General features: G+C 71.7%; 56 protein-coding genes and 1 pseudogene (2 of these 57 only partly in view). 22 read left to right on the forward strand and 35 right to left on the reverse strand.

Annotation, left to right across the window (positions count from 1 at the left end; translation table 11 throughout):
• A protein-coding gene (gene dnaB / locus AB0877_RS18305) for a replicative DNA helicase (RefSeq protein WP_366610054.1) crosses the window boundary here: on the forward strand, nt 1-1698 show its 3' portion. It extends 1140 nt beyond the left edge of the window; only the last 1698 of its 2838 coding nucleotides appear in the window; its start codon lies beyond the left edge, outside the window; its stop codon occupies nt 1696-1698.
• Between the two features lie 20 nt (nt 1699-1718).
• Here dnaB and AB0877_RS18310 read toward each other — a convergent pair whose 3' ends face one another.
• From AB0877_RS18310 to AB0877_RS18330, 5 genes are all read right to left on the reverse strand, one after another.
• Nucleotides 1719-2396: a maleylpyruvate isomerase N-terminal domain-containing protein gene (locus AB0877_RS18310; protein ID WP_366610055.1), complete on the reverse strand. Its 678-nt coding sequence runs from the start codon at nt 2394-2396 to the stop codon at nt 1719-1721.
• A gap of 103 nt (nt 2397-2499) precedes the next feature.
• On the reverse strand, nt 2500-2880 hold the full coding sequence (locus AB0877_RS18315; RefSeq protein WP_366610056.1) for a zf-TFIIB domain-containing protein: 381 nt from the start codon (nt 2878-2880) through the stop codon (nt 2500-2502).
• A gap of 22 nt (nt 2881-2902) precedes the next feature.
• Nucleotides 2903-3535 carry a phosphoribosyltransferase gene (locus AB0877_RS18320; protein WP_366610058.1) on the reverse strand — a complete coding sequence of 211 codons (633 nt, stop codon included), beginning with the start codon at nt 3533-3535 and terminating at the stop codon, nt 2903-2905.
• A gap of 41 nt (nt 3536-3576) precedes the next feature.
• Nucleotides 3577-4941 (reverse strand): glycosyltransferase family 87 protein, encoded by a 1365-nt coding sequence (locus AB0877_RS18325; protein ID WP_366610059.1) that lies wholly within the window; start codon nt 4939-4941, stop codon nt 3577-3579.
• A gap of 50 nt (nt 4942-4991) precedes the next feature.
• The gene (locus AB0877_RS18330) at nt 4992-7514 is read right to left on the reverse strand and encodes a bifunctional diguanylate cyclase/phosphodiesterase (RefSeq protein ID WP_366610061.1); all 2523 of its coding nucleotides are present in this window, start codon (nt 7512-7514) and stop codon (nt 4992-4994) included.
• A gap of 715 nt (nt 7515-8229) precedes the next feature.
• On the opposite strand from AB0877_RS18330, the gene AB0877_RS18335 reads away from it, so the two are divergent.
• The 5 genes from AB0877_RS18335 to AB0877_RS18355 all read left to right on the forward strand — a co-directional run bounded on the left by AB0877_RS18335 (nt 8230) and on the right by AB0877_RS18355 (nt 14313).
• On the forward strand, nt 8230-11379 hold the full coding sequence (locus AB0877_RS18335) for a BTAD domain-containing putative transcriptional regulator (RefSeq protein WP_366610062.1): 3150 nt from the start codon (nt 8230-8232) through the stop codon (nt 11377-11379).
• 216 nt (nt 11380-11595) lie between these two features.
• Nucleotides 11596-12087, forward strand: coding sequence for a cyclic pyranopterin monophosphate synthase MoaC (gene moaC / locus AB0877_RS18340; RefSeq protein ID WP_366610064.1), 492 nt, complete (start codon nt 11596-11598; stop codon nt 12085-12087).
• Nucleotides 12084-12554: a MogA/MoaB family molybdenum cofactor biosynthesis protein gene (locus tag AB0877_RS18345; RefSeq protein WP_366610065.1), complete on the forward strand. Its 471-nt coding sequence runs from the start codon at nt 12084-12086 to the stop codon at nt 12552-12554. The genes moaC and AB0877_RS18345 overlap by 4 nt, the downstream gene beginning before the upstream one ends.
• A gap of 74 nt (nt 12555-12628) precedes the next feature.
• A complete protein-coding gene (locus AB0877_RS18350; protein ID WP_366610067.1) occupies nt 12629-13888 on the forward strand; it encodes a molybdopterin molybdotransferase MoeA in 1260 nt (419 codons plus the stop codon).
• Nucleotides 13885-14313, forward strand: coding sequence for a molybdenum cofactor biosynthesis protein MoaE (locus tag AB0877_RS18355; protein ID WP_130405760.1), 429 nt, complete (start codon nt 13885-13887; stop codon nt 14311-14313). Before AB0877_RS18350 ends, AB0877_RS18355 begins: the two co-directional genes overlap by 4 nt.
• Before the next feature lie 3 nt (nt 14314-14316).
• Here the strand turns inward: AB0877_RS18355 and AB0877_RS18360 are convergent, their stop codons facing one another.
• Both AB0877_RS18360 and AB0877_RS18365 read right to left on the reverse strand, forming a co-directional pair.
• On the reverse strand, nt 14317-15783 hold the full coding sequence (locus tag AB0877_RS18360; RefSeq protein WP_366610069.1) for a glycosyltransferase 87 family protein: 1467 nt from the start codon (nt 15781-15783) through the stop codon (nt 14317-14319).
• 215 nt (nt 15784-15998) lie between these two features.
• Entirely contained in the window at nt 15999-16544 is a 546-nt protein-coding gene (locus tag AB0877_RS18365; RefSeq protein ID WP_366610071.1) for a DoxX family protein, read from the reverse strand.
• A 133-nt stretch (nt 16545-16677) separates the two neighbouring features.
• On the opposite strand from AB0877_RS18365, the gene AB0877_RS18370 reads away from it, so the two are divergent.
• On the forward strand, nt 16678-17226 hold the full coding sequence (locus AB0877_RS18370) for an N-acetyltransferase (protein WP_366610072.1): 549 nt from the start codon (nt 16678-16680) through the stop codon (nt 17224-17226).
• 7 nt (nt 17227-17233) lie between these two features.
• Here the strand turns inward: AB0877_RS18370 and AB0877_RS18375 are convergent, their stop codons facing one another.
• The 3 genes and pseudogenes from AB0877_RS18375 to AB0877_RS18385 form a co-directional block, all read right to left on the reverse strand.
• Nucleotides 17234-18475 carry an ATP-binding protein gene (locus AB0877_RS18375; protein WP_366610074.1) on the reverse strand — a complete coding sequence of 414 codons (1242 nt, stop codon included), beginning with the start codon at nt 18473-18475 and terminating at the stop codon, nt 17234-17236.
• A gap of 136 nt (nt 18476-18611) precedes the next feature.
• Entirely contained in the window at nt 18612-19016 is a 405-nt protein-coding gene (locus tag AB0877_RS18380) for a hypothetical protein (RefSeq protein WP_366610275.1), read from the reverse strand.
• A 548-nt stretch (nt 19017-19564) separates the two neighbouring features.
• Nucleotides 19565-20032, reverse strand: a pseudogene (locus AB0877_RS18385) (hypothetical protein); the annotation flags it as partial.
• Nucleotides 20033-20464: 432 nt separating this feature from the next.
• Between AB0877_RS18385 and AB0877_RS18390 the strand changes: the two are divergent.
• Both AB0877_RS18390 and AB0877_RS18395 read left to right on the forward strand, forming a co-directional pair.
• On the forward strand, nt 20465-21565 hold the full coding sequence (locus AB0877_RS18390) for an EamA family transporter (protein WP_366610075.1): 1101 nt from the start codon (nt 20465-20467) through the stop codon (nt 21563-21565).
• A gap of 10 nt (nt 21566-21575) precedes the next feature.
• Complete coding sequence (locus AB0877_RS18395; RefSeq protein ID WP_366610077.1) at nt 21576-22229, forward strand: prepilin peptidase; 654 nt, start codon at nt 21576-21578, stop codon at nt 22227-22229.
• Between the two features lie 287 nt (nt 22230-22516).
• On the opposite strand, the gene AB0877_RS18400 is transcribed toward AB0877_RS18395, so the two are convergent.
• From AB0877_RS18400 to AB0877_RS18420, 5 genes are all read right to left on the reverse strand, one after another.
• On the reverse strand, nt 22517-25696 hold the full coding sequence (locus AB0877_RS18400; RefSeq protein ID WP_366610079.1) for a UvrD-helicase domain-containing protein: 3180 nt from the start codon (nt 25694-25696) through the stop codon (nt 22517-22519).
• 61 nt (nt 25697-25757) lie between these two features.
• A complete protein-coding gene (locus tag AB0877_RS18405; protein WP_366610080.1) occupies nt 25758-27002 on the reverse strand; it encodes a metallophosphoesterase in 1245 nt (414 codons plus the stop codon).
• 14 nt (nt 27003-27016) lie between these two features.
• Nucleotides 27017-27271 (reverse strand): MoaD/ThiS family protein, encoded by a 255-nt coding sequence (locus AB0877_RS18410; RefSeq protein ID WP_366610082.1) that lies wholly within the window; start codon nt 27269-27271, stop codon nt 27017-27019.
• Nucleotides 27272-27273: 2 nt separating this feature from the next.
• Complete coding sequence (moaA, locus tag AB0877_RS18415) at nt 27274-28287, reverse strand: GTP 3',8-cyclase MoaA (RefSeq protein ID WP_366610084.1); 1014 nt, start codon at nt 28285-28287, stop codon at nt 27274-27276.
• On the reverse strand, nt 28284-29198 hold the full coding sequence (locus AB0877_RS18420) for a fructosamine kinase family protein (protein ID WP_366610085.1): 915 nt from the start codon (nt 29196-29198) through the stop codon (nt 28284-28286). Before AB0877_RS18420 ends, moaA begins: the two co-directional genes overlap by 4 nt.
• A 173-nt stretch (nt 29199-29371) precedes the next feature.
• Between AB0877_RS18420 and AB0877_RS18425 the strand changes: the two genes are divergently transcribed.
• The 4 genes from AB0877_RS18425 (at nt 29372) to AB0877_RS18440 (ending at nt 31956) form a co-directional block, all read left to right on the forward strand.
• Nucleotides 29372-30415, forward strand: a complete 1044-nt coding sequence (locus AB0877_RS18425) for a DUF4192 domain-containing protein (RefSeq protein WP_366610087.1) — start codon at nt 29372-29374, stop codon at nt 30413-30415.
• Between the two features lie 58 nt (nt 30416-30473).
• A complete protein-coding gene (locus tag AB0877_RS18430; RefSeq protein WP_366610089.1) occupies nt 30474-30725 on the forward strand; it encodes a hypothetical protein in 252 nt (83 codons plus the stop codon).
• Entirely contained in the window at nt 30722-31120 is a 399-nt protein-coding gene (locus AB0877_RS18435; protein WP_366610091.1) for a hypothetical protein, read from the forward strand. The genes AB0877_RS18430 and AB0877_RS18435 overlap by 4 nt, the downstream gene beginning before the upstream one ends.
• 119 nt (nt 31121-31239) lie before the next feature.
• The gene (locus AB0877_RS18440; RefSeq protein WP_366610093.1) at nt 31240-31956 is read left to right on the forward strand and encodes a GAP family protein; all 717 of its coding nucleotides are present in this window, start codon (nt 31240-31242) and stop codon (nt 31954-31956) included.
• Between the two features lie 13 nt (nt 31957-31969).
• Here AB0877_RS18440 and fdhD read toward each other — a convergent pair whose 3' ends face one another.
• Nucleotides 31970-32836 (reverse strand): formate dehydrogenase accessory sulfurtransferase FdhD, encoded by an 867-nt coding sequence (gene fdhD / locus AB0877_RS18445; RefSeq protein ID WP_366610094.1) that lies wholly within the window; start codon nt 32834-32836, stop codon nt 31970-31972.
• A gap of 317 nt (nt 32837-33153) precedes the next feature.
• Between fdhD and AB0877_RS18450 the strand changes: the two genes are divergently transcribed.
• The 3 genes from AB0877_RS18450 to AB0877_RS18460 all read left to right on the forward strand — a co-directional run bounded on the left by AB0877_RS18450 (nt 33154) and on the right by AB0877_RS18460 (nt 35462).
• On the forward strand, nt 33154-34011 hold the full coding sequence (locus AB0877_RS18450; protein ID WP_366610096.1) for an NTP transferase domain-containing protein: 858 nt from the start codon (nt 33154-33156) through the stop codon (nt 34009-34011).
• Nucleotides 34008-34274: a DUF6457 domain-containing protein gene (locus AB0877_RS18455; protein WP_366610097.1), complete on the forward strand. Its 267-nt coding sequence runs from the start codon at nt 34008-34010 to the stop codon at nt 34272-34274. The genes AB0877_RS18450 and AB0877_RS18455 overlap by 4 nt, the downstream gene beginning before the upstream one ends.
• A gap of 81 nt (nt 34275-34355) precedes the next feature.
• Nucleotides 34356-35462 (forward strand): hypothetical protein, encoded by a 1107-nt coding sequence (locus AB0877_RS18460; RefSeq protein WP_366610098.1) that lies wholly within the window; start codon nt 34356-34358, stop codon nt 35460-35462.
• 6 nt (nt 35463-35468) lie between these two features.
• On the opposite strand, the gene AB0877_RS18465 is transcribed toward AB0877_RS18460, so the two are convergent.
• Entirely contained in the window at nt 35469-36425 is a 957-nt protein-coding gene (locus AB0877_RS18465; RefSeq protein ID WP_366610099.1) for a zinc-binding dehydrogenase, read from the reverse strand.
• Nucleotides 36426-36497: 72 nt separating this feature from the next.
• Nucleotides 36498-36962, reverse strand: a complete 465-nt coding sequence (locus tag AB0877_RS18470; RefSeq protein WP_030331732.1) for an Lrp/AsnC family transcriptional regulator — start codon at nt 36960-36962, stop codon at nt 36498-36500.
• Nucleotides 36963-37021: 59 nt separating this feature from the next.
• On the opposite strand from AB0877_RS18470, the gene ddaH reads away from it, so the two are divergent.
• Entirely contained in the window at nt 37022-37855 is an 834-nt protein-coding gene (ddaH, locus tag AB0877_RS18475; protein WP_366610101.1) for a dimethylargininase, read from the forward strand.
• 69 nt (nt 37856-37924) lie between these two features.
• Here ddaH and AB0877_RS18480 read toward each other — a convergent pair whose 3' ends face one another.
• Both AB0877_RS18480 and AB0877_RS18485 read right to left on the reverse strand, forming a co-directional pair.
• Nucleotides 37925-39112: an ABC transporter substrate-binding protein gene (locus AB0877_RS18480; protein WP_366610103.1), complete on the reverse strand. Its 1188-nt coding sequence runs from the start codon at nt 39110-39112 to the stop codon at nt 37925-37927.
• A gap of 81 nt (nt 39113-39193) precedes the next feature.
• Nucleotides 39194-39991: an alpha/beta hydrolase gene (locus tag AB0877_RS18485; protein ID WP_366610104.1), complete on the reverse strand. Its 798-nt coding sequence runs from the start codon at nt 39989-39991 to the stop codon at nt 39194-39196.
• A gap of 84 nt (nt 39992-40075) precedes the next feature.
• Here AB0877_RS18485 and AB0877_RS18490 point away from each other — a divergent pair, with 84 nt between their 5' ends.
• Complete coding sequence (locus tag AB0877_RS18490; RefSeq protein ID WP_366610106.1) at nt 40076-40678, forward strand: bacterial proteasome activator family protein; 603 nt, start codon at nt 40076-40078, stop codon at nt 40676-40678.
• Nucleotides 40679-40680: 2 nt separating this feature from the next.
• Here AB0877_RS18490 and AB0877_RS18495 read toward each other — a convergent pair whose 3' ends face one another.
• The 3 genes from AB0877_RS18495 to AB0877_RS18505 all read right to left on the reverse strand — a co-directional run bounded on the left by AB0877_RS18495 (nt 40681) and on the right by AB0877_RS18505 (nt 43228).
• On the reverse strand, nt 40681-41493 hold the full coding sequence (locus AB0877_RS18495) for an HAD family hydrolase (protein ID WP_366610108.1): 813 nt from the start codon (nt 41491-41493) through the stop codon (nt 40681-40683).
• The gene (locus tag AB0877_RS18500; protein ID WP_366610109.1) at nt 41493-42314 is read right to left on the reverse strand and encodes an HAD family hydrolase; all 822 of its coding nucleotides are present in this window, start codon (nt 42312-42314) and stop codon (nt 41493-41495) included. The genes AB0877_RS18495 and AB0877_RS18500 overlap by 1 nt, the downstream gene beginning before the upstream one ends.
• A gap of 173 nt (nt 42315-42487) precedes the next feature.
• Nucleotides 42488-43228: a hypothetical protein gene (locus AB0877_RS18505; protein WP_366610111.1), complete on the reverse strand. Its 741-nt coding sequence runs from the start codon at nt 43226-43228 to the stop codon at nt 42488-42490.
• 131 nt (nt 43229-43359) lie between these two features.
• Here AB0877_RS18505 and AB0877_RS18510 point away from each other — a divergent pair, with 131 nt between their 5' ends.
• The 3 genes from AB0877_RS18510 (at nt 43360) to AB0877_RS18520 (ending at nt 45138) form a co-directional block, all read left to right on the forward strand.
• Nucleotides 43360-43791: an OsmC family protein gene (locus AB0877_RS18510; RefSeq protein WP_366610113.1), complete on the forward strand. Its 432-nt coding sequence runs from the start codon at nt 43360-43362 to the stop codon at nt 43789-43791.
• A gap of 149 nt (nt 43792-43940) precedes the next feature.
• Nucleotides 43941-44288: a metallopeptidase family protein gene (locus AB0877_RS18515; RefSeq protein WP_366610277.1), complete on the forward strand. Its 348-nt coding sequence runs from the start codon at nt 43941-43943 to the stop codon at nt 44286-44288.
• Between the two features lie 127 nt (nt 44289-44415).
• Entirely contained in the window at nt 44416-45138 is a 723-nt protein-coding gene (locus tag AB0877_RS18520; protein WP_354969821.1) for an AIM24 family protein, read from the forward strand.
• Nucleotides 45139-45218: 80 nt separating this feature from the next.
• On the opposite strand, the gene pheA is transcribed toward AB0877_RS18520, so the two are convergent.
• The 5 genes from pheA to AB0877_RS18545 form a co-directional block, all read right to left on the reverse strand.
• The gene (gene pheA / locus AB0877_RS18525) at nt 45219-46172 is read right to left on the reverse strand and encodes a prephenate dehydratase (RefSeq protein ID WP_366610115.1); all 954 of its coding nucleotides are present in this window, start codon (nt 46170-46172) and stop codon (nt 45219-45221) included.
• Nucleotides 46173-46182: 10 nt separating this feature from the next.
• A complete protein-coding gene (locus AB0877_RS18530; protein ID WP_366610117.1) occupies nt 46183-46800 on the reverse strand; it encodes a hypothetical protein in 618 nt (205 codons plus the stop codon).
• Between the two features lie 84 nt (nt 46801-46884).
• Nucleotides 46885-47274, reverse strand: coding sequence for an ACT domain-containing protein (locus tag AB0877_RS18535; protein WP_366610119.1), 390 nt, complete (start codon nt 47272-47274; stop codon nt 46885-46887).
• Nucleotides 47275-47348: 74 nt separating this feature from the next.
• Nucleotides 47349-47807 (reverse strand): hypothetical protein, encoded by a 459-nt coding sequence (locus AB0877_RS18540; protein WP_366610121.1) that lies wholly within the window; start codon nt 47805-47807, stop codon nt 47349-47351.
• A gap of 170 nt (nt 47808-47977) precedes the next feature.
• Nucleotides 47978-48715, reverse strand: a complete 738-nt coding sequence (locus tag AB0877_RS18545; protein WP_366610123.1) for a hypothetical protein — start codon at nt 48713-48715, stop codon at nt 47978-47980.
• Between the two features lie 163 nt (nt 48716-48878).
• On the opposite strand from AB0877_RS18545, the gene AB0877_RS18550 reads away from it, so the two are divergent.
• A complete protein-coding gene (locus tag AB0877_RS18550; RefSeq protein ID WP_366610125.1) occupies nt 48879-50096 on the forward strand; it encodes an arginine deiminase in 1218 nt (405 codons plus the stop codon).
• A gap of 56 nt (nt 50097-50152) precedes the next feature.
• On the opposite strand, the gene AB0877_RS18555 is transcribed toward AB0877_RS18550, so the two are convergent.
• The 7 genes from AB0877_RS18555 to AB0877_RS18585 all read right to left on the reverse strand — a co-directional run.
• Nucleotides 50153-51040, reverse strand: coding sequence for a DUF5926 family protein (locus AB0877_RS18555; protein ID WP_366610127.1), 888 nt, complete (start codon nt 51038-51040; stop codon nt 50153-50155).
• Nucleotides 51041-51099: 59 nt separating this feature from the next.
• A complete protein-coding gene (locus AB0877_RS18560) occupies nt 51100-51522 on the reverse strand; it encodes an ATP-binding protein (RefSeq protein WP_366610279.1) in 423 nt (140 codons plus the stop codon).
• Nucleotides 51523-51583: 61 nt separating this feature from the next.
• The gene (locus tag AB0877_RS18565; RefSeq protein WP_366610128.1) at nt 51584-53038 is read right to left on the reverse strand and encodes a PAS domain-containing sensor histidine kinase; all 1455 of its coding nucleotides are present in this window, start codon (nt 53036-53038) and stop codon (nt 51584-51586) included.
• Nucleotides 53039-53092: 54 nt separating this feature from the next.
• The gene (locus tag AB0877_RS18570; RefSeq protein ID WP_366610130.1) at nt 53093-53881 is read right to left on the reverse strand and encodes a glycerophosphodiester phosphodiesterase family protein; all 789 of its coding nucleotides are present in this window, start codon (nt 53879-53881) and stop codon (nt 53093-53095) included.
• A gap of 10 nt (nt 53882-53891) precedes the next feature.
• A complete protein-coding gene (locus AB0877_RS18575) occupies nt 53892-54227 on the reverse strand; it encodes a rhodanese-like domain-containing protein (RefSeq protein ID WP_366610132.1) in 336 nt (111 codons plus the stop codon).
• A 58-nt stretch (nt 54228-54285) separates the two neighbouring features.
• Nucleotides 54286-55203 carry an LCP family protein gene (locus AB0877_RS18580; protein WP_366610134.1) on the reverse strand — a complete coding sequence of 306 codons (918 nt, stop codon included), beginning with the start codon at nt 55201-55203 and terminating at the stop codon, nt 54286-54288.
• A gap of 220 nt (nt 55204-55423) precedes the next feature.
• Nucleotides 55424-56485: the 3' portion of an LCP family protein gene (locus AB0877_RS18585; RefSeq protein WP_366610136.1), read on the reverse strand. 207 nt of this gene lie beyond the right edge of the window; only the last 1062 of its 1269 coding nucleotides appear in the window; its start codon lies beyond the right edge, outside the window — the gene reads right to left on this strand; the stop codon is at nt 55424-55426.

Genomic DNA, 56485 nt, shown 5'->3' on the forward strand with positions numbered 1-56485 from the left:
GTTGGCCGGATCAGCCGTCCCATCGTCCGCAGCGGTAAGCCACGGAACTGGACCGCACCGGGCTACCCGGCCGGTCCGCTTCTGGGCGCGCTGCTCCAACGAGCCGAGCGGGAGGTCAATACCGGCAGCCGGGCCGACCACGACGGCGTCGTCACCACTGCCGAGATCGCGGCCACGCTGCGTACTGACACCGTCGAGCGCCGGCTCAACCACGCCGTTCGGAATTGCGCTCCCATCCAACTCCCGGACCGTGAGCTGCTGATTCCGCCCTACACCATGGGGGCGTGGCTCGGTGATGGGCACAGCGGCGCCAGCCGCTTCACCACGGCAGATCCGGAGATGGTTACGCACATCGAGGCGGACGGCTTCGTCGTGCGGCCCAGCGGCCCGATGGTCTACACCGTTCTGCTGCAGCCCACGTCCGCTGCTCCGGGGAACGGTGTCTGCGTGGACTGTGGCGTTTCCACCAGGGCGTTGCGTGAGACTGCAGCGACGAGGAAGTGTGCCGACTGCCGTCACCGGAACGGTTCCTTCCTTGGGTTGCTGCGTCAGATCGGCGTAGCGGGGAACAAGCACATCCCTGGCGTCTATCTGCGCGGCTCGGAGGCTCAGCGCAGGGCGTTGCTGGCTGGGCTGATGGACACCGATGGGACCGTTGCCCCCTCCGGCAACCTCCAGTACACGTCGACTTCGAAGCGGCTGGCTGACGACGTACGCGAACTCATCGTCAGCCTGGGTTACCGCTGCACTGTGAATGCGAAGCCGGTGCGCGGTCGTACCCCCGATTCGTCGATCGCGTACACGCTGAAATTTTCCACCCCGGATGTCATCTTCCGGCTCAGGCGGAAGCAGGATGCACACGTCGAACGTCGCCGCACCACCTCGGACGTTCGAACGACCTCGCGGTTCATCGTCGACGTCCGGCCGGTCCCCAGTGTTCCGGTGCGGTGCGTGACCGTCGATAACGACGAACACCTGTACCTGGCCAGCCGGGCGATGATCCCTACCCACAACAGCACGGCCAGCATGGACTTTGCCCGAAATGCCGCTATTCGTGCCAACCAGGCGGCAGCGATCTTCTCGCTGGAAATGAGCAAGGTCGAGATCGTCATGCGACTGCTCTCCGCCGAGGCGCGGGTGCCGCTGCACGTGCTGCGCAGCGGTCAGCTCTCGGACGACGACTGGACCAAGCTGGCCCGCTGTATGGGCGAGATCAGTGAGGCCCCGCTCTTCGTCGACGACACGCCGAGCATGAACCTGATGGAGATCCGGGCCAAGGCTCGGCGGCTCAAGCAGCGGCACGACCTCAAGATGATCGTGGTCGACTATCTCCAGCTGATGACCTCACCGAAGCGCACCGAGAGTCGCCAGCAGGAGGTCGCGGACCTGTCCCGTGGTCTGAAGCTGTTGGCCAAGGAGGTCGAGTGCCCGGTGATCGCGGTCAGTCAGCTTAACCGTGGCCCGGAGCAGCGCACCGACAAGCGACCCCAGCTGTCTGATTTGCGCGAATCAGGATCAATTGAGCAAGATGCCGATGTTGTCATTCTTCTGCACCGCGACGACTACTACGACAAGGAGTCGCCGCGGGCCGGGGAGGCGGATTTTATTGTTGCCAAGCATCGGAATGGGCCTACCGACACCGTGACCGTCGCCGCTCAGCTGCACCTCTCCCGCTTCGTCGACATGGCCATCGGCTGACCCACGCAGCAGCCTGTCGGTCAGCCGAGCAGTGGGAACCAGCCCGCCGACTCACCCAGCTCCAGCCGGTCCCGGTCGGTCAGCGGTACGCGCCCGGTGGCCTTCAGCAGAAAGTCGTTGTCGTCCCACCCGGCGGGTCGAACGGTGTCGTCGCTGAGCAGGCCGTCCAATGTCGCTACCGCGACCTGTACGGCCAAGGGGCCGGGCGGTGGCGCGTCGGGCAGTTCCAGCGTCAGGTCCAGGTGATGGATAGCGGCCTCGGTGGTCAGGGTGGCGAGGAAGTCCGCTACGCGCAGCACGTGTCCCTGGGTGGTCACGTACCCGTCGGGGTCGGCTGACGCGGCGGCGCGGACCGCGGCCGGGGCGGTGTCCCGCCAGAGTTCGACGATCCCGGTCGGACTGTCGAAGGCGGCAGCCGAGCGGCGGACCCACCAGGCATGCCGGGCAGCCCCGTCGTCGCCGCCGGGAAAGTCACGCCAGTAGCTCACGTCGTCGACGTCGGCGGGGCCGTCGACAGGGCTGGCCAGGGTGACGAGCGCCCGCTGGGCGTCGCCGAGCAGGTGCAGGAGCAGGTCGGCGATGAGCCAGCCCCGGCACCGGGTGGCTCGTTGCAGGCCGGAATCGTCGAGGCGACCGACCACCGCGGTGATGCCGTCGTACGCCTGGGCCAGCGCCTCGTCCGCTCGGATCGCGGTCATGCGACTGAGCCTCGCACGAAGCGTGGTGGGCGCCAACGATCAATGGCGCGGTGGTGTGCCCGGGCCGACGCGTGATCGACCCGGGCGGAAGGTCGGCCCGGGGTCAGCCGAACATCTCGTCGAGGAAGCCCTTGCGCTTCTTCTGCCGGTAGTGGCCGTGGTAGCCGTGGTGCTGCTGCTGGTGGCCGTAGGCCGGCTGCGGCGGGTAGCCGTGGGCGGGCGGCGGGGGCGGCGGGACGGTGCCGTAACCGGGCTGGTGCGGCGGGGGCGGCGGGGGTGGGTAGCCGGCGGGCTGGTGCGCGGGCTGCCCCGGCGCGCCTCCGGTCTGTTGGCGGCTCCAGTTGGCCTCCGCCTCGAACAGCTTCTCCAGCTCGCCACGGTCCAGGAAGATGCCTCGGCACTCCCCGCACTGGTCGATGACGACGCCACTGCGTTCGTACTGGCGCATTTCTCCGCGACACTTGGGACAGGTAAGGCTACTCATCGCCCGACGGTACCTGGTGGACCTATGCAGTTGCTGTGAGCGCCTCGGTGACTTCTTCGTCGGTCACCTCGTGGAAGTCGTCGTAGAAGGCGCTGACCGCGCCGAAGTCCGCAGGGCGTTGGGCGCAGACGACCTGGTCGGCCTCGGCGGAGAGCAGTTCGTACGCCTCCTGCGCGCCGACCGGAACCGCGACCACGACGCGGTGTGCCCCGAGTTGGCGGACGACTTCGACGGCGACGCGGGCGGTCGCGCCGGTGGCGAGGCCGTCGTCGACGATCACGGCGGTCCGGCCGGTGAGGTCCAGCTGTGGGCGGTCGCCCCGGTAGAGCCGTTCCCGGCGTTCCAGTTCGGCCTGCTCCCGGTGTCGGACCTCGGCGATGTCGTCGTTGCTGAGTCGGCTGGCCACCACGTCGTTGAGCACCTGGACACCACCCGGCCCGAGTGCGCCGAAGGCGACCTCCCGAGCCCACGGTATGCCGAGCTTGCGGACGACGAGCACGTCGAGTGGTGCGCCGAGCCGTTCGGCGACGACCCTGGCGACCGGCAGGCCGCCCCGGACGAGGCCGAGGACGACGACGTCCGGTTCGCCGATGAGCGCGGTGAGCCGCTCGGAGAGCACCCGGCCGGCGTCGGCCCGGTCGCGGTACGTGGTCATGCCTACAGGTCTACGCCCTGACGCGCCGTTGCGCCGGGAAGTCAGGTCGATGTGCTCCGACCGGAGGGTTCGTCGGCAACGGTGGCGGTCGGTGTGTCGACCGGGCGGTGCAGGGCGGGGGCCCAGGTCAGCAGGGCCAGCGGGTACAGCAGGTAGCCGAAGCGGGTGGTCGGCATCAGGGCGATGGCGGCGAGCAGCCCGTACCCGCAGATCAGCGCCGTGGCGACGGCGGTGCGGGGCGGGCGGCGGGCGAGCCGGACGGCGATGGCCAGTCCGGCGGCGACCAGCAGGCCGGCGGCGACCAGCCGGCCGGCGGGTAGCGCGTTGGCGATCAGGTAGCCGGGGAACGGGGACTGCGCGGGGCTGGTGACCAGCCCGTGGCCGAGGGGGAAGCGCAGCACGTTCTCGGTGAGTGCGTCGCGGTCCACCAGTAGCGCCGGCAGTAGTGCGGCGACGGGAAGTCCGATCGCGCCGACGGCGACCCGGGTGCCGGCGCGTCGGGTCAGACCCCAGACGATCAAAACCAGGGCGACCGGCCAGGCGAACAGCTTCAGGGCGCCGGCGAGTCCGACCGCGACGCCGGCCCGGCCCGGCCGGTCGGCGGCGGCGAATGCGAGGGCCAGCAGGCAGAGCGCGAGGACGGGGAGGTCGTCACCGCCGGTGGCGAGGGTGAGGGCACAGATCGGCAGTACGGTGGCGGCCTGCACACCGCGCAGCAGGGCGGCGTCCCGTCGGCGGGTCGCGGCGTTGGCGGCCTGGCCGGTGGCGGTCCGGCCGGCGGTGGCCGGTGTTCGGCGCAGGGCGGCCACGGCCAGGGCGAGCGCCAGCGCGGTGCCCACCGCGAACCAGACCCGGGAGTCGGTCCACCAGGTGTCGAGCAGCGCCCTGGGCAGGCCGAACATCGCCATGCCGGGCTGGTACGGGGTGTAGCCCATCAGTTGCTCGCTCGGTGGCAGGGCGGCGATGGCGTCCGGTCCGAGGTATGGCGTGCCGTGTTCCAGGAGGCGGCTGCCGGCGTGCTCGACGACCAGCACCTCCTCCTGGGCCCGGTCGGTACGTCCACCGGCCCGGTCGATGCTCTGCCAGGCCAGGGGCAGCAGTGTGGTGGTGGCCCAGGCGAGACCGGTGACCGCCCAGCGGGCTGGCAGACCGGTGAGCCGAGAGGTTGGAGAGCGTCGACGCAGCAGAATTTGGGCGAACACCGTCAGCGTCGCGAGCAGGTAGCCGACGGCGGCGACCGCGCCCCAGGCGCGGTGCGGCAGCAGGGTGGACGTGACGGCTGTGATCGCCGCGAAGGCCGCCGACACGGCGTAGAGGCCCAGGTCGAGGGCGAGCCCGCCGGCGGCGTTGTCGAGCGTGCGCCAGTGCCAGCGACTGCGGTGGGCGGTCGGGTCGTCGACGATCACGCGCGACAGTCTGGCAGACCGGGCTGCCCGCGCAGCGGGCCGATGCCTGCTCAGGCGGGCAGGTGTGGCTGGCGGTCGGGCTTGGAGCGGCCGGCCTGGCGGCGGTTCTGGTTCAACCGGATCACCGCCCCGGTGTCGTGCAGCGGCGCGGCGAGGCTGCCCGGTCGGCCGCCCGAGCCGCGTTGCATCGCCGCGAGCAGGGTGCCGGACGGCATGGGCCGGGCGAACAGATGCCCCTGGCCGGCTACGCAGCCCAACTCCCAGAGGGCCCGCCGCTGCGGCTCGCTCTCCACTCCCTCGGCCACCACGTCCAGGTTGAGGCTGCGACCCAGGTCGAGGGTGGAGCGGATGACAGCGGCGGCCTCCGCCGAACTCTCCATGGTCGTCACGAAGCTCCGGTCGATCTTCAACTCGTGGACCGGGATGCGGGAAAGCAGCGAGAGTGAGGAGTAGCCGGTGCCGAAGTCGTCCAACGCCAACCGGACTCCCTCGTCGCGCAGTCGGCTGAGCACCCGGTCGACCACGTCGAGTTGGCTGAGGGTCAGTGTCTCGGTCAACTCCAGGACCAGCCGGTCCGGTGGCAGGTCGTGGGCGCGGAGGCGAGCCAGCACCGAGCCGGGGAACCGCGCGTCGAGCAGGCTGCGCGGGGACACGTTGACCGCGACCGGTACGTCGAAGCCGGCGTCGCGCCAACTCACCGCAGCGATCAGCGCCTGGTCGAGGATCGCTTCGGCGAAGGCCGGTAGCAGGCCGGACCGCTCCACCGCCTCCAGGAACCGCAGTGGATCGATCAGGCCGTGGGTGGGGTGGTGCCAGCGGGCCAGGGCCTCGGCGCTGGTCACCTCACCGGTGCCCAGGTCGACGATCGGTTGGAAGTTGACGACGAACTCGTGGTCGGCGACCGCGCGCGGTAGGTCACCGCCGAGGGTGAGCCGCCCGAGGTCGGCGGTGTCGCGGGTCGGGGCGTACGTGGAGATCCGCTGCCCGGCTCGCTTCGCCTGGTACATGGCCACGTCGGCGCGGCGCAGCAACTCGGCCATGCCGCCGTTGGACGGGGCGGCGGAGATGCCGCCGCTGGCTTCGACGCTGATGCGCATGCCGTCCACCTCGAACGGCTCGTGCAGGGCGGCCAGCAGCGTCTCGGCCCGGTGCGCGGCGACCGCCGGGGCCGGCAGACCGCGCATGAGTACGGCGAACTCGTCGCCACCGAGGCGGGCCACCAGGTCGCTCGGCTGGGCCGCACCCCGCAACCGGTCGGCCACCTGCACCAGCACCTGATCGCCGGCGGCGTGCCCGAGCGTGTCGTTGACCTCCTTGAAATGGTTGAGGTCGATCAGCACCAGCGCGGTCACCCCGTCGGCATGGCGGGTGCTCAACTGTTCGGTGCCCTCGTCGAGGAGGTGCCGGCGGTTGGCCAGGCCGGTCAGCGCGTCGTGCGAGGCCGCGTACGCGTGCTCGTCGGCGACCCGGGCCAGTTCGGCGTATGCCTGGGCGTTGCGGACAGCGGTGCAGAGCGCGGAGGCGAACGTCCGCAGGGTGTACTGCTCCCGCTCGGAGAGTTGCACCGGGCCGCGGAAGCGCAGCCGAAGCGTACCGACGTCGACCGTCCGGTCATGGCCTTCCAACGGTGCGGGGACGATGGTGCCGTCCACGCCGGTGGGCGTGCCGGTCGGGCCGTCGAAGGTGATGCCGCCGGTGTCGCCGCGTACGGTGCGGCCGCCGTCGCGCAGCTCGATCTCGACCTCGTCGGCGGAGAACAGCTCGGCGGCCTGGGTGACGGCGGTGGTGAGGACGTTGTCCAGGTCGACCACGTTGAGCGCGTCGGTGGTGCGGGCCAGCCGCTGCCACGCCTGTTGCTCGGTGCGGCCTCGGATGCGCGCGGAGTAGGCCAGGTGCAGGCTCAGGACCAGGGGCGGGACGGCGAGCAGGAGCCGTGGGTCCATCTGGAGGGTGAGCAGGGTCAGGGCCGCCACCACGAACCGGACCGCGTAGCCGGCCAGGCGAAGATCCAGGTTGCTGCGGAACTGGGTCGAGATTCTGGTGCCGGAAGCGAGCGCGATCACCGGGATCGCCAGTAGTTCGTCGAGGAGGGCAGCGGCGAGGTAGGCGACCGCCAGGATCCCGACCAGCTGTGGGGCCTGCATGACGGGCCAGGTCCAACCGAGCAGCGCGAAGGCGGTGCCGGCCCCGGCCGCGACGAGGATGTTCTTGCCGACGCCGAAGGCCAGCTTGATGGGTGGAAGACGGGCCGAGGCGATGGTGATGCCGATGCAGGTGCAGAGGACCACCCAGGGAACGGGGGCTATGGCAGCCGCGATGACGATCGCCGCCTCGCTCCAACTGATCAGGTGCACCGTGGACCGGACACGTACCCGGGTCTTGACGAACGCACCCAAGGCGATCATGGCGGTCAGCGTGATCAGGGTCGCAATGTCGGGTGTCGGAGCCTCAGCCGCGGGGAAGGTCAATCTCAGGGAGGCGAGACCAACGATCGTGGCCGCAACGACGAGGAGACCGACGATCAGCCGTAGCCGTCGATCGGTCCCGTCATCGCGTCGTTGTGAAGAGGCCACGCAACTCCTGGATTACCTCGCCTGTCGTACTCGCAACCATATCGCCGGACGCTGCGGAAGTCCCGCATCGATGTCAGCCCCACTCGTTTCCGCGCATTTCACCCACCCTCCCTTCGTATGGCTGTCGGGCTCTGTTGGCGCCGACCCTCTACGAATGGAGCTTAAATGGGGTTAGCCCTAGTTAGGGACGATAAATGTCGTTATCCTCAACATTAGTTAATCCTGTACGGATAAGTGACATTCTGTTTGCGTTCCGGTGCGGAGAGCGCTGGGATGCTTGCCTGTTGCATCCGGTCCGTTGCGGATTGTCGCGAGCCGCAGCGACTGATTAGACCGCGCCCTCAGTGTGGCCGTCGGGATGCCGCAACTCATCCGCCGATTCGGTCGACCGCTCGCCAGCTTCAGCCTGGTACCCCTTCGCAGTGAAGCCCTGATGATGGTGGCACTGCCCTGGTCAGTTCCAGTCTCTGGAGCCGACGGCTCGTGCTGAACAAGTAGTTGAGGGCTTTCGCTCCTTCTTTCCCTGTTGCGGCAGCAGTCGAGAACGCCCAAGGCGCCGATGGTTCTTGCAATGTTCCCATTGCACTCATCGGCGGCGTCGCAGAGGGCGCAGGAGCCTATGCATCGACGGCTTGATTGGCGTCAGGTCCACACCCGGGTGCCCGTAAGCTTCGATGCGTGATCGGCTGAATACCCCGCTGAAGCAGGGGGACGGGTGGAGATTCAACTTCTGGGTGGCCTCTCGGTGCACCTGCTGGCTCGCAAGCTGCACCTGGGCACGCCTAAACAGCAGGCTGTCTTCGCGATGCTCGCGGTCCAACCGGGGCAACTGGTAACCCTCGACGACCTGATCGACGAGCTGTGGCCAGACCGCCCGCCGCGCTCTGCCGTGGCGAACGTCCGGACCTACGCCGCCAATCTGCGCCGTACCTTCGAGGCTTACGAGTCTGGTCGAGGTGTCATCGTCAGGCAGCAGAGCGGCTACCGCCTCACCGTAGGGCCGGAAGCCATCGACGTGTTCGGCTTCGAGATGGAGTGCGCCGCGGGCCGCGAAGCCCTGATAGCCGGTCATGTCGACAGCGCCCTGGAACGGTTGGGGTCCGCCGTGGCTCGGTGGCGGGGTGCGATGCTCGCCGGCATATCGCTCGGGCCGGTGCTCGGCGCGCGCGTGGTGGCCGCCGAGGAGGAGCGCCTGCTTGCCGTGGAACTCCTTGCCGACGCGCAGCTCAGAGCGGGGCGCGGGGATCTGGCGATCCCCCTGTTACGGGATGCCGTCGCCCGTCATCCCCTCCGGGAACCGGCGTACGTCCTCCTCGGGCGGGCACTGCACGAGCGTGGCGACCACGCAGGCGCGCTCCTCACGTACGACGAGGTTCGGGCGAAGCTGATGGCCGAGCTCGGCGTCCTCCCAGGTTCCGACCTTCAGGCTCTTCATCGCACGATCGTTTCGGCTGCGCCGCCCCGGCGACCGGCGGACCGCGCCGCGTCCCGTCCGGGCGGCCTGAGTGCCCGCCGTTTCCCGAACCCGACTCCCGCAGTCGGTGCCTTGATCGCTGAGACAGCGCATCGGCCCGACCCGGTGGACCACCTCCCCCGAGCTGTCACCGACTTCGTTGGCCGGGAGGCCGTGGTGTCGCGGCTGCTGGCGGAGACCCGGAGGGTCGAGGAGCGGGTACCGGCCGTACACATCATCGACGGGATGGCGGGCAGCGGGAAGACGACTCTCGCCGTGCACCTGGCCCGTCGGCTGTCCGATCGCTACCCGGACGGCGCGCTCTTCATCGACCTGTGCGGGCACGGTGAGAAGCACCGGGTTGAGCCGGCGAGTGCCCTGGTCACCCTGCTTCGCCAGTTGGGCGTTGCGGCTGGTCGGGTACCCGTGGATTTCGACGACAGGGTGGAGTTGTGGCGACAGGAACTGGCCCTCCGTCGGTCAGTGGTGGTGCTCGACAACGCGGCGAGCAGCGAGCAGATCATGCCCCTGCTTCCGGCCGAGCCGACCACCGTCGTGCTGGTCACCTCGCGGCGGCGTCTGTCCCACCTGGATGTCGGGCCCTCGCAGACGCTGCCGCTGCTGAACCCGCAGGAGAGCGTGGATCTCCTCAGCCTGAGCATCGGCCGGGACCGGGTCGAGGCCGAGCCGGAGGCAGCCGCCGAGGTGGTGCGTCGGTGCGGGTATCTCCCACTGGCGATCCGGCTGGCCGGCGCACGGCTGGCGCACCGGCGCGGCTGGCGGTTGACGGACCTTGCCGAGCAGATGGCCGGCGATGCTCCGGCGCTGCACCACCTGGCCCAGGAGGAGCGCACTGTCACCGGAGCCTTCGCCGCTTCCTATGAGCCGCTTGCGAGTTCGACCAGGCGCGTCTTCCGATTTCTGGGCCTGTATCCCGGTAGTCGCTTCAGTGCCCCGGCAGTCGCCGCGCTGACCGGGCTGACGATCACCGAGGCTCGCGCGGCGTTGGACGAACTCGTCGACAGGAACCTGGTGGAGGACCTGGACTCGACGCGGTATCGACTGCACGACCTCCTGCGGGAGTACTCCATCGAGCTGTGTTCGCGTACCGACTCCGCGAGCGACCGAAAGGCCGGGCTGGCTCGCCTGTTCGACTTCACTCTGGCGGTGGCGTTGAGGGTCGCCAAGACGCTGGAGCTCAACGACCTGGAACCGCGCGTCACACATCTCCCGATCGGGCGACCTGAGTTGGTCGACGCTGTCGGGGAGCCCACCGCTGACTGGTTGGAAACGGAGCGGACGGACCTGGTGACGATGGTGAGGGCAGCCCTTGACGAGGGCTTCCCCGAGCACTCGTGGCGACTGGCCCGTGCCCTCTGGCGATTCTGCTACATCCGCGGATACTTCGAGGACATCATCACGACCCACCGGCACGCGCTGACCGCAGCGGACGCGTCCGGGGACGTCGGTGCGACGGCATTGATGAGCAACTACCTCGCTTCCGGATATATCCGGACTGGCGACAATCGGGAAGCACTGCATCATCTGACCCGCGCCGTCGCCCTCTCCAAAGACTCCCGCGACGTGCTCAGGACCGCGCGGTACCGCGCCAATCTCGCCGCTGTCTACTACTGGAGCGGCGACCTGACTGGGGCGGTCAGAGTCGGTTTTGAGAGCCTGCGTGACTACAAGGGCTACGGCAAGGCCAAGGTGCCGATGGCGCTGCCGAACCTCGGCATGGCACTCACCTCACTGGGGCGTTACGAGGAGGCGTTGCGCCTGCATCGCCTGCACCTGGCGTGGGCCCGGTCAAACTCCGACGTCTTCCACACACTCAACGCCCTCAGCCATATCGGCGCCGTGCGGGTCCGGATGGGCGATCTGCCGCAGACGATCCGGATTCTGCTGGCCTCGCTGGCTCTCCGTGATCGGACCGGCCACCGGTACGCGGAGGCTGAGGTGCGCAACGACCTCGGGATCGCCTATCGAGGTCTGGGTCGACTGGTGGAGGCCCAGCAGGAGCATGAGTTGGCTCGGAAGCTGTCGGTCGGTTCGGGGGAGCGACACGTCGAGGCGGCCGCGCTCAACGAACTCGGCCGCACCCTGCTGGCGCAGGCGCGGGGCGGCGAGGCGTTCGAGGTGCACCAGGAGGCGTTGCGGCTGGCCACTCGGATCGCGCATCCGCACGAGCAGGGTCGAGCGTTGGCCGGGCTCGCCGAACACTTCGCCCGCACCGATCCGGCCGAGGCACGGCGGCACTGGGAGCGGGCGCTGGCGATTTTCCGTCGGATGGGCGTGCCGGAGCGTTTCGAAGCCGAACGTCGCCTCGCCGAGTTGACCGGGGCGGCTCTGGTCGACAGCGCTGACCAGCCTGAACGGCGCTTATCGATTTCTTATCGGCAGGCCCGGTAACTTCCGGCCGTATCGACGAACGGGGGAGGTTCTGCCCCTGGGCAGAACCGGGTCGTCGACACGCGCCCGCTGCCGGGTCCCCCCAGCGACCTCGGCGGCGGGCTGGTGAGGGGAGGAGCGGCGTCGGGCCCGTTGCGCCGTCAGCACCCGGTGCGGTCGCCGGCGTGACGCCGCTCCTTCCGACCACCGTCGGACCACACCGATAGGCTCACGACCGTGACCGAACCCGCGCAGCTCAGCCACGTCGATCGCACCGGCGCGGCCCGCATGGTCGACGTCTCCGCCAAGGCGGTGACCGGTCGCCTGGCCGTCGCGGCCGGCCGACTGCGGACCACGCCCGAGGTCATCGACCTGCTGCATCGCGACGGGCTGCCCAAGGGTGACGCGTTGGCCGTCGGGCGGCTGGCCGGAATCATGGGGGCCAAGCGCACTCCTGACCTGATCCCGCTCTGCCACCCGATCGCGCTGCACGCCGTCACCGTCGACCTGCGGCTGACCGCCGACACCGTGGAGATCACGGCCACCGCCCGCACGGCGGACCGGACGGGGGTGGAGATGGAGGCACTGACCGCGGTTGCTGTCGCCGGCCTCGCCCTGGTCGACATGGTCAAGGCGGTCGACCCGGCGGCCTCGGTGGAGGCGGTCCGGGTGCTGCGCAAGGAGGGCGGCAAGACCGGCGAGTGGGTTCGGCCGGAGGACCGGCCGTGATCCGGGCCCGGGTGATCGTCGCTTCCAACCGGGCTGCGGCCGGTGTCTACGCCGACACCAGCGGCCCGCTGCTCGTGGCCGGGCTGCGTGAGCTGGGCTGCCAGGTCGACGACCCGGTGGTGGTGCCCGACGGCGAGCCGGTCGGCGACGCTCTGCGGGCCGCCCGCGCCGACGGTGTCGACGTGGTGCTGACCAGCGGCGGCACCGGAGTGACCCCGACGGACCGGACCCCGGACGTGACGCGGAGCCTGCTGGATTACGAGATCCCCGGTGTCGCCGAGGCGATCCGGGCGCACAGTCGTGACCGCGTGCCGACGTCGGTGCTGTCCCGGGGCCTGGCCGGGGTCTCCGGCCGGATGCTGGTGGTCAATCTGCCCGGCTCGACCGGTGGTGCCCGGGATGGCCTGGCCGTTCTCGGGCCGATCCTCGGCCACACCGTCGATCAGCTCCGCGGCGGGGACCACTGACCGCTCCGCGGCGAGCACCGACCGGTGCGCGCCAGGCCCGGGCGGGTGTCGGTCCGGGCCGATAGGCTCGGTCGGTGAGCACGGAAACCGCACCCACCGCGGATCGGGTCACCGCACCCCCGCCAGCCGGGTGGGAAGAAGCCCGTTCGCGGGTCTACGCGGTCGGTCTGGCCGCCGCGCTGCCCGCCGCCGCCCGACCACTCGCCGACACCGACGGGTCGACACTGGCCGAGCCGTTGACCACCCGCACCGACCTGCCGGCGTTCCCGACCTCCAGCGTGGACGGCTGGGCCGTGCGCGGCCGTGGGCCGTGGCGCGTCGTCGGCCGGGTCCTGGCCGGCAGCACCCCCGCTCCCCTGACCGAGGACGACACCACCGTCGAGATCGCGACCGGCGCGATGGTGCCGGAGGGCGCCACCGCCGTGCTCCGCGTCGAGGAGTCCTCCGCATCCACCACCGGCCTGATCAGCGGCGTCCCCCGGGAGACGCCCGAGTGGCGGAAACCCGGCGAGGAGGCGTACGCCGATGAGGAGTTGTTGCCGGTCGGCACGCCGGTCGACCCGGCGGTGATCGGCCTGGCCGCCGCCTGCGGGCACGACACGCTGCGGGTCCGGCGGGTGCCGCGCGCCGCGCTGCTGGTCTTCGGTGACGAGCTGCTGACGGCGGGTCCGCCCGCGGCCGGTCGCATCCGCGACGCGCTGGGCCCCGCGGTGCCGGCCTGGCTGCGGCGCTACGGCTGCCAGGTCCGCCCGTCCGACGTGGTCGGCCCGGTGGCCGACACGCTGCCCGCGCACGTGGCGGCCCTACGGTCGGCGCTGAGCCACGCCGATCTGGTCTGCACCACCGGCGGCACGATGAACGGTCCGGTCGACCACCTGCACCCGACCCTGGAGGCGCTCGGCGCCGACTACGTGGTGAACACGGTGGCGGTTCGCCCGGGCTTCCCGATGCTGCTGGCCCGGCTGACCGGCCCCGACGGGCGAGCCCGGTTCGTGGCCGGGCTGCCCGGCAACCCGCAGTCCGCCATCGTCGCGCTGGTGTCGTTGGTGGCCCCGCTGCTCGCCGGTCTCCAGGGCCGGTCGATGCCGGTGCTGCCGCAGGTCACGTTGGCCGAGGCGGTGCCCGGTCGCGGTGACCACACCCACCTGGCGTTGGTCCGACTGGACCGGTCCGCCGGTGTCGCGTTCCCGGTCCGTCACGTCGGTTCGGCGATGCTGCGCGGCCTGGCCGGCGCGGACGGGTTCGCGGTCATCCGACCCGGCACCCGCGGTGAGCCGGGCGACCGGGTGCCGATCGTGCCACTGCCGTTGTTTCCCGGGGAGCGTACGTCGTGACCGCACCAGCGATCACCTTCGGTGAGGTCACCGACCAGCCGCTCGATCTCGCCACGCACGAGGCGGCGGTCGCCGACCGCCGGGCCGGCGCCGTGGTGTCGTTCCAGGGCGTGGTCCGCGACCACGACCACGGTCGCCAGGTCACCAGCCTGGAGTACGAGGGCCACCCGAGCGCCGCACAGGTGCTGCGCGAGGTGGCCGCCGAGATCGCCGCGGAGCCCGACGTCTACGCGGTGGCGGTCTCGCACCGGGTCGGTCCCCTGGCGATCGGCGACGTCGCGCTTGTCGCCGCGGTGAGCACCGCGCACCGGGCTGCGGCCTTCGCGGCCTGCGCCCGGCTGGTCGACGAGGTCAAGGCGCGACTGCCGATCTGGAAGCGGCAGGTCTTCACCGACGGCACCGAGGAATGGGTCAACTGCCCCTGATGGTCAGCGACGGCCGTTGACCACCACGGCCCGGGCGAGCCGGTCGCCGTAGAACGCCGGCTCCGCGCCGGGGCGCCAGGGCAGCGCGGCGACCAGGACGATCAGCGCCAGCGCGAGCGAGTTCTCCATCAGCGCCCCGAACAGACCGTCCTGGTAGTGCGACATCTCCGGCAGTTGGTGTTCGTACGGCCAGATCGGGGAGATCAGGAAGAGCAGGTAGAGCCCGATCGCTGCGAGGCCGTGGCGGAGCCCGGTCAGCGTCGGGTACCAGATCGGCGAACGGAGCCCGTTGACACCGGGTAGACCGCCGAAGGCCGGCCCCTGACCGGTGCGCTGCGGCATCCCCCGGCTCGCCTCGCGGCGACGCACGGCGGCGTCGGCCAGCACGATGATCGCCGGGATCACCCAGACCAGGTGGTGCGTCCAGGAGATCGGGCTGATCACGTTCGCGGTGAGACCCACCAACGTGAACGCGGTCAACTCGTCACCGTCGGCGCGGGAACTCGCCGCCCGGGACAGGCCGAGCGCCAGGACCAGCACCGAGAAGGCGAGCCACAGCAGCCCCGGGGTCTCGATCGAGTCGTACAGCCGGGCCAGCAGGCCGGCGAGGGACTGATTGGGCGTCATGTCCGCCGCGCCGACGCGTTCGGTCTGCCACAGCACGCTGCCGAAGTAGGTCCGCGACTCGTCACCGACGATCGCGAAGGTCCCCAACGTCACGCCGATCGTCGTGCCGATGGCGGTGGCCGCCACCCGCCACTGACGGGTGATCAGCAGGTAGGCGATGAACAGCGCCGGGGTGAGCTTGACCGCCGTGGCGAGGCCGATGCCGGCCCCCGCCCAGGCTCCGCCGTAGATGAAGCGCAGCAGCGGACCGTCGGTGGCGGCGTAGTGGGTGCCCCGGCGGGACCGCCAGCGAAGGCCGATCAGGTCAGCCATGATCAAGGCGAACAGCAGGATGTTGACCTGGCCGTAGCCGAGCGTCTCCCGACCTGGCTCGATGGCGACCGCGAGCGGCACCGCCAGGGCCACCGTGAACCACAGTGGCCATCCCAGTCGGTCCACGATGGGTCGGAGCAGCCCGGCCAGCACCAACGCCAGGGCGGCGATGCTGGCGGCGGCGTTGACCAGGCCGGCCGCGCCGATCGGCAGCTGCGCCATCGGCAGCATGACCAGCCCGGCGAAGGGTGGGTAGGTGAACCCGAGTGTGGTTTCGGGCGCGATGAACTCGTAGAGCTCGTGACCGCTCGCCCACCACACCACGGCACCGTGGTAGATCTTCATGTCGAAGAAGTTGTACGGCCGCCCGAAGGTGCCGATGGCAAGCCATGCGGCATAGGCGACGGCGGCCACGATGGCGCCCCGTACGACGTTCCTGCGATCGATCCCGCGAGCCACGCGGTCGATGCCGCGTGACACACGTTGGATTGGGGCGAGGCGGTCCGCCCGTCTACCGACATCCGTCGGCATGGCGTGGCCACCCCCGTACCAAGGTCGTCCTACCCGTCCAGGTCCTGCACGGAGCCTAGAACGGCGCCTCACGTCAGTGCCTCCCGCGTTATGCGACCGTGTCCGATCCCACACATGTTTTTGACATTTCCACCGCGTTAACGCCTACCGGGTGGTTCAGGTAATTCGCGGCCTTAGCGAGGGGTGGGGGTGAGACGGAGACGGATCGACGCAGGTCAGCCGGGGAGTCGACGTGCGGTGGACGCGGAGCGGACGGCGATCCGGGCCTCGCGGCGGGCCGTCCGGACGGCGCGTTGCATGGAACGTCGAGAGTGGCCGATGCGGTGGCCCGTCCGCCACCGCAGACCCGGCTTGCCACCGGTGTCCGCGGCGGCGAGGAGCAGACCGCCGAGGAGCCCGAGGTTCTTCAGCGCGTGGATCTGGTTGTTGTTCTTGGCGATCGGGTCGTCGTTCTTCCAGAAGGGATGCCCGGCGACTGTCACCGGCACCAGCGTGCCGGCCAGAACCAGCGCCGCGGGCCGGCTGAGCCGACCGGTGGCCAGCATCAGCCCGGCGCCGACCTGTACGGCCGCGTTGAGCCGGATCAACGTCTCGGTCTCGGTGGGGAAGCTCGGGTGTGCCTTCTTCAGCACCGGCGCGACCTTGTCGGTCACCGGTCTGGCGGCCACCGCGAGCCGGCCGGGGTCGCGGAGGTTGCGATACCCGCTGACCACGAAGATGCCGCTCAGCATGGCGCGGGCGAGGGAACGTACGGGCGTCATGGATCAGTCATACCCCCTCGCGACGTTTGCTACCCCGTCAACCGCAGGATCGGATTGGTGTTCGTACACGTACGCCACGCCGAATCGAGCGACCGTCACGGATGGACGGGCGTCGGCGGGTAACGTCGCGCGGGTGACCACGCTGCGGCTACGCCCCGAGGACCCGGCCGACGCCGGCCCGGTCCGCCGCGTACTGGCCGCCGCCTTCGCCCGCCCGGACTTGGCGACGCCGCCGGAGGTCAGCCTGGTCGACGAGCTGCGCGACACCACCGCCTGGCTGCCGGAGTTGGCCATGGTCGCCGAGTACGGCGGTGAGGTGGTCGGCTACGCGCTGCTCACCCGGGTGCGGCTGCGGCCGGAGCGAGGCTCGGACATGCCCGTCCTGGCCCTCGGCCCGGTGGCGGTCGCGCCGCACCGACAGCGTGTCGGGCACGGCACGGCGGTCGTGCAGGCTGCCCTGGATGCGTCCACCGAGTTGGGCGAGCGGCTCGTCGTCGTCCTCGGCGCCCCGGTCTTCTACCGCCGGTTCGGGTTCGGCCCGGCGAGTGAACTGGGCCTGACCGGTCCCTGGGCCGGCCTCGGTGAGCCCTGGCAGGCGCTGGTGCTGCCGCCGTCCACCAGCGAGGAAGGCCCCCCACCTCGTGGCGAGGTGCTCTTCCCGGCCCCGTGGTCGAAGGTCTGACCGGGCCTCAGGCCGGCTGCGTCCGCAGGTACCGGCCGAAGTGCGGGACGGTGAAGGCGACAGTGCCCCGCTCACCGGAGTAGATCAGCCCCTTCTTGATCAGCGCGTCCCGGGCCGGGGACAGACTGGCCGGCTTGCGGCCGAGGGCACGGGCGATCTCCGCAGTGGGCACGGCGGCGTCCATGTCGTCGCGGACCACCTCGCCGGGCTCGCCCTCGACCGCGGACATCATGGCCATCGCCCGCATGTACTCGCGTTCAGCGGGAGTGGCCCGTTCGAACCGGGAACCGAAGAACCCGACCGCCAGCTCGGCCTCCGCCTCGGGCGCGGCCACCCGCACGTCGGCGGCCGTGATCGGCGAGCGTGGCGCGTGGTCCCAGGTGGCCTTGCCGTACGCCTGGACGAAGTAGGGATAGCCGCCGGACTTCTCGTAGAGCAGGTCGAGCGCCTTCTGCTCGTACTCGACCTCCTCGCGCTCGGCCGGCGCGCAGAGCGCCCGGTCGGCGGCGATCCGATCGAGCCGGTCGATGCGTTGGTAGCGGAACAGCCGTTCGGAGTACGACTTGGCGGCGCTGAGCACCGCCGGCAGGTGCGGAAGGCCGGCGCCGACGACGATCAGCGGCGCGCCGAGCTGGGACAGCTCGTGGCAGGCGGCGCAGAGCGCCGACACGTCCTCCGGGCCGAGATCCTGCATCTCGTCGATGAAGATGGCAATGCCGGTGCCGACGTCGCTGGCCACGGCGGCGGCGTCACTGAACAGTTCGACCAGGTCGATCTCGATGTCACCGGAGTCGGCCCGACCGCTGGCGGCCGGCACGTCGATGCCGGGCTGCCACCGGTCGCGCAGCTTGGTGGCCGCGCCGGTCCGGCCGGTCGGGTTGGACCGCTGGGCGAACGCCTTGAGGACGCCGAGGAACGCGTCGATGCGGTCCGGTGCGCGGTGTCGGGGGGCCAGCTCCCGGACGGCCATGTGCAGTGCGGCGGCGACTGGTCTGCGCAACGACTGGTCCGGTCGGGCCTCGATCTTGCCGCTGCCCCAGAGCCGGTTGATCGCCTGCGAACGGAGCGTGTTGAGCAGAACCGTCTTGCCGACGCCCCGCAGGCCGGTGAGCATGAGGCTGCGCTCGGGTCGGCCCCGGGCGATGCGCTCGAGCACGATGTCGAAGACGTCCAGCTCCCGCCCCCGCCCGGCAAGTTCGGGCGGACGCTGACCGGCGCCCGGCGCGTACGGGTTGCGGACCGGATCCACGCATCGCAGATTATCGGGCCATCTAGCTGCGAGGCTAGACATGGATAGATGGGGCTACCGGCGTGTCGAGACCGTCGACCACAAACTAGGGCTGTCTAGCATCCACGCTAGACAGCCCTAGTTTTGGCAATCGGACCTAGCGCTCCTTCAGGCAGAGCACGTAGTCGAACAGGTCGACCGAGTTGTCGTGCACATAGTTCGCGGTCGCCTGCGGCGCGAGCATCTCGCACCGGTCGCCGTCGGTGGTCGCCGGAATCCGCAGCAGCACCTGATATGTGTTCGGGCCGCAGGGCACCTTACGGAGCTGCGCGTCGCTCGCACTGCCGTCGTTCACCACGCAGTCACCCCTGGCGAACTCGGTGCCCGGAGTCGGGGCGGCCGACGTCGGAGCGTCGCTGGGCAGCGTGGGTGGCAGGCCCGGGGCGCTCGTCGACGGGGTATCCGCCGCGTCACTGCCAGCGTCGGCCACCTTCCAGACCGCCCATCCGGCCAGGCCGAGGCACGGGCAGAGCACGAGCAGCACCACCACGGTGATGATCAGAGCGACGTTGCGGCCGGTCTTCTTCGCGGGCGCGGCGGGCGGCATCCCGTAGCCGCCGGGCGGCTGCTGACCCCAGGGCGCGGGTGGCTGACCCGGCGCCGACCCGGACGGCTGACCAGGCACCGGGCCCGCCGGTGGGTACGGGCCCGCCGGTGGGTACGGCCCGGCCGGTGGGTACGGCCCGGCCGGCGGTGTCGAGCCGGCCGGTGGGTACGGCCCGGCCGGCGGTGTCGGGCCCGATGGCGGATACGGGCCGGGCGGTGGGTGACCCGGGCCCGAGGTGGGCGCCGACATCGGTGCGGTCGGCGGCTCCGGGTTGGTGGGCTGCGCCCACATGGGAACCGTCGGTGGCTCCGCGCCGGTCGGCGGGGGACCCCACTGCTGCCGGGTCGGGTCGTCTGCCGGCGGCGGGGTACTCGCCAGGGGCAGCGTCTCATCGACCGGTGGTGAGCTGTCAGGCCCATTGGGCGGGCGCTGGTACGGATCGTCCGGCTGGTCGGAACCCGCAGGTCCGTAGGTCGTCATGTCATTCCCGGGGGTGGGTGGTCTCAGCGTTGCTTGAGGCAGAGGACGAAATCGAGGGTGTCCAGCTCACTGTCGAAGAAATACCAGTTGGTGTAGCCCTCGACCTTGGCGCACTTGGCCTCGGCGTCCCGCTCGCCGCTGGTCGGGCCGTCGATCCGGCTCAGCACCTCGTACGACTTCGCAGCACAACCGCTGATCAGCAGCTTCGGCTTGCCACCGGCGGTGCCGTCGTTGCGGACACACTGGCCGACCTTTGCGAACCGGGGATCGGCCGACGACTCCGGCGCGGCCGCGCTCGGCACGGGCTCGACCGCGTCCGCGCTGGGCTCACCGGCGACGGCCGAGTTGCTCGGCGCGGCTGCGGGCACCGGGTCGCTCTGCCCCCTGCGCAACCAGAACGCCCCGGCGGCGGCCACCACCAGCAGGACGACGGCCAGGACCGCGATCAGCGGCCCCCGACCGCGCCGGCTCGGTGCCGGATCCTCGCCGTACGGGTCGTCGGGCCGGTACGGCTGCCCGCCGTACGTCGGGGTCGGCTGGTACGGGTCGCCGTAGGGCGGGCGGGGCTCGTGACCGTAGGGCGTGGCTGTCCCTCCGCCGTACGGCGTTGCCGTCGCGCCGCCGTAGGCCGCGTCGGGCGTCGCACCGTAGGGCGGGGTGGGTGGGCCGCCGTACGCCCCGGGCCGTCCCTGCGCTGCGGGCGGGTACGACGGGACCGCCGGTGGGTAGGGCTCCGCCGCGGGCGGGTAGGGCTGCTGCGGCGGTCGACCGGGCGTCTCGTCGGGTCTTTGCCCACGCCACGGCCCCGGGTGGCCGCTCCCCGGATGTCCGTAGTTCGTCATGCCGCCCTCCTGCACGAGTGGTGAGAGGCCGGCCACCAAAACGCGACGCGGGCTCCGGGGTCACCGTAGCGTGGTCCACTGATGAGCTCACCTCCACCGAGCACCACGGCCCTCGCCGGCCGTCGTGCCACCAGCACACCGACCCTGATCTGGACCGCGTTGATCGTGGTCTACGTGCTCTGGGGGTCGACCTATCTGGCCATCCGGATCACCGTGGAGACGTTGCCTCCACTGCTGTCGGCCGCGCTCCGCTTCGCCGTGGCCGGCTTGGTCCTGGCAGTGGTGCTGCGACTGCGTCGCGGCCCCGGCGCGCTGCGGGTGGACCGCCGGCAACTCGGCTCGGCCGCCCTGGTCGGGGTGCTCCTGCTCACCGGTGGCAACGGCCTGGTGGTGCTCGCCGAAGAAGGGCCGCCGGGAGTGGCGCTGCCGTCCGGGATCGCCGCCCTGCTGGTGGCCACGGTGCCGTTGCTGGTCGTGCTCTTGCGCTCGGCCACCGGGGACCGGCCGCCGATCTGGACGTTCGCCGGGGTCACGGTGGGCTTCGTCGGCCTCGTCCTGCTGGTGCTGCCGGGCGGTAGTTCGGCAGCGGTGCCCCTGGTCGGGGCGTTGACAGTGGTGGCGGCGGCCACCTCCTGGTCGGTTGGGTCGTTCCTGTCCGGACGGATCCGGATGCCCACCGACCCTTTCGTGGCCACGGTGTACGAGATGATGGCCGGCGCGCTGGCGCTGGTGGCCGTCGCCGCCGGTCGGGGCGAACTGGCCGACTTCCACCCGGCGGAGGTGAGCACCCGGTCCTGGTTGGCCTTGGGCTACCTCATGGTGGCCGGCTCGCTGGTGGCCTTCACCGCGTACGTCTGGCTGCTGCACAACGCGCCCATCTCACTGGTGTCGACGTACGCCTACGTGAACCCGGCGGTCGCGGTGGCGCTCGGCGCGCTGCTGGTGGCCGAGCCGATCACCCCGCAGGTGCTGCTCGGCGGCGCCGTCATCGTCGCCGGGGTCGCGCTGGTGGTGACCACCGAACGGCCGCGTCGGTCAGGCACGGGATCACGACCGGGGGATACGCCGGCATCACGTTCGGGGGATGCGTCGGCATCACTGTCGGAGGACACGCCGGGATCACGATCGGGGGACACGCCGGGATCACGTTCGGGGGATGCGTCGGTGCGCGACCGCCAGTAACGTCCGGCGCATGTCGGCCGTCGCGCTGGTGTCGATCGCGCTGCTCGGCGCGCTGGTCGGCCTCGTCGTACCCCTGGTGTCGCGGCGCTTCGCCACCGCGGACGCGCGGCTACCGGCGTTTCCACTGCCGCAGCCGGTCCGGCGGCCCTGGGTCGACCCGGTGGTGGCGGCGGGCATCTTCGTCGGCCTTGCTGTCGCCATAGGTGACGACCCGGCGCTGCCGGCCTTCCTCGCGGTCGCGGCGGTCGGTCTGGTGCTGGCGCGGGTCGACCTGGCCTGCCTGCGGCTGCCCAATCCGCTGGTCCTCGTCGCCGGGCTGCTGGCCCTCGGAGGGCTGACCACAGCGGCGCTGCTGTCCGGCACTCCCGGCCGGCTGCTCGGCGCGCTGGGAGGTGCGGCCGTCGCGAGCGCGGCGCACGTGCTGCTGGCCCTGCTGCCCGGCTCACGGTTGGGTTTCGGGGACGTGAAACTCGCCGCCGTCCTCGGCCTGCCGCTTGGCTGGTTGGGGTGGGACACCCTGCTCACCGGGTTGCTCCTGCCGCACGTGCTGCACGGCGGTCTGGTGCTCGGCCTGCTCGTCACCCGAAAGGTGCACCGAACCACCCTGTTACCCCTGGGCCCGGCCCTACTGACGGGCGCCTGGCTAGCCACCCTCCTCCCCTAACTACCCCGCCCCGCCCCTGCCCCGGCCCTGCCCGCCCCGGCCCTGCCCGCCCCGGCCCTGGCCGTGGCCCTGCCCGCCCCGGCCCTGGCCCCGCCCCCGGTTCGTCGATCTTGCAGTTTCTGTGCCGACATAAGGTGCATTCCACGCGCATCGACAACCGAAAGTGCAAGATCGGCGGCGTGGCGGCGTGGCGGCGTGGCGGCGTGGCGGCGTGGCGGCGTGGGGGCTCGGGGGCTCGGGGGTGAGGGCGGCGGCCGGGCGGCGTGGGGGCGTGAGGGGGGCGGGGGTTAGATCAGGCGGAGTTGGCGGTCCTTGGGGCGGCGGGGTTCGGCTTCGCCGAAGCGTTCGAAGAGCCCGGGATCGATGGTGCCGAGGAACGGCGACGGTATGCAGTCGCGCTCGCTGCCGTGCCGGGTGCGGCGGGCGGCGTGACTGACGTACAGCCGGTCCTGGGCCCGGGTCAGGCCGACGAAGAAGAGCCGGCGCTCCTCGGCGACGGCGTCCTCGTCGGGGGTCGAGCCCGGCCAGCGAATCGGCAACAACCCGTCCTCGACACCGACCAGGAAGACCACCGGGAACTCCAGGCCCTTCGCGGCGTGCAGGGTGAGCAGCGTGACCGCCTCGGCCCGCGGGTCGAGCGCGTCCACCTCCGCGCCGGTGGCCAACTGCGACAGGAATGCCTCCAGGTCGTCACCGCAGCGTCGGGCCAGCGGGGTCAGCAGGTCCACGGCCGAGCGGACGTCCTCGGGGCGGACCGTGCTGCCGGCGCCGTCCAGGGTGGGCACGGCGAACCGCTCGGCGACCACCTGACCGGCCAGCCGCACCCGGGCGGCGAGTGGACCAGCCAGGCCGTCGGCGTGTCGCAGCTCGCGGGCGATGGCCGCCACCCCGGGCCGATCCCGCAGCCGGTCATGGGAACGCTTCTGCACGGGGATGTTGGCCCGGGTCAGAGCGTCCACGATCGGGGCGGCCTGCGCGTCGGTGCGGTAGAGCACGGCGATGTCGGAGAACGACAGCGTGGTGGAGCGGCCGTCGATGCGGCCCGAGTCCAGGGAGCGGTGCGACAACCCGCCGACCAGATCGTCGACGGTACGCACCACGAAGTCGGCCTCCTCGGTCACCGACGCGGCCGGGTACCGCCCGACCAGCGGAGCTTCCGGGTCGAGCCGGGCCGGGTCGAGCCGCCGGCCCCGGACCAGCGAGGACGGCGCGATGGCCTGCACGGCGGCGGCCAGGATCGGGGCCGACGAGCGGTAGTTGCGGTTGAGCCGGACCAGTCGGGCGTCGGTGAAATCTTCGGAGAAGCGCAGGAAGTAGCCGACGTCGGCACCCCGGAACGAGTAGATGGCCTGGTCCGGGTCGCCGATCGCGCAGAGGTTGCCGTTGGCGGGGCTGAGCAGCCGCAGCAGCTCGTACTGCACCTCGTCGACGTCCTGGTACTCGTCGACGAAGATCCACCGCCAGCGGTCCCGGTACCGTTCGACCAACTTCCGGTCGGCCCGCAGCAGCTCCACCGGCAGGGTCACCAGTTCGTCCAGGTCGACCAGATCCTGCTTGCGCAGCAGTGACACGTACGCGGCGCTGTCGTCGCCGGCCTCGGCGCGTGCCGCCGCCCGCTCGGCGTCGTCGGCGATCCGGAAGTCGGTGGGCAGACCCGCCGCGCCGACGTTCTCCCGCAGGATGGTCAACCCCAACGCGTGGAACGTGCCCACTGTGACATCCTCGGCGACCGGGCCGAGCAGGCCGTCGAGGCGGTGCCGTAGTTCCTCGGCTGCCCGACGGGTGAACGTGATCGCGAGGCAGTGCTCGGGGAAGACGTTCAGCTCCGCGCAGAGGTACGCGATCCGGTGGGTGAGCGTCCTGGTCTTGCCGGTACCCGGGCCGGCCACGATGAGCAGCGGGCCGCCGGGTGCGGAGGCGGCCACCCGCTGCATGGCGTCCAGTCGGTCCAGCAGGCCGGTGCCGACCTCCTCCATGCCGGCGAGCATCGGCTCGAACGGCTCGTGCGGCGATGGTGGCGGCGCGATCGGCGGCGCGGGCGCCGGGACCGGCTTGCGCTTCGGCTCCGCCTTGGCCGCCGCCGGGCGCTTGGCCGCGACTCGGGGAGCCGGCTCCGCGGGTCGTCGCTGCGCCGGCACCGGTACGTCGAACAGCGTCTCCTGCGCGCCCAGCTCGGCCGGGTCGAAGAGCGTGATCACGCCGTACTCGCCGTCGTAACCGGGCACCCGGCGGACGTCGCCGCGCCGCAGCCGCCCGATGCCCTCCGCGAGCAGCTCACCACCGGCCTGTGCGATCTCGGTCAGCGGCGTCGTGGTCAGGATCTCCAGCTCGGGGCCGAGCGTGGCCAGCAGCTCGTTGAGCCGCCCCTCGACCTTCTTCGATCGGGCACCCACCTTGTTGATCTCGCCAAGGATCTCGGCCAGCGGCACCAGGTGGGTGACGTCCCGGGCGTGCGCCGGCCGGTGCCCGTCCGGCCGGTCCGCCAACTCCTCGATCCGGCTGAGGACGCCCACGGTGAGGGGTTTGCCGCACTCGGGGCAGCGCCCGCCGGCTGCCCGGGTGCGCTCCGGGGACCAGTTGACCCCACACAGTCGGTGCCCGTCCGCGTGGTACTTGCCCTCCTCCGGGAAGAACTCGATCGTGCCGGCCAGGCCGTCACCGGTACGCAGCGCCTCCCGAACGGCGAAGTAGTCCCGTTCGGCGGTCAGCACCGTCGCCTCCCGGCCGAGCGCCGGCGGTGAGTGCGCGTCCGAGTTGGACACGAGTTGGTAGCCGTCCAGGCTGCCGACCCGCCAGTTCATGGCGGGGTCGGAGGAGAGCCCGGTCTCCACCGCGAAGATGTGCTCGGCCAGGTCGGCGTAGCAGTCCGCGATCGCGTCGAAGCCCGACTTCGAGCCCAGCGCGGAGAACCAGGGAGTCCAGATGTGCGCCGGCACCAGGTAGCCGTCCGGGCTGGCCTCCAGGGTGATCTCCAGCAGGTCGCGGGAGTCCAGTCCGAGGATCGGCCGGCCGTCGGAGCCGAGGTTGCCGATCCGGCCCAGCGCGGTGTTGAACCGGGCCACCGCGTCCAGATCCGGCAGGTAGATCAGGTGGTGCACCTTGCGGGTCCGGTCGTCCCGCTTGTAGATGGTGGAGATTTCCACGCTCAGCATGAAACGGACCGGGTCCGCCTCCGCGTTCGGCGCGAGTCGGGGTGGCAGCCGCCGGGCGAGGTCGCGTTCCGCCTCCGGGTCGAGCCGGTAGAGCCCCGGTTCGGCCGGGCGCAGCGTCTCCCGCAGGTGGTCGTACCAGGCGGGGTGGGTGAAGTCGCCGGTGCCGAGCAGGCCGATGCCCTTACGCCGGGCCCACCACGCGAGGTTCGGCAGGGTGAGGTCACGGCTGCACGCGCGCGAGTACTTCGAGTGGATGTGCAGGTCCGCGACGAATGGCGGTAGGCCACCGGGGGGTACGGCGCTGAACGGGGGCACGCCGCATCCTGTCACGCCCGCCGCGCCGGCCACCCGCCGCCACGCGCGGACGTGACCTCCGCTATGCCGAGCGCAGCTCGACCAGACTGATCTGCGGCTCCGCCCCGACCCGGACCGGAGGCCCCCAGAAACCGGCGCCGTTGGTCACGTAGACCTTTGTGCCGTCGACCTCACCGAGCCCGCTGACCACCGGCTGCTCCAGCCTGACGGCCAGGTTGAACGGCACCATCTGCCCACCGTGGGTGTGCCCGGACAGTTGCAGGTCGACGCCGTACCGGGCGGCCTCCTTTGCCGCCAGCGGCTGGTGCGCGAGCAGGACCACGGGACGGCTCGGGTCGCGGTCGCCGAGGGCGGCGGCGAAGTCCGGGCCGGCGGCGAGGCCGGTGCCTACCGCGGTGAGGTCGTTCACGCCGGCCAGGTCGAGCACACCGCCCCGGGCCTGGATCTCCTGCCGCTGGTTCTGCAGCACCCGCAGACCGAGCCGGTCGACCTCCTGCACCCACTCCTCCACCCCGGAGTAGTACTCGTGGTTGCCGGTGACGAAGAAGCTGCCGTAGCGGGAGCGCAGGTTACGCAGCGGCTCGGCGGCCGCGCCGAGTTCGGCCACCGAGCCGTCGACCAGGTCACCGACGACCGCGACGATGTCCGCGTCGAGCCGGTTGATCGCGGCGACGATCCGCTCGGTGTGTGCCCGCCCGCGCAGCGGGCCGAGGTGGATGTCCGAGACGGTGGCGATGCGCAGGCCGTCCATGCTGCGGGGGAGTTTGGCCAGCGGGATGCGTACCCGGTCGAGCTGGGGTGGACCGAGTGCGGTGCGAACGCCGTACCCCACGATGCCGGTGGCGGTGAGACCGGCGAAGATCGCGGCCCCACGGGCGAGCACCAACCGACGGGACGGGTCGTGGTCCGGTGCCGCGACGGCGTCGGCGGCCGGCGGGTCGGTCGGCCCGGCGGCCCCGACGAGCACCGGCTCGGGCGCGGCTGTGGTGGGCTCTGCGGCGACCACCCGGCGACGCAGCACCAACCGGGTGACCAGCATCGGGACTTCCAGCACGACCAGCACGATCAGCAGGTAGAACATCAGCGCGAGCCACAGGTAGCCGGGCCAGGCGAGCCAGTAGAGCCCGGCCTGCGTGCCGGCCATGGTGACCGGCACGAGCAGGGCCAGCACCACTGCGGCGATCCCGCCGACCCGTCGCCAGCGGCCCGGCGTGGTGGTGTCCCGCACGAGCCGCTTCCACAGGTAGAGGTGGATGAGGCCGGTGACCAGCGCCAGGACAGCCACGAACCCCAGAACCGCCATCATGCGTGCAGCCTCCCTCAGCCGCCCGCGAACGGGGGCAGGACATCGATCGTGGCCCCGGCCGGCAGGGGTGCCTGACGATCATGACAGGTGACGCCGTCCACGAGGAAACTCGCCACCCGCAGCACCCCGGCGAGCCGACCGCCGTGACGCTGGGTCAGTTCGGCCGTGAGGTCGTCCAGTGACCGCCCGGCGGGGACGGCCTCCTCGGCGCGGCCGGCGGCGGCGCGGGCGCCCGCGAAGTAGCGGACGGTCAGCGGTGGCGCCTCCACGCTCAGCCTCCGATCGCTGACATCGGGCGGGTCGGCTGGAGGAAGGTGGGATCGTCGATGCCGTGCCCGGCGCGCTTGCCCCACATTGCGGTACGCCAGCACCGGGCCAACTCGTCGTCGTCGGCACCGGCGCGCAGCGCGGCGCGCAGATCCGACTCTTGAGTGGCGAAGAGGCAGGCGCGGACCTGGCCGTCGGCGGTCAACCGGGTGCGGTCGCAGTCCCCGCAGAAGGGGCGGGTGACGCTGGCGATCACGCCGACCCGGGCGGGGCCTCCGTCGACCAGCCAGGTCTCCGCCGGTGCCGCGCCGCGCTCGGTCGGGTCGGCGGTGAGATCGAAGACGGTACGCAGCGACGCCAGGATCTCGTCGGCGGTGACCATGGTGTCGCGGGCCCAACCGTGCTGGGCATCCAACGGCATCTGCTCGATGAACCGCAGCTGGTAGTCGTGTTCGAGGGCGAAGCGGAGCAGCGCCGGCGCCTCGTCCTCGTTGACACCACGCATCAGCACGGAATTGATCTTCACGGGGCTGAGCCCGACGGTCGCCGCCCCGGCGAGCCCGGCCAGCACCGCGTCGAGGCGGGGGCGCCGGGTGAGGGTGGTGAACCGGTCCGGGTCCAGGGTGTCCAGTGAGACGTTCACCCGGTCCAGGCCGGCCGTCCGCAACGCCGGGGCCAGTCGGTCCAGGCCGATGCCGTTGGTGGTCAGCGAGACCCGGGGGCGGGGTTCGAGGGCGGCGACCGCGGTCACGATGTCGACCAGCCCGGCCCGGATCAGCGGTTCGCCGCCGGTGAACCGCACCTCGGTCACGCCGAGCAGCTCGACAGCCACCCGGACCAGCCGGACGATCTCCTCGTCGGTCAGCAACTCGGGGCCGGCCAGCCAGGGCAGCCCTTCCGCCGGCATGCAGTAGGTGCAGCGGAGGTTGCACTTGTCGGTGAGGGACACGCGCAGGTCCCGGGCGACACGGCCGTACCGGTCGACGAGGACGCCGTTGGTCCCCGGGGCGACGCTCACCTGTCGACCGTAGCGCGCTCGGCCCGGCTCAGGACGCCACGGGCGGTCTGGACGACCACATCTCGGAAGCTGACGCCGAACAGTGCCGTGTGCACGAGCAGCAGATGCAGTTGGTGCACTGGCACGCGGTCAGGCCAACCGTCCGGTAGTGGCCAACTCTCCTGATAGGCGGCCAGCACGCGATCCAGGTGGGGGATGCCGCCGAAGAGGGCGAGCTGGGCGAGGTCCGTCTCCCGGTGCCCACCGTGCGCCGCCGGGTCGACGAGCCAGGCCCGGTCGTCGACCCCCCACAGCACGTTGCCCGGCCACAGGTCGCCGTGGATGCGCGCGGGCGGCTCGTCGCCGCCGAGCCCGTCGAGGCGACCGATCACCTGCTCGACCAGAGCGGCATCGGCACTCGTCAGCGCGCCACCGTCGACCGAGCGTCGCAGGTAGGGGGCGAGCCGCCGCTCGGCGAACCAGGTCGACCAGCGCCCGCCGGTGCGGGTGTTGTCCTGTGGGAGCGAGCCGATAAAGCCGGGCCAGGTGGCGCCGAAGGCGGTCGCGCCCGCCCGGTGCAGCCCGGCCAACTCCCGGCCGAAGCGCTCCGCTGCCTGCGGCGTCGGTTCGCCGGGCTCCACCCAGTCGAGCGCCAGCAGCTCCGGCAACACCACGATCACCTCTGGTACGCCGACCGTGCCGGCCTCCCGCAGCCAGCGCAGGCCGGCGGCCTCCGCGGCGAAGAAGCCTTCCGGTGCCGGTCGGTCGGCGCCCTCCGGCCAGGACTTGGCGAAGACGGAGTGGCCGTCGTCGAGGGTGAGCCGGGCGGCCGCGCAGATGTTTCCACCGGCGACCGGCGTCTCCCGGATCCGCTGATGGGTCCGGAAGGTCGGAAGGTGTGCCGGATGCGCGCGCAGGTACGCCAGGTCCATCAGCGCACGGTAACCGCTCCTTGAGACAGCCAGGTGTCGCGCGACGAGATCGGCGCTCTTTCCGCAGCTGTAAGTGGGGCTTGAACAGGAAAAACACGTTCAGTAACTGTGGATAAGCCGCGTGTCGTCCACAGGGGTGGCCGGGCCCGGCACACCCGCCGCAGGCTTCCGACATGACCTCGACCGAACGCCCTCAACTCGCCGTCCGCTCACCCGCCGACCTGATCGCCGCTGTGCCGTACCTGCTCGGCTTCCACCCGGCCGACAGCGTCGTCACCGTGGCGTTGGTCGGCCGACAGATCGTCTTCGCCGCCCGCGCGGACCTGCCCGACCCGAGCGAGCCGGGCGGATTGGCCGGGCACCTGGCTGGTGTGCTCCGCCGGCAGGGCGCGGATGCCGTCACCGTCGTGGGTTACGGGCAACCGGAGCGGGTCACCCCGGCGGTGGACGCGCTGCGCGACGCGCTGAACGACTTCGGGCTGCACGTGCTCGACGCGCTGCGGGTGACCGACGGCCGCTGGTGGTCCTATCTCTGCGCCGAGCCCGAGTGCTGCCCGCCTGAGGGTCGCCGCTACGACCCGAGCGCCAACCGGGTGACCGCCTCGGCGGTCTTCGCCGGTCAGGTCGCACTCCCCGACCGGGCCGCCCTGGTGGCGCAGGTGGCACCGGTGGACGGTCCGGCCCGGGAGGCGGCCCGCGCGGCCATCGCCCGCGCCGAGCTGAGACTGGCCGAGCTGGTCGAGCAGGCACCCGAGAGCGACCTGCTCGGGGCTCGGGCGCTGCGCGCCGCGGGGGTGGCAGCGGTCCGTGAGGCCCAGCGTCGGCAGCGGCGTGGTGAGCGGCTCGACGACGACGAGGTGGCCTGGTTGAGCCTGCTGATGACTCACCTGCCGGTCCGCGATCACGCGTGGGAGCGCACCGACGGCCGGGACCGGGACATCGCCCTCTGGACCGACGTGCTGCGCCGCGCCGAGCCGGAGGTGGCCGCCGCGCCGGGTGCGCTGCTGGCGTTCGCCGCCTGGCGCGCCGGGCAGGGCGCGTTGGCGGCGGTCGCGCTCGAACGCACGCTGAGTCTGCACCCCGACTACTCGCTCGCGCTGCTGCTGGACGACCTGCTCCGACGGGGCGTGCCCCCGGCCGAGCTGGACGGCTGGCCGTCGGTCGGGATGCCCGGCGTCGTCCGCCCCCGCAGGCGGAGCCGTCGTGGCCGCCGCTGAGGACGCGATCACTCGCGGTAATACCGCAGGTGCTACCAGAGTTGATAGGCTGGCGGCCGTGACAGTGAAGCGCTCCGTGAGCCTCCCCGACGACGTCGCGGACTGGCTCGACCAGCAGCCCAACGTCTCGGCCGCCATCACTGCGGCGGTGCGGGCTCAGATGCACGGGACGCACCTCGACGAGGTGCTGCGGCGCGCCGGGATCGAGGTGACCGAGGCGGGCAGGGCCCGGTGGCGGAAGCGCCTGGCGACCCCCATCCCGGCAGACGCCCTGGCCGAGGGACGCCGGATGTTGGGCCGCGCCGGATGAGCGATCAGGTCGCTGCCGTGTTCGACGCGTCGGCGTTGACCGCCTACCTTGAGGGCAACGTCTCGGTGGGGGAGTTGATGCTGGAGGTCGCCGACGAGGGGCGGCAGGTGGCCATTCCGGCGACCTGCCTGGCGGCTGCCTATGCGAGCGTGACCGACGAGATCGACGCCGCGCTACTGGGCCTGATGGTGACTGCCCCGATGATCCGTCTGCTGCCGCTCGTCATCGAGGACGTGCAGGACACCGGCAGGCTGGCCCGTGCTGTGGACGGCGACATCTCGTTCGGCCATGCCGCCCGTGTGGCCCTCACCCACGAGGCGCACTACGCGACGGTGCAACCCGCAGCGGCGGCGAAGGTGCTACCGACCAACTGGAGCATTCTCGATCTGTCGTGACGGGTCTTCCGGTGACGCCTCCGTCGAAGGATGTACGCGTTGCTCCTGTCCACGGCCGACGCGGCGGGCTCGCCGCCGCCAGAGAATGATCTCGTGACCGTTCTCCCCGTTGGTACGACATGACCCCCGAGTTGCTGCTGTCGCTGGCCGGGCTGGCGTTGATCGACAGCACCAGCATCGGCACCCTCTTCATCCCGGTCTGGTTGCTGCTCGCCCCCGGGCCGGTCAACGTTCGGCGGATCCTGGGCTACCTCGCCACCATCGCGGCGTTCTACCTCGTGGTTGGGCTGCTGCTGGTCTGGGGAGGCAGCAGGCTGGGCGACGCGCTGGGCGGTGCCCTGAACAACCGGGGCGTCCTCTGGGCACAACTCGTGCTGGGCGTGGGAATGCTGGCGCTCAGCTTCCGCTACGACGGCAAACGGCGTCCCCGTACCGGTGGCGTCCTGCGCTGGCGGGACCGGGCCACCGCCGGAGATTCCTCGGCCCGCTGGTTGGTCGGGCTCGCGCTGCTCGCGGCGCTCGCCGAGGTGGCGACAATGCTTCCGTACCTCGGTGCGGTGGGTCTGTTGGCCACCTCGGGGGTGGGAGCGGCGGGCGTGGTGGTGCTGCTCGCCGGGTACTGCCTGGTCATGGTGCTGCCGGCGGTGCTGTTGCTGGGCGCCCGGGTGGCCCGGCCGCGACTGGTCGAGCCGGTGCTGGCCCGCCTGAACGCCTGGATCGTCACGAAGGCGGGCAGCGCGTTGGGCTGGATCCTCGGCATCGCCGGTTTTCTGATCGCCCGTGACGCCGCCGCACGGCTGGCCCTGTTCGACCTGATCGACCGGATCGGTCGCTGACGGGCCGCTCGGGTCAGGCCGGCTGCTCCACGGTGATCCGGTGCGGCCCGGTGTAGACGTTCATGGTCCGCCCGCGCAGGAAGCCGACAAGTGTCATCCCCGCCTCGTCGGCCAGTTCGGCGGCGAGGGTGCTCGGGGCGGACACCGCTGCCAGCAGCGGCAACCCCGCCATCCACGCCTTCTGGGTCAGCTCGAAGCTGGCCCGCCCGGAGACCAGCAGCAGGTGCCCGGCGAGCGGCAGCCGGCGTTCCCGCACGGCCCAGCCGATCACCTTGTCCACGGCGTTGTGCCGGCCCACGTCCTCCCGGAGCACCACCAGCTCACCGTCGGGGGTGAACAACCCCGCCGCGTGCAGCCCGCCGGTCCGATCGAAGCCACGCTGAGCGGCGCGCAACCGGTCGGGCAGCTCGGCCAGCAGCGTGGCCGGCACGCTGAGCGGGTCCGCCGCGACCGGGAAGAGCGACCGGGTGCGTACCGCGTCGATGCTGGCCTTGCCACAGACACCGCACGAGCTGGTCGTGTAGAAGTTCCGAGACGGGTCGGTGGTCGGTTCCGGTACGCCGGGAGCGAGTACCACGTCCACCACGTTGTACGTGTTCGGCGTCTCCGCGCCCGCACAGAGTTGCGCGGTCAACACGTCGTCGGTCGACCGGATCAGCCCCTCCGTCAGCAGGAACCCGATGGCCAGGTCCAGATCGTCTCCGGGAGTGCGCATGGTGACGGCCAGCGGCCGGCGTCGGCCGGGTCCGGCCGCGCCGACGCGGATCTCCAGCGGCTCCTCCACGGCGAGCGTGTCCGGCCGGCGGATCGCCCCGCGTCCGGCGGTCGCCGCGTCCAGGTCGATCCGGAGTACGCCCCGCCGATCAGTCGCCCGTCCCATCCCGCCATCCTCCACCCCAACCCCGGCCCAAGCGCACGCCCCCAGGCACACGCCCCCGGTGCGTGCCCCGGCGCCCGCCCCCGGCGCGCTCCCCGGCACCCCCGGGCGCGTTGCCCCGGCTCCCACCCCAGGGCGCGTTGATCATGAAGTTAGCCGCGCGTGTCGTCGGCGTGTCGAGCGATAACTCCATGATCACCCGGGTGCGGGGTGCGGGGTGCGGGGTGCGGGGTGCGGGGTGCGGGGTGCGGGGTGCGGGGTGCGGGGTTGGCGGGGTGAGGGGTGGCGGGAGTTGGTGGTGGCACGGCTACGGTGGCCGGGTGGGGACGTACGCCGCCGTGGTGCTCGCGGGTGGGGCCGCCCGGCGGATGGGCGGGGTCGACAAGCCCGCGCTTCCGGTCGGCGGCCGACCGATGCGCGACCGGGTGCTGGCCGCAGTCGCCGACGCGACGCCGCGGGTGCTCGTCGGTGCGGCCGACGCCGTGCCGGCGGGCGTCCGGGTCGTCCGGGAGGACCCGCCCGGCGGGGGCCCGGTCGCCGCGGCGGCGGCCGGACTGGCGCTGCTGGACACCGACGTCACCTTGGTCGCGCTGCTCGCCGCCGACCTGCCGTTGCTCACCCGGGCCGCGATCGGCGATCTGCTGAACCACCTCGACCGGAGGACCCTTGACACCGGTTCGGCGGGCGGCCGAACCGATCCGGCACCGTTGGTCCGTGGCGACCTCGCCGCACCGTTGGTCCGTGGCGACCTCGCCGCACTGCCGGCCCGCGACAGCCTCGCCGCACCGTTGGTCCGTGGCGACCTCGCCGCACTGCCGGCCCGCGACAGCCTCGCCGCACCGTTGGTCCGTGGCGACCTCGCCGCACCGCCGGCTCGCGGCGGCCTCAGGCGGGCTCGCGACGGCCTCGGCGGTGGTGAGCGACCCGACGGGGCGTGCTTCGTGGACGGGAACGGGCGGCGGCAGTCGCTCTGCGGCGTCTGGCGGGTGGCCGCGCTGCGGGCAGCGGTGGACCGGTTGGCGGTCGAGCGGGGCGGCAGCCTGTCCGGGGCCCCGGTGCGGGCGTTGCTGGCAGGGCTCGTCGTGTCGGAGGTGGCCTGGTCCGGCGAGGGCCCGCCGCCGTGGTTCGACTGCGACACTGACGAGGACGTACGCCGGGCGGAGGAGTGGGCGCGATGACGGTGATGGACGACTGGGTCACGGCGGTGTGCGCCGAGTTGGATCTGGATTCGACCGCGGTGCCGGTGCCGGCGGTGCTGGATCTGGCCCGGGACGTCGCCCACCAGGTGCTGCGTCCGGGTGCGCCGGTCACCGCGTACCTCCTCGGGTTGGCGGTCGGCCGGGGCGCGGACCCGGCGGACGCCGCGGCCCGGCTCAGCGCGCTGGCGGGCGCCTGGCCGGTCGGGCTGGACGCGGAGCCCACGGACCCGACGGCCCCCTGACCGCCGCTGTCCGATCCCGGTCCGGGCTGATTCGGCCCACGGGCGGCGTGGGTAGGGTGATCGGGACGGACGGAGGCGATCATGACGGCTGACCACCCCTCGGCGCCGCACGGTGAGCTGCCCGGCGCTTCGACTGAGCCGGCGGAATCGATCCTGCTCGACGAGCCCAGCACCACCGACCTGCGGGCGAAGGTGACCGAGGCGTGGCGGGAGTTCGCCCGTGCGCTCGCCGTACGGCTGCGGGAACTTCCCGTTGGCACCCACCTCGACGTGACCCTGGACCCCACCGCCTCCGGCACCGGGGACGCCGTCTATTCGATCAGTGTCGACGTGGACGCGGACCGGGTGTTGTCCGCCCGCGCGGTCGGCAACTCCACCCTGCCGGCGGGCTACCGACTGGACCGAAGCGCGGTGGCGGACATGGTCGCGCTGGGTTGGTCTCCGCCCGGGGTGGTCGCCGGCTCTGGCGGTTCCTTCGGGCTGAACGCCACGACGGCCGAGTCGACTCAGGTCGCCACCCTGCTCTCCCGCACGCTGCGCGACGTCTACGGCGCTCCGCACCCGGCATTCCTCGTCTATCTTGTGCACGACGCCGAGGGCGAGCCGTTGGCCGTGGAACCGCTGGGCACCGCCCGCAGCGAGTTCGGTCCCGACGCCGACGTCGAGGCGGACCTGGAGGAGGCGTTGGCCGAGGCGGCCGCCGCGCAGGTCGAGCAGGACGACGTGCTCGACCTGGCCGATCGGGTCCGGACCGTGGTCTCCACCATGTTGAAGTCGGACGCCGACCGGTTGCAGATCGACTCGGACGGCGACATCACCATCCGTGCCGGCTCGGCGATGGTCTTCGTGCGGGTACGCGACAATCCGCCCCTGGTGGACGTCTTCTCCCCGGTGCTCACCGAGGTGGAGCCGACCGAGCGGCTCTACGTCAAGCTCTCCGAGCTGACGAACCGGATGCCGATCGGCCGCCTCTACTGCGCCGACGACACCGTGTGGGCGTCCATCCCGGTGTTCGGCCGCAACTTCCAGGCGACCCATCTGATGCTGGCCGTGCAGGTGATGACCGGTCTCGCCGACGAGTTGGACGACCGTCTGCACGGCGAGTTCGGCGGCAAGCGGTTCTTCGGTGAGGGCGACAAGCCGGTCCGACGCGACGAGTCGGAGCACCGCACCGGCATGTACCTCTGAGTTCGGTCAGGCCACGTCCAGCAGGGTCTTGCCGACCGTCGCGCGCGTCTCGATGGCGGCGTGCGCGTCGGCGGCGCGGTCCAGTGGGAAGCGCTGGCCGATGAGCGGTCGCAGGCGGCCGGCGGCCGCGTCCGCCAGGGCCTGTTCGGTGTACGCCCGCAGCCGGGCCGGTGGCACGTCCGGCCGGACGATGGTGACCTGCCGTGCCGTGGCGGCCTCCGGCGACACCGGGGACCACTCCCCGCTCGCCAGCCCGAAGCTGACCATCCGGCCACCTGGCGGGAGCAGGTCGAAGGCGGCCCGGGCCACCGAACCGCCGACCCCGTCGAGCACCACATCGACCCCGCCCGTCGCGGCGTGGACCTGCTCGGCCCAGTCGGGCAGCAGGTAGTCGACGGCCAGCTCGGCGCCCAGGCCGGGGAGCAGGTCAACCTTCCGGCGCCCACCGGCCGCGCCGATCACCCGGGCCCCGGCGCGGACCGCGAGCTGCACCAGCAGGCTGCCGACGCCGCCGGCAGCGGCTTCCACCAGCACCCGGTCACCGGGGCGGACGTCGACCGCCTCGATCAGCATGGTGGCGGTCCGCCCGTCGGCCAGCAGTGCCACCGCCTCGTCCAGGGCCAACCCGGTCGGCACCGCGATCGTCGCCGACGCGTCGACTGCCGCGCGTTCGGCGTAGCCGCCGGAGCCTCCGGTGGCGCTGACCACCCGCCGCCCGGTCAGCGCCGGGTCGACGTCCGGCCCGACGGCCGTGATCACCCCGCCGACGCCGTTGCCGGGGATCAGCGGTGGGGTGAGGCGGAACGGGCCGGGGTGACCGGCGCGCAGTTGGGTCTCGACGAAGGTGATGTTCGCGTGTGCGACGTCGATCAGCACCTGGCCGGGACCGGGGGTCGGGTCGGGCGCGGTGCCGGGCAACAGCACCTCGGGCCCGCCGAACTCACGTAACCAGATCGCCCGCATGGCAGCCCCCTCGGCTCCGGTGGGCTGCCTCGCCCACTCGGGGCCAGTCCATCTCCTCAACCTGGGTTGAGGTCAAGAGGTGCCGGCGGACGGGCCGACGCCGGGCGATTCGACCAGCCGGGAGAGCACGATGGTGCTGCGGGTGGAGGTCACGAAGGACTCGGCGCGCAGCCGCTCCAGTGCCGCCTCCAGGTGGGCGATGTCGGCGGCGCGCAGGTGCACGAGCGCGTCCGCCTCCCCGGAGACGGTGTACGCGCCGACCACCTCGGGGTGCCGGCGGGCGGCCACGCCGATCTGCGCCGGGGTGGTCCGGCCGGCGCAGAACAGCTCGACGAAGGCCTCCGTGGTCCAGCCGACGGCAGCCGGATCAACGACGGCCGTGAATCCCCTGATCACGCCGGTGGCGCGCAGTCGGTCGACGCGACGTTTGACCGCCGGGGCGGAGAGTGACACCCGGGCGCCGATGTCGGCGTAGGACGCGCGGGCGTCCGCGACGAGTAACGCAATGATCCGCTGGTCAACCGCGTCTATCTGCAACGTTCCGCCTTTGGGAAGCAACACTTGTGGCTGTTTTCAACGTTCCACGGTACCTACTCTTGGTGACCGTGAACCAGCAGCGCTTCCCGCGAAAGCGGACATATCTCATGTGCTCGCCGGAGTACTTCGCGGTCGAGTACGCGATCAACCCGTGGATGGACGTGACCACCCCGGTCGACCGGGACCTGGCCGTCAAGCAGTGGGACCGGCTGCGCGAGACGCTTGTCGGCCTCGGCCATGAGGTGCACCTGCTCACCGCCGAGCAGGGCCTGCCCGACATGGTCTACGCCGCCAACGGTGGCTTCGTGGTGGACGGCAGCGTCTACGGCGCCCGGTTCAAGCACGAGCAGCGGGCCGCCGAGGCCGCCGCTCACCACGCCTTCTACGACGCGCAGGGCTGGCGGTTCATCGCACCCAGCGAGACCAACGAGGGCGAGGGTGACTTCGCGTACGTGCCGGAGGCGCACGGCGGGCTCATCCTGGCCGGGCACGGATTCCGTACCGAGATCCCCGCGCACGCGGAGGCGCAGGAGGCGTTGGGCCGTCCGGTGGTGTCGCTGCGCCTGATCGACCCCCGGTTCTACCACCTGGACGTGGCGCTCGCGGCCATCGACGACGCGAATGTCGTCTACTTCCCGGGCGCGTTCTCCGCGGCCAGTCAGCGGGTGCTCACCCAGCTCTTCCCGGACGCGGTGATCGCCGACGACGAGGACGCGATGGCCTTCGGGCTCAACCTGGTCAGCGACGGCGCGAACGTGGTGCTCAACAGCGAGGCCACCCGCCTGGCCGGCAAGCTCAAGGCGGCCGGGTACACCCCGGTCCCGGTCGAGCTGGCCGAGCTGAAGAAGGGCGGCGGCAGCGTGAAGTGCTGCGTCGCCGAGCTGCGGCACTGACCCGCGAACGTTCCGGGGCCGGCCTCCCACTGGGAGACCGGCCCCGAATCGTGCCGTCGGTGGGCCCGTTCAGCCCAGCGTGGCCAGCTCGTTGATCAGCACGTTCGACATGACCTGACCGTCGCGCTGGACCTCACGCAGGTACCACTTCTGCTGCGGGGTACGCGGCTGGTTGAACTGCCAGATGCCCCGCGGGCTGTCGATCTGGCCGATCTTGCCCAGGGCCAGGTTGACCTGCTGCGGCGTGGGCTTTCCACCGGTCAGCTGGATGGCCTGGTCGAGCACCTGCGCCGCGTCGTACGACGCCATCGCGTACGTCGTGGGGGTGACCTGGTACTTCTTGCGGTACGCCGAGGCGAACACCCGGTTCGACGTGTTGTTCAGGTCGGCCGAGTAGTTCAGCGCCGTCTGGATGCCCAGCGCGTTGCTCTTCAGGTTCTCCAGCACGCTGCCCTCGGTGAGGAAGCCGGGGGCGTAGATCGGCCCGGCGAACTTCTCGCGGAGCTGCTTGATGAACTCCACCGCCGCCGCTCCCGCGAAGAAGCAGAAGACCGCTGTGGGCTTCTTGGCCAGCGCCTTGTTGATGTCCGAGACGTACGTCGTCTTGCCGGGGTTGGAGGTGGCGCTGGTGTAGGTCACCTCGTCGCGAATCCGGGGGTCCTTCGTGCCGAAGTCCTCCCGGAAGCCGCGGACGACGTCCGGGCTGCCGACGTTCTCCGGCACGATGATCGCCACGCGGCCGTTCGCGGGCAGCTGGTCACGCATGTAGCGGCCCAGCGCCTTGCCGGCCTCGTCGAGCACGTACGAGGTCCGCCAGATGTAGAAGACGCTCTGCAGGCTGCTCGGTGAGGCGTTGGAGCCGATCAGCGGGACCCGGGCCTGCTCCACGGTGTCCCGGATGCCGACCATGACCGCCGAGTTGACGACGCCGGTGAGCGCCAGCACGCCCTGCTTGAGCAGGCCCTCGACGGCAGCCTTGCCGGTCTTCGCGGTATCGCCCTCGTCGGCGGTCAGCAGCTCCACCGAGTGGCCGCCCAGCCGCTGGTCGTGCAGGTCGAGGAAGAGCTGGAAGCCATTGGTGATGTCATCGCCGATGCTCTTGAAACCACCGGCCTGCGGCGTGATCAAACCGATCTTGATCGGGCCCCGGTCGGCGGTCGGCTCGGCGTCACCGTCTGAGCCGCACGCGGCGACGAACCCGGTGGTTCCGAGCGCGGCCATCAGTTGGAGCGCCCGCCTGCGATTCATCTGCGACACCGAGTTCCTTCCACGGAAGCGTTGCAGGGCCGAACACCGCCCCAACGGCGTTCTACCTGGTCCGCGACGCTGCGTCAATGGCTAATGATCATCGTGCAGGGACCGCAACACGGCAAGGATCGGAGGCCAGGCGACGGACTGCGGGTCGATCAGCCCGAAATGCTCGCATCCGGGCAGTTCAACAAGGGAGATATCGGAACCCGAGGCACGCGCCTCCGCGACGAAATCCCGGCTCATCCCCACCGGAACCTGATGATCGTCAGAGCCGTGAACGACTACTGTGCGTGTTTGTATCGGTACCAACATTCGTGGATCCGCCGCCGCGTACCGGTCCGGGACCTGCGCCGGGCCGCCGCCGAGCAGAGCGGCGACCGCACCCGAGTCCAGATCCCGCCGGTACGCCTCGCCCAGATCGGCCACCGGAGCGAGGGCGAGCACTCCACCCACCGTCGCCGGTGCGGTGCCCGCCACGTACAGCGCCAGGTGGCCGCCGGCGGAGTGCCCGACCAGGATCGGCGCGGTCAGGCTCACCCGGCCGGGCAGCGCCTCGGCCGCCAGCGCCGGCAGCTCGGCCACCCCGGTCAGTACGTCGGTGAGGGTGCCCGGCCAGCCGCCTCCGGGCTGCCCGGTGCGGCGGTACTCCAGCTGCGCCACCGGGTAACCGTCGGCGGCCAGGGCTGCGGCCAGCGGGCCGGTGTGCCGTCGGTCGTACTCGGCCCGCCAGAAGCCGCCGTGCAGGACGACGACCAGCGGTCGGGCCGGCCCGGTTCCCGCCGGGAGGCGCAGATCGGCCACCTGATCCGGGTGGTCCCCGTACGCCACGGTCCGGTCGGGCTCCGGCGCGGGCCGGGTCAACACGGCGCGCGGGTCGACAGGCATGGCGCGACGGTAGCGCGCCCCGCCCGGGTGGTTCAGCCCCGGTAGTCGGTCCCGGGCGGCATGGGTCGCGCCCGCTGGGTAAAGATGGACCCCATGACCGAAGCGCGCTCCGCTGGACAGAACGACGAGCCCGGCACCGACGACTCCGGCCACTCCGGCACGGTGGTGGTGGTTGGTCCGGACGGCCGTCCGATCGGCACGATGCAGACCGACGAGGGTCAGGGCGAGGACCCGACCCGCCTGGTCGAACAGCCGGCCAAGGTGATGCGGATCGGCAGCATGATCAAGCAGTTGCTGGAGGAGGTGAAGGCCGCGCCTCTCGACGACGCCAGCCGCAGCCGGATGCGGGAGATCCACGAGCGGTCGATCGTCGAGTTGAAGGAGGGCCTCGCCCCCGAGCTTCGCGACGAGCTGGAGCGCATCTCGCTGCCCTTCGCCGAGGACAAGGCCCCCAGCGAGGGCGAGCTGCGGATCGCCCACGCCCAGCTCGTCGGCTGGCTGGAGGGTCTGTTCCACGGCATCCAGGCGGCCCTGGTTGCCCAGCAGATGGCCGCCCGGGTGCAGCTGGAGCAGATGCGCGGCGGCCGGCAGGCGTTGCCCAGCGGCCCCGGTGGGGTCGTCCCCGGGATGCCGGGCATCGGCCAGCCGGGCGGCGGCGAGGGCCACAACACCGGTCAGTACCTCTGACCTCAGTCCACCCCGAAGATCTTCTCCAGGTACGCCGCCACGCCGTCCTCGGTGTTCGCCGTCGTCACGTCGTCGGCGACCGCCAGGACGGCGCGGTGCGCGTTGGCCACCGCCACACCACGCCCGGCCCAGGTGAGCATCGGCACGTCGTTCGGCATGTCGCCGAAGGCCAGCACGTCCGCCGCTGCCACCCCGAGCTGGTCGCAGTACCAGGCCAGCCCCGCCGCCTTGGTCACCCCGGCCGCCGAGATCTCCACCAGCCCGGAGGACGACGAGTGCGTGGCCTCGGCCAACCCCGCCACCGCCGTGGCGATCAGCTCGGCGAAGGCATCCGGGTCCTGCTCGCCGGCTCGGGCGAGGAGCTTCACCGCCGGGACGGAGAGCAACTCCTCCGGCGTCTCGACCGGCCGGATGCCGCTGGCGTCGGCGTCCCAGCGCAGCGGGTAGTGCGCCTCGTGCCGCATCTCCCGGCTGTCCAGGATCTCCACGGCGAAGCTGATCCCGGGCACCTCGGCCCGTAGCCTCCGGGCCACCTCGGCCAGGTGGTTCGGGGCGAGCGGGTCAGCCCGCACCACCTCGTCGGAGAACGGGTCGTAGACCACTGCGCCGTTGGCGCAGACCGCGGGCAACGGTCGGTCGAGCTGGTCGTACACCATCTTGAGCCAGCGGACCGGACGGCCGGTGACCAGGACGACCGGCGTGCCTTGCGCGGAGATCCGCGCCAGCAGGTCGGCGGTGCGTGGGCTGACGGTGTGGTCGTCGCGGATCAGCGTGCCGTCGATGTCGGTGGCGATGAGGCGGGGTGTGTCTCCCATTACCGGGACAGTAGCCGGTCCAGATACACCGCCACCCCGTCGTCGTCGTTGCGCAGGGTCACCTCGTCGGCGACGGCACGCAGCTCCGGGTGCGCGTTGGCCACGGCCACCCGCGACCAGCCGGCCCACTCGAACATCGGCAGGTCGTTGGGCATGTCACCGAAGACCAGCACATCGGCCGGGTCGACCCCGAGGGTCTGCGCCACCACCGTCAACCCGGTCGCCTTGTCCACCCCGGGCGGGCAGATCTCGATGAAGCCGAGCCCGGCCTGGGTAAGTGTGGCGACCTGTGGCGAAACGATCCGGCGGGCCACCGCCAGCAGCTCGTCCACGTGATGGTCGGCGGTCCTGGCAAACGCCTTGATCACGTCGCAGGCGAGGCACTCGTCGCGGGTGCGCGCCTCGAAGCGGTCCTGGTACGGCCAGCTCTCGTGGTAGTCGCCCCACAGCGGGGCGTCGTGCTCGTCGGACGCCTCGACCATCACGGTCAGCGGGCCGACCTCCGCCTCCAGGTCGGCCAGGAGTCGGGTCAGCACCTCGGCGGGCAGCCGCTCGTCGCGGAGCACCACCGGGCCGCTCGGGTCGCTCTGGTCGACCACCCGTCCACCGCCGGCCATCACCAGGAAGTCGGCGGCGCGGATGTCGTTGCGGGTCAACTCGGTCAACCGAGGGCCGCGTCCGGTAGCGCCGACCACCGGAATCCCGGCGGCGCGCACCCGGTCGAGCACCCCATGGGTGTACGCGGAGACGGTGTCATCGCTGCGGACCAGCGTCCCGTCGAGGTCGGTCGCGATCAACTTCGGTAGTCCCGGGCGGGTCATCGTTCCTCCTTCGCCCGCCGCCGTCGCACCACCAGGGTCAGGGAACCCGAGTCTCGGAGTGACGGCGGGTCAGCAACCGTACCTCGCGGAACGGGTCGCATCCATGACTTCCAGGCGAATCGGACGCCAACTCCCACCCACTCCCGGGCGGTGGGCGGGTGAAGGGGGGCCGGTCAGGGCTGGGGGTCGGGCCGGGCGAAGGGGGCGGCGGGGGTGACTGTCAGGTCGGCCGGTGACGGCAGGCCGTCCTCGATCGGGTCGGGGTCCCGGCGGCGGCGCCGGGGGCGCGGTGCTGGCGCGTCGCCGGGCCGGTCGACGTCCGGTGGGCCGTCGAAGTCGCCGGGGGGTGCGGCGGGGGTCAGCCGCAGGGCGGCAGCGAACAGCACACAGGCGACGAACGCCATCACCAGCCCACGGCCGTACTCGATCCGAAAGCCGTCCTCGAGCGAGTAGAAGAAGTTTCGCTGACCGGGGTTGTCGAGGCCGGCCGTGGCCGCCACCAGCAGCACCAGCAGGGCACCGGCCAGGGTGAGGCCGGCCAGGCGGGCGTTCGGCCGTACGGCCGCCGTGCCGCGCAACGTCAGCGCCACGGCGCAGACCAGGGCGAGAAGCCCGACCAGGTAACCGACCCCGAAGCCACCGACCTCGGACACCCCGGCGGGCACCTCGATCGTCGTGTTGCCCACCGGCCCGCCGTTCGGCAGGCTCATCACCAGCCACTCACCGACGAGCGAGGCGATCGCGGCCACCGCGCCCAGACCGGCGAGCAGCAGGGGCAGCCGGGGGTCCTGCGCGAGGTCGGCCACGGACCAGGCGAAGCGGCGTCGCCGGGCCGGCTCGTCGGCACCCCACTCGATCACCGCCGGGGCCTCGGAGCGGTCGCCCTGCCGCGGGATCGGAAGCTCCTCGGACATCGGCCACCCTTCCGCCGGTCACGGACCTGAGTCGCATCATGGCACAGCAACCTGGTGGTGACGGGGATCGCAGGGCTGGCGCGCGTGCCGGTCTGTCGCCCGAGGGTCGCCTTTCCGCTAGCGTTTGCCCCATGCCTATCCGTACCGCTTCAGCACAGTGGCAGGGCAATCTCACCGAGGGCGCGGGCACCGTCCGCACCGGTAAGGGCGGCCTGTCCGGCAACTACTCCTTCAAGTCGCGCTTCGAGGAGGGTGAGGGCACCAACCCCGAGGAGCTGATCGCCGCCGCGCACGCCGGCTGCTTCTCGATGGCGTTCTCCAAGGCGCTTGCCGACGCGGGCTCGACGGCCACCTCGGTCGAGACCACCGCCAAGGTGCACCTGGACAAGACCGACGCCGGCATGTCCGTGACCCGGATCGACCTGGAGACGGTCGGCCAGGTTCCGGGGATCGACGAGGCGGAGTTCCAGAAGCTCGCCGAGGCCGCCAAGGCCAACTGCCCGATCTCCCGCCTGCTCTCGCCGGGTGCCGAGATCACCCTCAACGCCCGCCTGGCTGCCTGAGCCAGCCGGCCCACACCGTACGCCCACGGAAGGAGCCTCCGCCCGACTCCGGGTGGTCGCTCCTTCCGTGCAGGTGCGGATGACGGTCGCCGTCGTCCAGCAGGACCGGGCCGCGTGCCCCCGCGTCGGGCACAATGGGCGAGGTGCCGGTGGAGATGAGCCGTGAGCGCTTCGAGGAGTTGGTCGGCGAAGCCCTCGACGAGGTGCCCGAAGAACTACTCGGCCTGATGAACAACGTGGTGATCCTGGTCGAGGACGACCCACCACCGGGAGAGGTCGACCTGCTCGGCCTCTACGAGGGGCACGCGCTCACCGACCGCGGTTGGGACTATTCCGGCGTGCTGCCCGACCGGATCTTCATCTACCGCCACCCGATCCTGCGGATCTGTGACAACGACGACGACGTCATCGACGAGGTGGCGGTGACGGTGGTGCACGAGATCGCCCACCACTTCGGCATCGACGACGCGCGGCTGCACGCGCTCGGCTGGGGCTGAGCCCCGCCGCTCGACGCCCGCCCACCCGCGCCACCCGAACGCGCCGCGCCGCCCGTCCGACGGCGGTGCTTGCCGAGGTCGCCTACCGTCGGTGCAGCGAACGCGACCCTATTCAGGAGGCCCTTTCATGCGCAGCGAGCTGTTCTCCGCGGAGAATCTGGAGAAGGAGTCCGCGCAGCCCGGCATGCGGTTGCAGAACTCCAAGATGTTGAAGATCGAGCTCAACGGCGAGGCGATGGCCCGGGTCGGGTCGATGGTCGCCTACCAGGGGAATGTGCAGTTCCAGGCGTTGGGTTCGGGTGGCCTCGGCAAGTTCCTCAAGCAGAAGCTCACCGGCGAGGGCGTCCCGCTGATGAAGGTTACCGGGCAGGGTGACGTCTTCCTCGCCGAGCTGGCCAAGGACGTGCACATCATCGACCTGGAGCCGGGCGACGCCCTCTCCATCAACGGCAGCAGCGTGCTCGCCTTCGACTCCACCCTCCAGTACGACATCAGGATGGTCGGCGGCGCCGGGATGGCGTCGTCCTCCGGTCTTTTCAACTGTGTGTTCAGCGGCTACGGGCGGATCGCCATCACCACCAAGGGCACTCCGGTCGTGCTGAACGTGGACGCTCCGACGTACGTCGACCCCCAGGCCGCGGTCTGCTGGTCGGCCAACCTCCAGACCGGCTACCACCGGGCCGAACAGCTCGGCCTCGGCACTCTGCTCGGGCGCCGCACCGGTGAGTCGTTCACCATGAGCTTCGCCGGTCAGGGCTTCGTGGTGGTGCAGCCGTCCGAGGAACCGCCGGTCATGGGCAGTGGCCAGCAGCAGCAGGAGGGCGGTCTGCTCGGCGGTCTGCTGAGCTGATCGGCAGTGGCGCGAAGCGCACCCGATCCAAGCCTTAGGGCGGCGCGGGCGCTCCCGTTCCCTCGGGGCGTCCGCGCCGGTCAGGTCAACTCGCCGGTACGCAGGCGGGTCAACCAGGCCGCCGCGTCGGCGTAGTCGACGTCGGAGAGGCCCGCCGGCGCGGGCACCGGGCGTTCGCCCGCCTCGGCCCACCGGTGCCGGGGGTAGGAGCCCAGGAAGCGGACGTCGGCACAGACCCTGCGCAGCCCCTGCAACGCCTCGCCCAGGCGTACGTCGGCCACGTGGCCGGTGCAGTCTAGGAAGAAGACGTAGCGGCCCAACGCCTCGCCGGTCGGCCGGGATTCGATCCGGGTCAGGTTGACCCCCCGGACGGCCAACTCCATCAGCACGGACAGCAGCGCGCCGACCCGGTCGTGGGCGATGAAGACCGCGAGCGAGGTGAGATCGTCACCGGTCGGCGGGGGTGGCGGCCCGGGGCGGGACACCAGCGCGAACCGGGTCACCGCGTCGGGGTGGTCGGCGATCTTGTCGGCGAGTGTGGTGAGTCGGTGTCGGGAGGCTCCGATCGGCGCGCAGATCGCCGCGTCGTACTCGCCCGTGCCGGCACCGGCGGCCGCCGCGCCGTTGGAGAGCACGTCGACCACCGCGGCGTCGGGCAGGTGGTTGCGCAACCAGCCCCGGCACTGGGTGGACGCCTGTGGGTGGGCCGCCACGGTGCGGATCGAGGTCAGCGGGGTGTCGGGGCGCGCGGCGAGCACGAACTCCACCGACAGGATCACCTCCCGGGTGATCACCAGCGGCTCGCCCTCGGCCATCTCGTCCAGCGTGACGCCCACGGCCCCGCCGATCGAGTTTTCCAGCGGCACCAGCGCGGCGTCGGCGTCGCCGGCGCGGACGCTGTCCAGCGCCTCTCCGACGCTGCGCGCCGGCGTACGGGTGCCGCGCTCGGCGGCGGGTATCGAGCGCAGAGCCTGCTCGGCGAAGGTGCCCTCCGGCCCGAGGAAGACGAAACGTGTCGGCGGTGTTCCCGGCATGACGATCAGCCTACGCACCCGGCCCGTTGGCCGGGCCGGCGTCGCAGGCGAGGGCGCGAATCCCGGCCGGGCTGGTGGCTCGTACCTCGATGGTGCAGACGTCCGTGCCGGCGGTGACCAGCACCGGGGAACCGGGTTCGCCCCGGGTGACCACCTGGAGTTCCTCGTGCCCGGTCACCGTCAGCACCGTGAACTGCCAGTCGGCGGCGCAGAGCGGCCCGGTGCGGACCTGGACCCGGACGTTCGCCGGCAGCACCCCGGCCCTGCCGCGCAACAGTTGCAGCACCCGCTGGCCGGTCGGCCCGTTGCGGCAGGGCGTGGCGACCAATCCGGCGTCCGGGGTGGGCGTGACAGTGCCGAGAGACGGCGCGGTGGTCGGCGGGGTGGTCGGCGGGGTGCTCGGGCCGGACGGTGTCGGGGCTGCGGTGTGGGTGGGAACGCTGGTCGGCTCCGCCAGCCCGGGTGGGGCGCCACAGCCGGCCAGCGCCGCGACGGCGAGCGCCATCGGCAGGACCCGGGCGAGGTTCCGCGCCGGAACGCGGTCGGCTGCCCGGCCAGGAGCCGCCGGTGGGGGGTGGATCGCCGACCGCGGTGAGGGGGACGCGGGCGGGGGCGGGATGAACGGCACGGGCCGATCCTCGGGACATCGGAGAATTCTTCGCGGCCGGGGTGGCCGAGCCCATCGTAGGGTGAGCGGCCGGTCGGGTGAAGGTCAGCCGGTGACGCGATGCCCGGCGCGCTGGAGCGCGGCCGTGCCCTCGGTCAGCCGGACGGTCGGCACCAGCAGATAGTCGGTGTCGAACGTGGAGAACGTGACGGCACTGACCCGTGCCTCGGCGAGCGGGTCGACCAGCGCGGCCAGGCTGCTGGCGCCGACCGGCGTCACCGGGGCGGTGACCCGTAGGCAGCGCCAGGTCGTCTCCACCACGGCCGGTGCCGGCGCCCGCTCGGTCGGGCAGATCACGGAGATCCCGTCGGAGGTCCAGCTCACGGTCACCACGTCCGCGCCGCGCAGCCCACTCGACAGCGCGTACGGCAGGGTGGTGCCGGCGGCCAGCCGGCACACAGCGTATTCACCCGGCAGTAGAGCGATATCGAGCATGGGGGCACCCTACGGCTTCGTGGGGACCCTCCCCGGCAACGCCGCGTGCGGCGAAGGACACACTGCGCCGCAGGTCAGACCTCGGAGAAGAAGGTGAGTGAGCCGGCGACAGCGCCGTCGGTGAGCACCGGGGTGGAGATCGCGTCGACTGTCGCGTCGGAGCTGTTCGCGGAGGCGGCCTGCACCCTGAGTAGCCCACGGGCGAGTCGGCCGGAGGAGAGCGCCAGCAGCGGCGGAATCTTGTCGATCTCGGCTTCGGTCAGCTCGCCCCGGTTGGCGGTGAAGTCGAGCAGGCGCAGCCCGCCATCGAGCAACGGTCGCCCGATCAGCCCGGCCGGCTCACCGAGGCAGAGCAGCTCGCAACCGGCCGTGGAGATCGCCACAACCCGGGTGTCGGCGTCGATCAGCAGGCACGGCTCGTCGGCCCGGGAGACTGTCGACGACCATTGGCCGACGTTGTCGGACTCCGGCTCTGTCGAGGCCCGCACCGCCGGCACGAACGCTTCCGAGAGCGAAAGTTCGACGTGGGCCACCGCGCCTCCTATGTGCACCGATCGACTGTCCACGCTAGCGGGTCGCCGACGGAATCACCGAGCGCACCGGGTCACCGGGTGCGCGCAGCGTGAACCGAGGCGACCGGTGACGGCGCGGAGACCGGTGAGGTGAACGGGGGGACCGGAGCCGCGTGGCGTCGTCGGTGACGTTACCGGCGGTGGGCCGGCTTGTCAGCGGCCGTTCGGCCCTCGTCGTACCACCGGTAGTCGGCGGTTGGACGGTACGTGCCGTTCAGCCAGGTGCCCGGGTGCTGCGCGACCCGGGAAAGCTTCTCGGCGGTGGCGGGGCTGATCCGGCTGCCGCCGGCCACGAGCAGCCGGTCCAGTTCCCGGTGGGTGGCCATCAGGCAGTCCTTCGGAAGGCCGTAGACGCTGATCACACCCGACCCGACGAAGGTCAGCACCGGTGTCACCGGAACGGGTAGCCCCACTGCCTCGGAGAGGGCCTTGCTGGCCCGTTTGGCGTCCCGGCGGGACTCGGCCACGTACGGAGGTCGCTTGCCGTTGATCTGCACCACGTCTCCGGCGACGAGCACCCGGGCCCGGCCGTGATCGGCGATGGTCACGGCGAAGAGGCCACTCGGCCCGATGGCGAGGAACCCGGCTCGCTCGTCCTGACCGTGGTCGAGCATGTCTGTCGCGTCGGTGCGCGGCCACTCGATCACGTGCCAGCCAGGCCCGAGGTGGTCGAGTTGGCCCAGCGCCCGTGCCCCGGCCGCCTCCAGGCGGCGGGCACCCCGCTCGGCCCGACGGCGGCGGGCCCATTCGAGTGGTGTCGGACGGACCGGTTCGAGAACCCCCGGCGCCTCGACGCGGGGGTGCGGCACCGCGACGGGCGGCAGTGCCCGAGCGGACGGTACGGCTCGTCGTGCGGGAAAGACAGTCATCGCGACCTCCGGCAAAAGGTCCCTCGAAGTTATGTCCTCACTACCCTACGTCGCCACTACGGGTGTTCTGCAAGCCGGAGCGCCGGAGTGACTGTGGATGAATGCCATATTCATCCACAGTTCTTTTCTCGGATGCCGCTAAACCCTGCCCTACGCTGCGGGAGTGACCCACTACGTCGACAGTGAAGTCGGCCGGCTCGGCACCGTACTGCTGCACCGGCCCGGCCCCGAACTGGCCCGGCTCACCCCGCGCAACAACGACTCGCTCCTGTTCGACGCGATCCCCTGGGTGGGGCGCGCCCAGGAGGAGCACGACGCGTTCGCCGCCGCCCTGCGCGAACGCGGCGTCGAGGTGCTCTACCTGGCCACCCTGCTGACCGAGACACTGGCCGTCGCGGACGCCCGGGCCGAACTCACCGAGCAGGTGCTGCGCTCCCGACGGCTCGGCGACACGCTGCGCGCCCGCGTCGCCGACCACCTCTCCTACCTGGACCCGGCCGCGTTGGCCGACGTGCTCACCGCCGGGCTGGCCCACGAGGAGCTGCGGATCAGCTCCGAGCGGCCCGGGGGGCTGGTCTACACGCTGATGGACCGACACGACTTCGTCATCGACCCGTTGCCCAACCTGCTCTTCACCCGCGACTCGTCGCTGTGGATCGGCGACCGGGTCGGCGTCACCAGCCTGGCCATGCCGGCCCGCCGCCGGGAGACCACCCTGACCGACGCCATCTACCGCCACCACCCCCGGTTCGCCGGCACCGAGTTCGTCTACCGCCCCGGCCTGGAGCACCTGGAGGGCGGGGACGTGCTGCTGCTGGCACCCGGCGTCCTCGCGGTCGGAGTGGGCGAGCGGACGACCCCGGCCGGCGCGGAACGCCTCGGTCGGCAGGTCTTCGCCGCCGGCCTCGCCCACACCATCCTGGTGGTGCCGATCGCCCAGAAGCGCGCCACCATGCACCTGGACACCGTCTGCACGATGGTCGACGTGGACGCCGTCCTGATGTACCCCAACATCGCCAGCACGCTGTCCGCGTACACGGTGATCGCCGGCGGGGACGGCGAGGACCCACGGGTGGACGGGCCGGCGCCGTTCCTGCGGGCCGCCGCCGACGCGATGGACCTCGACCTGCTCCGGGTCATCGACACCGGACTGGATCCGGTCACCGCGGAACGCGAGCAGTGGGACGACGGCAACAACACCCTCGCGCTGGCCCCCCGGCTCTGCGTCGGCTACGAGCGCAACACGGAGACCAACGCCCAACTGGAGCGGGCCGGCATCGAGGTGATCCCGATCGCCGGCTCCGAGTTGGGCTCCGGGCGGGGCGGGCCGCGCTGCATGTCCTGCCCCATAACCCGCGACCCGCTACCCGTCGCCGGCTGAGCACGCGACGGGCGCAGCCCGCCGCCCGCTGAGCGGGACGACAGCCCGGCTCAGGCTCAGCGCAGGGTGAGCTGGCGGCCGAGCAGCCCCTGACGGGCGCGGCGGCCGGCGGCGTCGAGTGGGTCGGTGCCGGTGAGCGCCTCGGAATACCGCTTGGCGAACTGCGCCACCGGCTCCTCCCACTCGGCGGCCGGGGTCTCCTCCGGCAGGTCCCAGACCGGCACGAGTCGACCGTGCGCGCGGAACATGCCGGCGAACTTGGTCTGCTCGCCGAGCGTCAACGTGCCGGCCGCGCCGAGTCGGGCCAGCGCGTCCAGGGCGGCGTCCTCGTCGTCCGGCAACACCCAGCGGACGTGGGCCTTCTCCGGGACCTGACACCAGTACGCGGCCTTCGCCGCGGTCAGTCGGACCGTCGGGTAGATGGCCGCGTTCGCCCGCTCCAGCGACGCCTGGACGGTCGGATCGTCGACGGCACCGGGGTCGAGCCAGAAGTCGAAACCGTCGTGCATGGTGATGTCCAGCGGACCGTCCACGAGGATGTCCTGAAGCCGCGGCCCGGGGCCGGGCAGTGGGGGCACCGCCACCTGGCCACCCGGCTCGGCACGCAGCGCGCTGAGCAACGCGTCGGCCAGATCCCGCGACACGTCACCGGACTGTTGGTGGCGCTGGAGGCCGATCAGCACCCGGCCGTCCGGCTTGGTGATCGCCGGGGCGGCCATGGGCAGCACCGTGGCGAGCGTCGCCGTCCGGTCGCCGAACTCCTCGACCAGGGCGGGCGCCAGCCGCAGCGGGGCGGAGGCGGCGGGCACCAACTCGCGCAGCGCGATCCACTCGGACTCGTCGACCAGCCCGTCGAACGGACGCGGCACGAAGACGTCCCGCACCTTGTCGCGACGGGGGGTGGTGTCGGCGGCGGCGCGCTGGCTCTTTCGACGCTTACTCACGGCGTCACAGCCTAGAGCCCCGAGCGGTTCGCCGTGACCGGGACCCGCCCGAGTCGGCCTCAGCCCGCCGCCGGCACCAGGTCGGGCCGGGGTGCCGGCACCCGGTCGAACTCCGCCCAGACGCGCTGGCCCATGCCGTCCTGCTCGACACCCCAACGGGTCGCCAGGCCGGCCACGATGTGCAGGCCGCGTCCGTCCGCCGCGTCCAGACCGGCCGTCCGGAGCCGTGGCCCGCTGCTCGCGCTGCCGCCGTCGGTGACCCGGAGCTGGATCAGTGTGCCCTCGACCGTGGGCCGCAGGTGCCAGGCGACCCTGATCACGCCGCCGGGCAGCGGTCTGGCGTGCCGCACCGCGTTGCCCACCAGCTCCGCGAGCACCGCGATCAGGTCCGCGAGGATCGTCGGGGGTACGACATCCGTCAGCTCGGCGGCGAGCCGGTGTCGGGCCAGCCGTGCGCCGCCCGGGTGGTGGGGAACCACCACGCACCAGGCCCGATCCCTCGTTGCCGCTGCCACCGTCGCCTCCACGTCGCGCCACCCCTGGTCAACCGCGTGGTAGCCGCACCTCTGCGACCGTACCGCCGCCGGTCCTCGGACGTAGGGATACCCATCCATTCTGTTGTTCAACGATCCGGCGGACGAGATAGAGCCCGAGCCCGGCTCCGGGATAGCCGCGCCGGTCGCCGGACTCGCCCTGCCAGAACCTGTCGAACGCCCGTTCCACGTGCTCGGGTCGGATGCCGATGCCCTGGTCGCTGACCCGGAACGCCACCAGATGACCGTCGCCCGAGGCGGTGATCTCGATGGGCGAGTCAGGTGCCGAGTACTTGCCGGCGTTCGTCGTCAACTCGGTCAGCACCGTGGCCAGGCTGGGCCGGTGACCGAGCGCCTTGGGCAGATCGCCCGGCAGGCGCAGCACCAGCCGCCGGCGCAGCTCCGCCGGCAGGTCGACGACGGCGGAGCGCAGCGCCTCACCGAGGTCGAACGGGGTGGGAGGATCGTCGCCCGGCCCCACCTCGGCCGCCGAGCTGAGCAGGCGGTCGACCAGCCGGGCCAGCTCGTTGGCGCGTTGCCCGATCACCCGGGCCGCCTGCCGTCGGTCGACGTCGGTCAGCGACTCCCAGTGGTCGGTGAGGGTGTCCGCGTACCCCTTGATGACGGTGACCGGGGTGCGCAGCTCGTGGCTGGTCACCGCGACGAACAGTTCGCGGTCGTGGTCGCGGCGCTGCTGGTCGGTGATGTCGCGGAAGGTGACCACCCGTAACGTTCCCGGGCCGGGCAGGTCGCCGGAGGTGATCCGCAGCCAGCGGCCGTCCGGCATCCGGTGGTCCCGAACCTGCCCGGAGGGTGGCAGCGGGAACGGCAGCGGGCGGCTCAGCGACTGCGCGACCGTCCGGCCGGTGACCTGGGCGGCGGCCGGGTTCCAGAGCCGGACGTGCCCGTCCCGGTCGACGACGGCCAGCCCGTCGGCGAGGGCCGCCACCACCGGGCCGTCGCCGTGCACCGGCAGGCCACCCTGGTCGCCGTACATGTGCCCGACACAGGAGGCGAGGTAGGCGATCACCCCCTGCTGCTCGGCGCCGGGATCGTCGTCGCCCGGGTAGAGCGCGTGCAGGCTGCCCACGGTGTGACCGCCGATCTCGGCCCGGGAGACGACCATCCGGCGCAGGCCACTGCCGGCCAGTTCGCCGGCGAGCTTGCCGTTGAGGTCACTCACCCGTGTCTGGCGTACCCGGGGCCCGGTGAGCAGGCAGACGGTGTCCGGGTCGTCGATCGCCAGTGGTCGGCCCAGGGCCCATTCCGCCGCGCCGGTCGCGGCGATGACGCGACCGCCGGTGGGGCCGAACTCGACGAACGCCATCCCGGCCGCGCCGAGCGCCGGCTGGGCCACCCGGAGCAGTTGGGTGAGGACCGGCAGGCCCGCGTCCCCAGAATTGATCATCTCGATCACGACGGTGTGGCCGGCGAGGAGAGCGGGGAAATCGATACGCTCCGGCATGTGCCGAGTCTGCCCCGCCGGCCCGGTTTTGGGCACCCCCGCCCGGTCGATGGGTCAGCGATCCAGCCGGGCGAGGGCGTACGCGGGCCGGTCGGTGATGATCCCGTCCACCCCGGCAGCCAGCACCAGCTCCAGGTCGGTCGGCTCGTTGATCGTCCAGACGTACACCTGGTTGCCGGCGGCGCGTAGCGCGGGCAGCAACTGCGGACGGGCCCGGACCAGGCCGATGCCCGGCCCGGCGATCCGGGTGCCGAACGGCAGCCGCCCCAACCGCAGCCAGCGCGGCAGCACCTCCAGCAACAGCACGGTGGGCAGCGTCGGGGCCAGCTCGCGCACCCGACGGACCGCCAGCGGGGAGAACGACATGACGGTGACCTGCACCGGGTCGTCCGGCGCGGGGTCGGCGAGGCCGTACCGGCGCAGCAGGCCGACCAGCCGCCGTTCCACGTTCGAGCCGTAGCGCGACGGGTGCTTCGTCTCCACCAGCAGTCGGACCGGCCGCCCGGCGGCGAGCACCGCGTCCAGGAGCCGGGCCAGGGTCAGCAGTCGGGTGTGTGACTCGTCGGGTGGCAGGTCGCCGTCCGGCGCGCTGCCCGGGTGCCACGAGCCGAAGTCCAGGGCGTCCAGTTCGGCGAGCGTACGCGCGCTGACCAGACCGCGACCGTTGCTGGTGCGGTCCAGTCGTCGGTCGTGCACACAGACCAGGTGCCCGTCCCGGGTCAGCCGGACGTCGCACTCCAGGCCGTCGGCGCCCTCGTCGAGGGCGCGCAGGTACGCGGCGAGGGTGTGCTCGGGTAGGTCGAACGAGGCGCCGCGGTGCGCGAAGACCAGTGGTCCGCCCATTGCGCCGGCCTCAGATGACCTGGCCGGGCTGCCCGTTCGCGTCGACCACCGGTCGGCCGACCGCAGCCCACTGGCGCATCCCGCCGTCAGCGTTGCGCACCTGCTCCCAACCGTTGTTGATCAGGTAGGCGACGACCTGGGCGGAACGCCCGCCGGAGCGGCAGACAACCGCCACCTCCCGGTCGGTGGGCACCTCGGCCAGCCGGGCCGGCAGCTGCATCATCGGCAGGTGGTGGGCGGTGGGCGCGTGGCCGGCCGCCCACTCGTCGTCCTCCCGCACATCCAGCAGGTAGGTGTCGTCGGTGATCTCGGTCACGGGCACTGCGGGAACCTGGGGTCCGAACACAGGAAGCAACACTAGATCCTCGTGGCCCGGTTCGACACCGACCGGGCCGTCGGCACCGTCACAACCGGGTCACCCAGCGGGGGTTGGCCTGCGCCCAGGCCGGCACCCGGGTGTCGCGCAACGCCTCGAACAGCCCGCTGCCGCCGTTGTCCAGTACCACGTACGACACCTCGTCGATGGTCTGCGGCGAGGAGGGCACCTGGACGCCGCGCATGCCGTCGGGCGGCAGCGCGCGCAGCGCGAGGAGCAGGTCCTCCAGGGGTACGCCGTTGGTGTCGACGGTCAACGAGCCGCCAACCGCCCGGAGCACCTGGTCCAGTTTGACGGGGTTGCTCCGCAGGTCCGCCCTGCCGGCGCTGTCCAGCATCGCCCTGAGCAGTTGCTGCTGGTGGTGCTGCCGGTCGTAGTCGCCGCCGGGCAGGTCGTAGCGCTGTCGGACGTAGTCGAGCGCCTGTGCGCCGTCCATCTGCTGGCAGCCGGTGGGAAAGACCCGGTTGGTGTGGATCGAGCGGACCTCGGTATCCACGCACATCTCCACCCCGCCGAGCAGGTCGATGACCTTCCGGAAGCCGGAGAAGTCGATCAGCGCGGCACCGTCGAACCGGATGCCGGTGAGCCGGTGCAGGGTGGCGGAGAGCAGTTGGGCACCGGCCTGCCCGCCGCCGCCGTGCTCGTACGCGGCATTGATCTTGTCTTGCCCACCGCCAAAGCCGTTCGCGGGCGGGATGGCGACCAGCAGGTCACGCGGGATGGAGACCAGGTACGCCTCCCGCTGCCCGGCGGGGACGTGCACGATGAGGATGGTGTCCGAGCGTTGGTCGGGGCCACTGTCGCCCGGACGCCGGTCGGAGCCGACCAGGAGGTAGTTGAGCGGCCCGTCCAGGTCGGTGCGCTCGGTGCGGGCGTCGGCGTCGAGCAGTTGCTCCTTGGTAACCGTGCGGTCGTAGCGGTGGCTGAGCGTCTTGAGCCCGGCCACGGCGAGCCCGGCCAGCAGGACGAGGGCCAGGCCGATGCCGAGCAGGATCCGCGGCCCACGGGCGCGGGACGACCGGGCGGACGGGGCCGCTCCGGCCCGGCCCGCTGCGTTCCGTCCCCACCTGGACGTGACCGCCTCCCCGCAGCCGATACGTGAAACCCGTTCACGTCAGGCTACGGGCGGTGAGGAGGTCGTCGCTGGCTTTCCGCGACTCCCGGCCTCACTTGCGGGTGGAGATCACCTCGGGGTGGGTGAAGACGAACTCGGCGAGTTTGTCCTGCTTGACCGCCTGGAACATCGCCAGGGTCTCTTCGTTCAGGCCCTCGGTGTTGTTGTCGTTGGCGTTGAAGGTGCCGTTGTTGGTCTTGAGCATGGTCAGCTCGTTGCCGGTGACCCCACGCATGGTGAAGATGAAGTCCTCGATCGGTACGCCGCCGGTGTCCAGCACGAACGCCTTGCCCGCCGCCTTGATCAGGTTGTTCATCTTGGCCGGGTTGGACAACATCCCGCCCTCGGTGGCCTTCTTCGCCATCGCCTTGATCAGCTGCTGCTGGTTGGCCTGCCGGTCGTAGTCGCCGTTCTTGAGGGACTTGCGCTGGCGGGAGTAGTCGAGCGCGGCCCAACCCTCCATCTCCTGGCAGCCCTTCTTGTGCACCACCGGGGTCCGCTGCTTGCCGGTCTTCTTGGCGTCCGCGTTCCACATCGGCTTGCCGTCGACGTACGACATGTGCAGCGACTTGACCTCCTGGCTGACACAGATCCGCACCGTGCCCAGGGTGTCGATGACGTTCTTGAAGCCACCGAAGTTGATGATCGCCGCGCCGTCGAAGCTGATCCCGGTCAGCCGCTTGATCGTCTGGGCCATCAGCTGAGCGCCGCCCTCCCAGCCGCCGCCGTTGGCGGCACCGGCCTGGAACGCGGCGTTGATCTTGCCGGAACCGCCGCCGTAGCCGCTCTTCTTGAACGGGGGGATCTGCGCCTCGGTGTCCCGGGGGATCGAGATCAGGTACGCCTGGTCGTGCGTGGCCGGGATGTGCAGGACGATGATGCTGTCCGAACGGACGTCGTCGGCGGCCCAGCGCTCCCGCGCGTCCACGCCGAGCAGCAGCATGTCGATCGGGCCGTCCAGGCTCGCGCCGCCCTCGGCGTCGGACTTGCCGGCATCACCCAGCAGGTTGCCCTTCGCGATGCCGCCGGTCGCCTGCCCGATCAACGCCTTGCTGCCGACGATGGCCACCCCGCTGCTCAGCATCAGCACGGCACCGAAGACGACGGTCAGCCG

The organism is Micromonospora sp. NPDC047644 (genome assembly GCF_040704315.1).
Classification (GTDB): domain Bacteria; phylum Actinomycetota; class Actinomycetes; order Mycobacteriales; family Micromonosporaceae; genus Micromonospora.

Excerpts from the sequence above, each read along its gene's own strand:
- AB0877_RS18310 (WP_366610055.1), bottom strand. The coding sequence starts at position 2,396 with ATGACCGCGATCCGAGCGGACGAGGCGCTGGCCCAGGCGTACGACGGC.
- AB0877_RS18315 (WP_366610056.1), bottom strand. The coding sequence starts at position 2,880 with ATGAGTAGCCTTACCTGTCCCAAGTGTCGCGGAGAAATGCGCCAGTAC.
- AB0877_RS18320 (WP_366610058.1), bottom strand. The coding sequence starts at position 3,535 with ATGACCACGTACCGCGACCGGGCCGACGCCGGCCGGGTGCTCTCCGAG.
- AB0877_RS18360 (WP_366610069.1), bottom strand. The coding sequence starts at position 15,783 with ATGCCGACGGATGTCGGTAGACGGGCGGACCGCCTCGCCCCAATCCAA.
- AB0877_RS18365 (WP_366610071.1), bottom strand. The coding sequence starts at position 16,544 with ATGACGCCCGTACGTTCCCTCGCCCGCGCCATGCTGAGCGGCATCTTC.
- AB0877_RS18390 (WP_366610075.1), top strand. The coding sequence starts at position 20,465 with ATGAGCTCACCTCCACCGAGCACCACGGCCCTCGCCGGCCGTCGTGCC.
- AB0877_RS18395 (WP_366610077.1), top strand. The coding sequence starts at position 21,576 with ATGTCGGCCGTCGCGCTGGTGTCGATCGCGCTGCTCGGCGCGCTGGTC.
- AB0877_RS18405 (WP_366610080.1), bottom strand. The coding sequence starts at position 27,002 with ATGATGGCGGTTCTGGGGTTCGTGGCTGTCCTGGCGCTGGTCACCGGC.
- AB0877_RS18420 (WP_366610085.1), bottom strand. The coding sequence starts at position 29,198 with ATGGACCTGGCGTACCTGCGCGCGCATCCGGCACACCTTCCGACCTTC.
- AB0877_RS18425 (WP_366610087.1), top strand. The coding sequence starts at position 29,372 with ATGACCTCGACCGAACGCCCTCAACTCGCCGTCCGCTCACCCGCCGAC.
- AB0877_RS18435 (WP_366610091.1), top strand. The coding sequence starts at position 30,722 with ATGAGCGATCAGGTCGCTGCCGTGTTCGACGCGTCGGCGTTGACCGCC.
- AB0877_RS18440 (WP_366610093.1), top strand. The coding sequence starts at position 31,240 with ATGACCCCCGAGTTGCTGCTGTCGCTGGCCGGGCTGGCGTTGATCGAC.
- fdhD (WP_366610094.1), bottom strand. The coding sequence starts at position 32,836 with ATGGGACGGGCGACTGATCGGCGGGGCGTACTCCGGATCGACCTGGAC.
- AB0877_RS18455 (WP_366610097.1), top strand. The coding sequence starts at position 34,008 with ATGACGGTGATGGACGACTGGGTCACGGCGGTGTGCGCCGAGTTGGAT.
- AB0877_RS18460 (WP_366610098.1), top strand. The coding sequence starts at position 34,356 with ATGACGGCTGACCACCCCTCGGCGCCGCACGGTGAGCTGCCCGGCGCT.
- AB0877_RS18465 (WP_366610099.1), bottom strand. The coding sequence starts at position 36,425 with ATGCGGGCGATCTGGTTACGTGAGTTCGGCGGGCCCGAGGTGCTGTTG.
- AB0877_RS18485 (WP_366610104.1), bottom strand. The coding sequence starts at position 39,991 with ATGCCTGTCGACCCGCGCGCCGTGTTGACCCGGCCCGCGCCGGAGCCC.
- AB0877_RS18490 (WP_366610106.1), top strand. The coding sequence starts at position 40,076 with ATGGACCCCATGACCGAAGCGCGCTCCGCTGGACAGAACGACGAGCCC.
- AB0877_RS18495 (WP_366610108.1), bottom strand. The coding sequence starts at position 41,493 with ATGGGAGACACACCCCGCCTCATCGCCACCGACATCGACGGCACGCTG.
- AB0877_RS18500 (WP_366610109.1), bottom strand. The coding sequence starts at position 42,314 with ATGACCCGCCCGGGACTACCGAAGTTGATCGCGACCGACCTCGACGGG.
- AB0877_RS18505 (WP_366610111.1), bottom strand. The coding sequence starts at position 43,228 with ATGTCCGAGGAGCTTCCGATCCCGCGGCAGGGCGACCGCTCCGAGGCC.
- AB0877_RS18510 (WP_366610113.1), top strand. The coding sequence starts at position 43,360 with ATGCCTATCCGTACCGCTTCAGCACAGTGGCAGGGCAATCTCACCGAG.
- AB0877_RS18520 (WP_354969821.1), top strand. The coding sequence starts at position 44,416 with ATGCGCAGCGAGCTGTTCTCCGCGGAGAATCTGGAGAAGGAGTCCGCG.
- pheA (WP_366610115.1), bottom strand. The coding sequence starts at position 46,172 with ATGCCGGGAACACCGCCGACACGTTTCGTCTTCCTCGGGCCGGAGGGC.
- AB0877_RS18535 (WP_366610119.1), bottom strand. The coding sequence starts at position 47,274 with ATGCTCGATATCGCTCTACTGCCGGGTGAATACGCTGTGTGCCGGCTG.
- AB0877_RS18545 (WP_366610123.1), bottom strand. The coding sequence starts at position 48,715 with ATGACTGTCTTTCCCGCACGACGAGCCGTACCGTCCGCTCGGGCACTG.
- AB0877_RS18565 (WP_366610128.1), bottom strand. The coding sequence starts at position 53,038 with ATGCCGGAGCGTATCGATTTCCCCGCTCTCCTCGCCGGCCACACCGTC.
- AB0877_RS18570 (WP_366610130.1), bottom strand. The coding sequence starts at position 53,881 with ATGGGCGGACCACTGGTCTTCGCGCACCGCGGCGCCTCGTTCGACCTA.